This is a genomic window from Paenibacillus sp. 1_12 (assembly GCF_900114475.1).
In the GTDB taxonomy this organism is placed as follows: domain Bacteria; phylum Bacillota; class Bacilli; order Paenibacillales; family NBRC-103111; genus Paenibacillus_S.
In genome coordinates, this window is sequence record NZ_FOTE01000001.1 from 543,991 (window position 1) to 601,661 (window position 57,671).

Genomic DNA, 57,671 nt, shown 5'->3' on the forward strand with positions numbered 1-57,671 from the left:
TGCTGTAAATAAAGCATTAATAAAAGATAATCGTTCTCCCGTCGCCGAAGCTATCGGAAGCGTGAGCAGCAGTGCGCCTATCAAAATGATCGCGGCAAAGCCCAACACCAAGATTTGCGGGGGCGTAAGTTGGAATTTTTTCCTTGGTAATTTCATTATTCACCTCACAAATGTTTGAAAAAAAGCAAAAAAAAGACACCGGAAACCCAATGCCAATATAGAGGTTCCTGCCATAAAGCCTACGAGGTTAGCTGACGGATTCGGGTTTACAGGTACCCTATCAATTCCACTCACTATGAATGGAATCAAATTCACCCCTTACTACTACAAATGGTTCCCCCGTTTTCGGAAAGAAATTCGGCTTCTGTATTCAATTGATATGAATTATAAGGCTAATCCTCCATAAGCACAAAGTCGTAATACCTCGAAAAGATGGGATATTCCGATTCCTATTAGAGCTGGCAGGCAGCAGACTATCGATTCGCTTTGGTTTTCAACGTTTATCCCCGTTATGCTTGGTAATGCATTGGATTTGATGAGACATGTATGCTAAGTTTATGGAATACAATAATCAAGCCTTCCCATTTCTTTATTCTAAGGAGACAAACATGATCAATCGTTCATTGGATAAACCTCTGCAGCTGTTGGCAGTTATAGGTATTGTCCTTTATTTTACCGTTGTTCTCTTATCCTCGTACCTTTCAGGACCGCATTCAGCAAATGAAGAAACAGACGGGGTGCCCGCTATCACTGGGCAACAAGCTGCCGACACCGCAGTCCGATTTGTCAGGCAGCATTTCACGCTTGCAAACGATTATAAGACCAGCACCTTATACCAGACTCATGCCGAACGAAGTGGATATTTGCAGAAGGAGCATTTGTCCAAAACCTATGCAGAGCGTTTTACGAAATTGCCACTCGACTACTATGAGGTTGAAATCAACGACTCTGCCACCTCGAAAACCTATTACATCGATATCAACTATTCGAATCAGCAGGTGATCGGCTGGAGAACGTATATTTCACCTTCCACCAAGGCAGATACGGTAGCTGCACCCGTGGCAGACCCCCAGCTGCTTGCGGAACAGACGATTGCTGAACAGGGCTATTCGCTTGCCGATTTCACTAAACTAGACTCCGCTCCCGACCTGAACAATAAAAATGGAGCTGCTTCTTCACCCGGCCGTATGCTTGTTTACGAGAGTAAGACTGACCTAATCGGTCAGGCCAAACTGCAGCTATCTCTCCGTATTTCCAAGGGTCAGGTCATTTCCTTCCAGCCTGATTTCACAATCCCTGCTGCGTTCCAGTCATGGAAGAAGGTACAAAATAATAGTGCCTCTCTTATGACTAACATCAGTATGGGCGTATCATTGGTTATGGCGGCTACCGCATTGTTTATCATCATACGCTTTCGGCGTGCAATCACATTTCGCCGCGGCCTATGGCTGACATTTATTTTTCTGGCTATTTATATCGGAAACAATTTCAATATGCTGCCGGCGTTCCGAACCAATCATACGGCAGGTCCATCCCAGTTTGAAGCACTCTTTTATCTATGGTTTCTTAATATTATTATTGCGATGATGGCAGTTAGCGTCTATCTCTCCGTACTTGCCGGCAGACAGATGTGGTCCCGCTACAGCTGGAATCCCCTGCCGGATTGGCAGGACGCAGCTTTTGGAAGCCTGGTATGGAAAGCTATGACGCGTGGCTATCTGCTTTGTTTTTTTATTCTCGGTGTCCAGCAGGTGCTGTTTTTTGTGGCGGAGCATGCTTTTGACGTATGGGCAGTTAATGATGCAGCCGATTCTGTGCTTAACATGACGATCCCTGGACTGTTCCCGCTCATGGCTTGGGCGGCTGCGATCTCCGAGGAAACCGTATATCGGCTGTTTGGGATAGCCTTCTTTCTCAAAATCGTCCGCATTCGTTTTCTGGCCGTACTGCTACCGAGCATCATCTGGGCGATGAGCCACACCCAATACCCCATTTATCCGGTATATACGAGACTTGTCGAGGTTACCATTATTGGTATTATATTTGGGTACGCATTTCTCAAATACGGCTTTATGACTGTGCTCTTTGCCCATGCCTCTATGGATAGTATTTTGATGGGACTATCCTTGTACAGTCTGGGGGATTGGAATCATATCCTGATCGGCAGCTTTTATCTGATTTTCACTGGTCTTGTCGGCTGGGTGCTGTATAAGTTGCATGGCAACAAAAAAAGACGGGCATTATCTATGCCTCGTCTTGATCCTGATTAAGCGATTGTAAAATTTGTGCTGCCAGCTTTTCTCCGATACCCAGAAGCCGGAAATCTTCGATGCTGGCTTCTTTTATTTTTTTCATCGATCCAAAATGCTTCAGCATCGCCTTGCGCCGCTTCTCACCAATTCCCGGAATGGAATCCAGCTGGGAGACGATCATCGATTTAGCCCGTGTTTCGCGGTGGAACGTAATAGCGAAGCGATGGACCTCCTCTTGAATACGTTGGAGCAGGTAAAACTCCTGACTATCGCGAGGCAAAGGAACGATTTCTGCTGGGTCGCCCATAATCAGCTGTGCGGTTTTGTGTCGGTCATCCTTCGCTAGTCCACAAACGGGAATATAAAGACCCAGTTCATTTTCCAGCACGTCGATAGCCGCCGAGATTTGCCCTTTTCCCCCATCGATGACAACCAGATCCGGTAATGGCAAGCCCTCCTTCAATACGCGCTCATAGCGGCGTCTTACGACCTCACGCATGGTGCCATAGTCATCAGGACCTGTAACTGTTCGGATTTTGTACTTACGGTATTCCTTGCGATCTGGCTTGCCGTCCGTAAACACGACCATGGCCGAAACAGGGTCGGAACCTTGAATGTTCGAGTTATCGAACGCCTCTATACGGCGAATAACGCCTGTCCCGAGCCAATCTCCAAGATTCTCGACCGCCATTACCGTACGCTGCTCATCTCGAGCGATTAATCGGAACTTCTCATCCAAGCTCACACGTGCATTGTCACCGGCCATCGCAACCATGTTTTTCTTCGAGCCTCTACGAGGAAAATGTACCTTTACTTTAAGCCAGCTCTCTAACGCTTCCTTGACATCCTTTTTGGCAACCTCGATCTCCGTTCCCAGCTCCGCTTCGTCGGTCTCCAGCTGTTCAGCGTTCATCCGAGCCAGCTCCTTGCCTAGATGCCCAGTACCTGTAATCCCGATCATTTTGTCAGACTCATCTGATTCCATTACGTTCTGGTCATCAGCATTGGATTCTACATTCAGTAAGTTCCCGTCTGCTGCAGCTGCCTCTGTATTTGTCTCAGCCATTACCTTAGGCAGTGCCGTTACAGCTTCAAGCGGCAAAAATATTTCCTTCGGCAATGCCGGATTATCGCTATAATATTGTGTAATAAAGGTTACAAAATCATCATATTCATCACCGTAATAAGGAAACATCGAAGCATGACGTTCAATCAGCTTGCCCTGCCGCATATATAAAATCTGTACACACATCCAGCCCTTATCTACCGCATAGCCGAATATGTCACGATCCATCGAATCTGTAGTCGTAATATTTTGTTTTTGCATCACCTGATCAATATGAAGTACATGGTCGCGCAGCTCCTTGGCCCGTTCAAAATTCAGCTCCTCGGACGCTTCATGCATTTTGCGTGTTAAATCCTTCTTGATTTCATCATGACCGCCGTTTAGGAAGCGCGAAATTTCCTGCACCATTTGATCGTACGTTTCTTGGTCCACCTCGTACTCACAGGGAGCTATACACTGACCCAGATGGTAGTAAAGACAAACGCGATCAGGCAGCTTTTTGCATTTGCGCAGAGGATATAGCCGGTCTAACAGCTTCTTCGTCTGTTGAGCCGCGAACGCATTCGGATAAGGACCAAAATATTTTCCTTTATCCTTCAGTACTCGACGGGTTACCTCCAGCCGCGGATGGGTTTCATGTGTAATTTTGATATAGGGAAAGGACTTATCGTCCTTCAATAATACATTGTAACGAGGGTGATGCTTCTTAATCAGGTTGCATTCCAGAATCAGCGCCTCAACATTACTGGCTGTGACGATATATTCAAAGCTGGCTATTTCATTAACAAGCGCATGGGTTTTGGCATTATGACTCCCGGTAAAATATGAGCGTACCCGATTGCGCAGCACCTTCGCTTTACCGATATAGATGATCGTATCTTCCTTATTCTTCATCAGATAGCAGCCTGGCTTCTCTGGCAGCAGCGCAAGCTTACTGCGAATATGCTCTGCCCGCTGTTTCCGTTCCTGCTCCTCTTCGTGTACAGACATCACAGTTCCACTCCTTTTAAGCACAAAAAAAGCTCTTTTCCAGCATAGCAGAAAAAGAGCTTTTACTCCACGAGTTTTACGCAGTAAAACTGACATCGTAAGCATTTGCTACGAGTTTTGCATAGCAAAACTTACTTCGTAAGCATTCACTTCGAGTTTTGCTTAGCAAAACTTACTTCGTAAGCATTCACTTTGCGTTTATTGGTGTTTCGTTACAACATTCTTCAAAGCATCCTTAGATTGAAAACCTACTACTTTATCTACAGGTTGGCCATCTTTGAATACGATAAGAGTTGGGATACTCATCACGCCAAAACGGGAAGCCGATTCCGGATTGTCATCCACATTAACCTTAGCGATCTTCAAACTGCCAAGCTCTTTATCCAGCTCTTCCAAAACAGGAGCGATCATTTTACATGGTCCACACCATGGAGCCCAAAAATCTACTAAAACCGTGCCAGATCCTTCAACTTCATTCTTAAAGGATTGATCTGTAACATTTACGATAGCCATAATAAGTTCTCCTTTACCCGATAATATATGTTGTCAACAAGTAAAGTATACCACAATAGACCCTATTTTCAACCGTAATCCCGCTTGGCTAACTGTTTCCAGTTAATTCTGCCTTCTTCTTGTCACAATCAGCAGAGCAGACGCATAATTGTCACTTCCCCATGCTTTACATTTATCTGTAAAGTTGGGTATACTAAATATAATTCTTCAACCATCGGTTTCACTCAATCCAAGGAGGAATTATTGCTATGAACGAAGTAAATCACCCCGAGCTTCATATTATCGAAGAGCCGAGTAATGATTTTCTGGATACGGCGATTGGTTTCGGCGCATTTTTTGCTTTGCTACTGCTTATGGGCGTAGCTGCAACAGTTATCACTCTGCTAATGAAGTAATCGAATCGTGCTTGTCTCAAGTCGATGATACGTCAGTAAAACCTGTTCCTTTCGGGAACAGGTTTTTTTGTATGATCCAAAAGTAAGCAAGCCCACTCCATATGCAGAGTTGGGCTTGTTCGCTGTTCATCGTATTACTGCTGCTCACAGCATTATATTACTTGCCGCGCTTATTGTAGCCGTTCACCATAATAACCTCGACAAATGGACGAATACGGTCCATAATTCTTCTGCCCTTGAACTCTTCATCGCCATCCTTGCTGGTGAAGCTAAAATGCTGCTCCAGTGCATCCAGATCATGATTTGACGTGAAAAAGGTCGGCTTGCGGTTCATCCGGTAATTCAGTATGGCACCCATTACATGATCGCGCAGCCAAGGATTCAAATTTTCCGCGCCCATATCGTCAAAAACGAGCAAATCCGTATCCTTTAGCGCATCAATGGTTTCCTTCAGCTTCTGAGGGTCCTGGAACATCGCCTTCAAATCCTCAGCGAAATCCGGCATATATACAATCGCACCTGAGTACCCACTCTTCGCCAGTTCATGAAGCAAATAGCACATCAGAAACGTTTTGCCTGTCCCGAGACTCCCTGCCAAATATAGACCTGAGCTTTGCAAGCCTTCCTCACGGGTTTTCATAATGTAACGAATGAGACTATCCACAGCTTCCTCACGCGCCGGATCCTTATCGAAAATTTCCATCGACGAGTAGCCCTGTGATAACGCCCTTTCATCCACATAAAAGCTGCGGATCCGACTGCGAATGGCCTCCTGATTTTGCCTCGCGATCTGCTTCTTACAGGAAACCTTGGTATCGTACAGCTTAGCTGCACCAGCTTCCGTCTCGACCGAAAGCAGCGTGTAATGTCCGGCAAAATCATTCGGGCACAAATCGAGTCCCGGACAGTTGGAGCAGTTCCGATGCTCGCTCACATATTGATAAAGCCGGTTCATGTTGATTTTCATCGTATATTCATCAAGCATCGGATATTTGGCGCATAACTTCACCACTAACGGATCAGCTAATATTTGTCTCACCTTTTCCTCGGCTTGTTGACGAAATTTGGAGTTAGGCAGCGACTTCAACGCATCAGCGAGCGATTCCATGGTTCTTTACACTCCTTCCGTTATTAAATGACTTATGCTTCATTCTAGACTTTGCCATCGAGCATTTGCGCTCTTCTTCGCATGGCCTCACGCTCTTCAGCGCTTCTTGACGCCGCTTGCGTGCTAGGCTTGTCCTCAACTGTAGGAAGCAGCGGCTTCTGCCTGCCTACTCCACGTGAAGAGTTCGTACTACGACCTCCTGCGGCTCCCCCTGCTGTTCCCATTCGGCTGCCTGTACGTGGGGCTGTCTTGCTCTCCTGATACTTCGACTGCTCGCGTATATACTGCACAGCCTGCTCGAAAGAGTTCACCTGCTTAGCCAGCATATCCGTAACGCTAAACTCAATGGACGCCTTGGACCATGAGCGCTTATTCATATATAAGTAATGGATCATGACATTGATGACTTCTTCTTTTAAGCCATAATTCAAATCGACCTTTGCCAGTGTGTCCAGTAATCCGTCCGGTACGGTACCTTTTGAAAATATTTTCTCCAATAAAAAGATATAAGGCTCATTCCGTAAAATATAGTTGTATTGGTGCTGATTGCATTCGCCCTGAAAAATATCAGGCACCTGCAAATAAAACTCCATCTCGACCGTCTTATCACTTGCAATGTCAGCAGCGTTATCCTGGTCAGGTGACGCAGATCCACGCATCTGTTGATCCACCTTAGCGAGATAACGTCCACGTTCCTCGCCACGCTTTTTATCCTGCCGAAAGACCATATTCGCCTTATGCTGAAGCAGCTCAAGCATCAATTCTCCCTGTGGATCGAATACTCCGTCCTCATCCAGCAGCCGACAGATGTCTGTCAGGTACAAGCCGTACTTTTTGGCTACATAATTGATTTGCCCCATCTGCTCCGGCTCGTACTTCAATTGCTCCACGAACACACGGTTGCCCGATTCCCGAGGGAAATGCATAATAATATCCGAATACTGAAAGCCTTTATTTGCACTCTCAGGTTTCGATTCCGACGGTTTAGCCACTGCCGTTTCAAAAAATGCCTGCTCCATCTCCAGATCGATCACCTGTGAATTCAAATGAAACAGCTCATAGAAAGGAACAGACAAATTTTCCTCGTTGGCACCTTTCAGCTCGTCAGATTCCGGCAGCACCAGTTCATCTCGCAGCGAGTAGATCATATATTTGCCAACCTTATCTCTAAGCAGCAGCGTCAAATGTTGATTTTTAAAAAACTCATAAGGTGACAACGGTGCTGTCAGCGTATAGACATACACATAATCATCCGAAACTTCAGCGAACTTCCGAGTCGTCTTGAGTAAGCCCACTGCTTCCAGCTTGGCTGTCTGTTCAATAAAATATTTGCGTCCACGCTCCCCAGTTTCCAGCTCCAGCGACAGAAACAGCCTGCGCTGCTGCTCAGTAGCCGAGAAACCGACCTTGTCAATGGGCAGCTGCAGAAACAGCGTATGATATAAGCTGACTGCATAGGCTCCGATCATCGGTTGATAGATGGTAGAGAGCATTTTCATATCTAAACCACTTAAAGAAAAATCACGCGCCACATAAAAACGGTGATATTCCGAGAAATGATGCATATTCGTAATTCGCATTAACTCAAATCCCATCCATGAATTGTTACTAGTCTAGTAAATTACATTTTAACACAGATTTCGACTGCATGTTACGCAAAGAAAATATAGTTTCAGTCTTTGAGTCCCTTTTATTGCGACGTTCCCCACTTTAAAGCCCACTTGTCCATCTCCATCAAGGCAGCCTGAAAATCCGCTCCTTTTTCTGTCAATGAATATTCAACCGTGATGGGTACGGAAGGAAATACAACACGTAAAACAATCCCGTTTTTCTCCAAGTGCCGCAGCACATCTGTTAAAGATTGTGTCTTGATGACCGCTAAATCCCTATGCAGCTGATTAAAGCGTTTAGGCCCTTTGGACAGCTCGGCGATCACCAGAAAAGCCCATTTTGCACCGAGAATTTTCAATACGGAGCAAATGCTGGTGAATTCCTGCGTTTCTTCATTTGTCACATCCAAACATCATCACCACCTTACTTAAAGTTAGTAAATCCATTTATTTGGATAATGTCCAAATTGTTTGCCTTCTTACATTAATAATGTAACCTTATTATAATTCAATCAAAAGATCTCGCAAAGGCCAAATAACGAACATCCATAAGCTGGTTATATTGGAGGGTCAGATGGTGCTGCGAGTTCACTGAAAGGATTGAATGTAATGAATCGACTGACTATTTACCTTCTTGCGCTTGGGGTGTTCTTCACGGCAACCTCCGAACTGGTCGTCACCGGAATTCTACAAGTCATTGCCGATGACTTCAACATTTCCATCGCTCTGGCGGGGCAGCTGATTACAGTCTATTCTCTGTCGTTTGCGCTTGGAACTCCCCTCCTGATTTCACTCACTGCCCGTATGGGACGCAGAAAAGTGTTGGCTGGTTCACTCGTCGTGTTTATCCTTGGTTGTTTGATATCTTTTGGGAGCGCGCATATAGCGGTGCTGATGATTTCTCGAATCATACTTGGGGTAAGCTCAGGCGTTTACCTTGTCTCTGCTTTAGGCACGGCTGCGAGGATTGTGCGTCCCGACAAGCTCGGTAGTGCGATTGGCACGATCATTCTAGGGTTTAGCAGCGCGATGATCCTCGGTGTTCCGATGGGAATAGCTATTACCATCTGGCTGAGCTGGCAGGCCATTTTCTTTATTTTGGCGTTATTTAGTGTACTGATTACACTCATGATTTCCCGACTTCTTCCTGATATCGAAGGGGAAGCCCCTATTCCATTCCAGCAGCAAATCAAAGTGTTGGGAAGTATGGTTATTCTAAGCGGTTTACTTTTCACCTTTTTCAGGGAATCAGGGAATTCAATCCTGTTTACCTACTTAATTCCCTATATTCAGGACATTTTACATGTGAACTATTCTAGGATAAGCATCATCATGCTTGTATTTGGTGTTATCGGCGCATTCGGCTCCCGCTTCGGAGGGTATGGTGTCGACAGGTGGGGGGCAACTCGAATGATTACTTGGAGTGTGGTCATGTATGCGGCAATACTGGCACTTCTTCCTCTGTTTGCTGGAACATTGATGATCGGGTTGGTGCTGCTCAGCGTCATGGTGCTGTCTATGTTCATTTCCGGTCCGGCTATCCAAACGTATTTTATTCAACAAGCGCCTCAGTCATCCGGGCTCGTTCTCAGTATAAATACTTCGATAGTTCATTTGGGATTAGCGGCGGGCGCTGGCACAGGGGGAGTCTTGATTAATACCACTTCTACAGTTTTCTACAATCCGTGGATGGCAAGCTTTATTGTAATGCTTGGGCTAGCGGCTGCATTCGTCAGTTTTTTGTCAGGCAAAAAACGATCGGTTCCGTTTATTGAACAATCCGAAAAGCTTTGATTGAGCTTTCATCTTTTTAGATATGAGAGTATTATCAGGCAGACGCAGTTCTGTTTTGAAAAAGCTCCCGTAAGCTTTGTAATTACAAACCCTTCGGGAGCTTTCCATTCGTCTTTGCAGTTCTGTATGACTACAGCTCACCATGCTTATTCCGTGATGACTTCCTTAACTCTACCTACAGTTCCATCCACAAGCCGAACCTTAATGCCATGCGGATGGCTTGGTGAATTGGTCAGGATATCCTTGACTACACCTGCAGTCAGCTTACCACTTCGCTGGTCTTGCTTTTGAACCACCTGCACCTTGCGTCCTGGTATTACATCTTTACGCTGCTGGCCATTCATAGTAGATCCCACCTGCTTTCCTCTTCTACTGCACGTTTGACTTTGTGTGCAGGTTGTTAAAACATTTGATAGCCTTTGTCACGTAAAGCTTTAATCGTCCAGCCGCTGAGCGCAGCTCCCAATAATCCGCCGACGGCAGGTACATAATCTGCAAATGAATACTCCGAAATATTAGATGCAAGAGAACCTGTTCCCCAACCCCAATAAATAATCAGTCCGATGACCAGAACGATATAGCCATAAATCGGAAACCACGTCGTTTTCATCAGCATGTTCAATATAAAACCGAGACCGAAGAACAACACGAGCAACAGCACGGTAACAATCATCAGTTGCAGCACAATCCCCAACTCCTTCAATCGAATACATCACATTATATTCTATAGAAATTTTGGCTCGGGGTAAAGTGAACGCTTCATGAACGCCTCATATCATCACATATACATGACGTCAGCCTTTTGAACCATTTGCCCTTTGCTGTCGATTTCGTTACAATAATACAGGCAAGTCATTATAGCCTCATCGTCTCTTATTCGTAAGAAGCGCGTTGATATGCATATAGGTAAAATCCCCATACATACATAGAAGGAGTGTTCTTAATGAGTGAAGCAATGCAAACCCTTGAGGGCTGGTATGTTTTAAATGATTTCCGCGCAATTGACTGGACAGCATGGAAAAGCTTATCCAAGCAAGAAAGAGGCCGTGCAGAGGACGAGCTGTATACCTTATTAGCTCAATATCAAGCTACAGAGGATCAACGTCAAGGCAGCACAGCCTTCTACTCTATCGTTGGACAAAAGGCTGATTTTATGTTCATGCATTTGCGGGAAACGCTTGAAGAGCTGAATGAGCTGGAAACCGCGTTTAACAAAACCTTGTTTGCACAAGTCACCATTCCAACCTTCTCTTACGTATCGGTTGTCGAGCTGGGCAGCTACATGGCCAAGCCAGGTACAGATCCGATGGAAGATCCTGAGATTGTTGCGCGCTTGAAGCCAACCTTGCCAAAAGCACGCCATGTCTGCTTCTATCCAATGAACAAACGCCGCGAAGGCAATGACAACTGGTATATGCTGTCTGTAGATGAACGCCGTGGATTTATGCGTGCACACGGAATGATCGGACGCAGTTATGCAGGCAAAATCAAGCAAATTATTGCTGGCTCGATCGGTCTTGACGATTGGGAATGGGGAGTTACCTTATTTGCTGAGGACGCACTGCAATTCAAAAAAATCGTTCATGAAATGCGGTTTGATGAAACAAGCGCCCGCTTTGGTGAATTCGGTGAATTCTATGTTGGCAATCTGTTAAATCGTGACAAAATGGAAACTATGCTCAAGCTATAATACAATAAAAGCCCTGCAACTGCCGGTATTTCCGGCTTTTGCAAGGCTTTTTCACATTATTGGTCGTCTTCGTCTTCATCATCGAATCTGTCATCCCGACTAGCCTCAGCCTTTTGTGCTAGATAAGCTGCCGTATCTCGATCACGCTGACGCGACTTTTCCTTTAACCGTTCGATGGCTGGCAGGATCAGTATGTCGATTTCCTTTTGCACCGTATATACCAGATCATAACGGGTCTGGGATTCCAGAAAATGTCCCACATCAATCAGTGCGTTATAGCGGTCCAGCTCTTCCCTCGTCAATAACCCGCGTACCTGTACGCTGCAGTGCCGCATATCTAGAAACGGCCTTTCTTAAGAACCAGAGGGATACCGCCAATAATGTAAAGGTACCGCATGTCGATTACCTTTTTCATAATAGCAGCCATACCACCCTTTACTTTACGTGAACCGACAATGCCGATGGCTTCGCCGCGCCCAAGTGAAGCTACCGTACCTTTGCTTTCATAGGTAAAGCTCTTCAGCTGTTCACCGCGGATCGATGCAACTAGATTATGGGCACAGATATCCGCCTGTTGAATCGAAATTTGAGCAGTTGGCGGGTAAGGACGACCTTCCGGGCTAAACACAAGCGAGCAATCTCCGAGTACATATACGTTATCATGACCTGGAGCACGCAGGTTTTCATCAACTTTGATTCTACCACGCATCGTTTCAAAGCCTGCATCATCCAGCATATGGTTACCGCGAATACCACCGGTCCAAACGACTGTTGCCGCTTTAATTTCTTCTCCAGTTGCCAAGATGACTCCATCTGGAGTGCACTCTTTGATCGCCGTGGCAATTTTGAAGGTTACCCCTTTATTTTGCAGGACGTTCATCGCATACTCAACGAGCTCTGGGTCAAAACCAGGCAGTGCGGTAGGAGCAGCTTCAACGTTATATACTTTCACAAGGGAAGGATCAACATCGTATTCTTTGCATAGCTTTGGAATACGGTCTGTAATCTCTCCGATAAATTCAATTCCCGTAAATCCGGCGCCGCCTACGATAAAAGTCAAATAATCCAGACGGTTCGGCTCCCGCTTAAATCTGGCAAATTGATACTCAATATGCTCACGAATAAAACGAACGCTATTGATACTGCGAATGCTCAGCGCATATTCCTTTAAGCCAGGAATACCAAAGGTTTCAGGCTCTCCACCTAAACCAACAACCAAATAATCATAAGAAAGCGTGCCTTCTTCAAGAATAACCTTTTTCTCTTGAGGACGAATTTGGACTACTGTCGATTTAACAAAATCAATTTTGAATTCATCAATCAATTTAAGAATATTAACACGCGCATTTTCGGGATTATCCGTTCCTGCAGCAGGCATGTGCAAATGTGTTGTAATATAATGGTAGTCATGTTTGTTGACAAGCGTTACGTCAGCTTCGTTATAGTTCAATTCCTTTTGCAAGCGAATAGCCGTTACAATACCGCCATATCCAGCTCCCAAAATGACTATTCGAGGTATTCGACTCATGGTTAATCCCTTCCATCCGTTAGTTTCTTTTTATCAATCATTGTAATTGTTCACAAAATCACTTGTGAAATTTTACACAAAGTACATCGCGGGTCATTTCTAACGAATAGTTTGTACCAACTGAAATAAAAATATGACCGTTCACGTGTCAGAAATCACATCTGTGTAAACAAGTTCTCAAGACATAGTATACTGTAAAGTGACAAATAGCAAGTTTTGTTTTGGTTAATATACAGTTAAAAAACGCAAACTAACATGAGTATTTAAACGTTTCCTCCTAATTGCTGAGTATTTTCTGCAGGTCCTTACATTTCTATATGATAGCTTTATTCCCCTCATTCATATATTCACTTATTGTTCACAAATTTTTCATGTAATATTTCCTTCCATTCTTTCGTCATGTATAATATAATTCGAATATTAATAATTGATAGTCATTATCATTGATAATTATTATCACTGATATTTAATTCATTCAAGGAGGTACAATAAGCAGATGCAAAATGAGATTGTGGATATTATTATCGTTGGCGGCGGTCCGGCTGGTATGTTTGCCGCTTTTTATGGAGGTATGCGTCAGGCAAGCGTAAAGATTATTGAAAGTATGCCACAATTAGGTGGACAACTGGCTGCTTTATATCCGGAAAAATATATTTATGACGTAGCAGGCTTCCCAAAGGTAACCGCACAAGAGTTGGTTAATAACTTGGAGCGTCAGCTGAAGCACTTCCCTCTGGATGTACGTCTGGAAGAAAAAGTATTGCAAGTGATCAAGAAGGATGAGCGTTTGTTCGAAATCGTTACAGACAAAGGTGTGCATACATCCAAAGCAGTTATCATTACCGGGGGCGTAGGCGCATTCGAGCCAAGACGTCTAGAACTGCTGGAAGCATCCAAATACGAGAAGAAAAACCTTCATTACTTCGTAAGCGATCTTCATAAATTCAAAGGTCAAAAGGTGTTGATCAGCGGCGGCGGCGACTCTGCTGTTGACTGGGCATTAATGCTCGAACCTATTGCCGAAAAAGTATATCTCACCCATCGTCGTGATAAGTTTCGTGCACATGAGCACAGCGTAGAAAACTTAAACAAATCCACTGTTGAAATTTTAACCCCCAAAGAAATTACAGCACTTCATGGTGAAGATTATATCAACAGAGTGGTGCTGACGGATTGCAAAAGCGGCGAAGTAACTGATGTCGACGTTGATGCGGTTATCGTTAACTTTGGTTTTATTTCTTCTCTCGGCCCGATTGCTGAATGGGGCTTCGAAATCGATAATGGTTCCATTATCGTCGATTCCCGCATGGAAACAAGTATCCCCGGGATTTTTGCAGCAGGCGACATTACCACTTATCCAGGCAAGCTGAAGCTGATTGCTGTAGGATTCGGTGAAGCACCAACCGCTATCAACAATGCCAAGGTATATATCGATCCAACTGCCAAATTGTCCCCTGGACATAGCAGCAACATGAAAATGTAGGTTTCAATACAAAAAGGATATTCCGTTCGGTTTAACCCGAATTTGGAATATCCTTTTTCGTCTTGCCTTGTCTTTCATATCTATGATGAGAATTAGCTAACCTGCGCTTCGCCATTACTGTAGTAGTCCAAATTAATTTTGCGGTTTTGGATTTCGTCTCTCAGCAGATTTATAAATTCTGCCTCAAGCTTCAAATCCATGGCTTTGAAATAACAGTGAACCAGTACCTCATTGCTCATTAACCTCATCAATCATCACCTAAATTCTGTAAAGTAAAATCATATTATCATGCCCGTCCTGATAGAACAAGTGTTCCGTTATCCACAGGAATATGTGTATAAGCTGTGCGTAATTTGTTGGTAAGTGTAATTAAGTGACTGATAGCGCAGTGGATAATGTGGACAAGGTTATGCACAGGTAATGAACTCCGAAAATTGTCGTAAAATTTTATTAAATATGTTCGAAGTTATACCCATAATGACAAAATGATTTATAGTTAATTACCCCAATCTTATAGTTTGAATCGCTTGACAAAGTAAAAACACGAGGTTCCTCCGTCATGAGGCTCGTATGGATTCCTTGCAATCCCGCCGCGCAGCCTTTGAATTAGTTAGTAACCGCATATAAATAAAAAAAGCCCCTGATCTTTGTGAATGCAGATGCATTCACACAAGGTCAAAGGGCTTTCAGTAGATGCTTCTATTCTTGTTACACTTCCACTTTATCATCACATGGTTCTGGTGTGCCTTCATAGTCAGCAGGCTTGAACGAAGATCCGCAGCCACATGAAGCTACTGCATTCGGATTATCGATGGTGAAGCCACCGCCCATGCCGCTGTCCTTGAAATCGATTTCCACGCCGTATAAATACTTGGCACTTTCACCGTCCACAACCACTTTCAATCCGTGCATTTCAAACACTTTATCATCACTGTTTTCTTTATCATCAAAGCCCATGCCGTAAGAATAGCCGCTGCAACCGCCTGACTTGACTCCAAGCCGCAGGAACAGATTTGGCGTTTCTTCGCTAGCCAGCATTTCTTTAATTTTATCGCTTGCGGTTTCGCTAATTTTTACCACGGTCATAACCTCCTAAGAGTTTTTTGAAGTAATTACTTCGAATGTACAACTGAGCTGGAAACAATAATCCACCCGAGTACATGCATATGCGTCACAGAATGCTTAAGCTTCGAAAAAAACTGGTTACATAAAGCCTCTGTTACCTCAGTATACTCTTAATATGAATACTCCTCAAGACCTTTCAGCTTCAACTGCTTGTCCAATTGATAATAGGAAAGCAGTAACAGATCCAATTGTCCACTGCATTGCTGCACGATCGGATGCATAAACCCATGTTCTTCTACAAGTTGAATCATCTGGGCTCTGATTCGTTCGATCTCTATGGAAATTCCCATTAATTCATTCGAGTATAGGGGCATCATTTATAAGCACCACCCTTTTAAATAGACTCATAGTTTTATAACATCCACGAAAAACAAACAACGTCTTAAAAATACATAATTCCTCTTTCTATTCCATTATAAGGGTTTTCAACCCTTTTTGTCGAACTGCGTATTGCCCCACTTGATGAGGTTGTTTATAATAGAGAGTATTGCTTACTCATTCGTGTCCTCATTCATATTGATTATAGTCGTTTCTACAAATACTTTTAGGAGGTGGCAACATGAGCATGATTATTAGTAATCCAGATCAGCGAATGGCTGAAATTGCCGAAAAAGTCAAGCATGGTGAAAGATTGTCGGCAGAGGATGGCTTGTTTTTGTACCAATCTGACGATTTATTATCCATTGGCCAATTAGCAAACGAAGTAAATCTTCGCAAGAATGGGAAAAAAGTGTATTTTATTGAAAACATGAGCCTTTATTTTACAAATGTATGTGAGGCTCACTGTGCTTTTTGTCATTTCCGTCGTGATGAAGGCGAAGAAGGTGCTTATACGTTAACACCTGAGGAAATGTTTGAATTCATTGATGAGCACTATCATCCTGGCATGCGTGAGTTCCACATTGCTCAAGGCCATAATCCGCATGTTAAATTTGAATATTACCTTGATGCAATACGCTCATTAAAGCAGCGTTATCCGAGCGTAACAATAAAAGCTCACACTGCGGCAGAAATCGAGTTTTATTCCCGTATCAGTGGGTTAAGCTATAAAGAGGTGCTTGAGGCTTTGATCGACGCTGGCTTAAGCACATTGACTGGCGGCGGTGCAGAAATATTATCCGAGCGATACCGTAAAAAGATGGGTGTCGGTAAAGCGACTACGGATCAATGGCTGGAAATTCAGCGTGTAGCCCATAGTATCGGTCTTAAGACACACGCGACCATGCTCTATGGCTCCATCGAAACATTGGAGGAACGCATTCAACACATGATTTATTTGCGCGAGCTTCAAGATGAAACTAATGGTTTTATGGTTTTCATTCCGAATTCCGTACAGCCTGCCAGTGTCAATGCCGGGATCAAACGCCGCGTAGCCGCCTTCGATGACTTGAAAACGATAGCGATCAGCCGTCTAATGCTCGATAATATTCAACATATCAAAGCTTATTTCATCAATCTCGGAACTCAGTTAACTCAGATTGCCCTTTCCTTTGGCGCGTCTGACGTACACGGAACCATTATCAAAGAAAAGATCAGTCATGCAGCAGGCGCCTTGTCACCGGAAGGATTAACACGAGATGAGCTGGTATGGCTTGTCCAGGGAGCAGGACGAATCGCTGTTGAGCGAGATACTTTTTATAACGAAATCAAAGTGTATGAATAACTGACACACCTGTACCCTATTGTGAACAAGCTGATTTTAAACGTTTATTATGAATGGCTGTATAAAGGAGTTTATCAATTATGAAAAAAATCGTTATTTTGGGTGGAGGCTATGGCGGACTGACGATCGTTAATCAGCTGCTTGAAAAAGATTTGCCGGCAGATACCGTGCTTGTGCTGATCGACCGTATGCCTTATCAGGGCTTAAAGACTGAATATTATGCTTTAGCTTCCGGAACGCTCTCCGATAAGGAGATCCGTGTCCAGTTTCCCGTAGACCCCCGTTTGATTCTGAAATATGGTGAGGTTCATTCGGTCGACCCTGTTCAGAAACTGGTTTTATTTGAAAATGATGAGCCCATGAGCTATGACACGCTGATCATCGGACTTGGCTGTGTGGATAAATATCATGAAATTCCTGGTGCTGAGCAATATTCGAACAGTATACAAACCTTATCAGGCACACGCAAAACCTATCAAAGGGTTAACGATACGAATCCCTATGGGCAGATCACGATTGTGGGCGGAGGCTTGAGTGGTGTGGAAATGGCGGCCGAGCTTCGTGAAAGCCGGCCGGACCTGAACATACGTATTTTGGATCGTGGATCGAGCATTTTATCTGCTTTTCCTGACAAGCTTCAGGAATTCGTTCGTGACTGGATGCTGTCTCATGAAATCGAGCTGATTCCTCATGTATCACTGTCGCGTCTGGAAGGCAACACCCTGTATAATCAGCAGGAATTGATTCAAACAGATGTAACGATCTGGACGGCTGGCATTCAACCGAGCCCCATTGTACAGCAGCTGCAGCTGCCCAAGGATAATCAAGGCCGGCTCATTATCAATGAATACCATCAAATTCATGATTATACGGATATTTATGTGGTTGGCGATTGTGCTTCATTGCCTTTTTCACCGAGTGGACAAGCGGCTGAAGCGCAAGGCGAGCAGATCGCGCAAGTCATTCGAGCTGGTTGGAAACAGCAGGAGCCCAAGCTTGGTCCTATCAAGCTGAAGGGAGTTCTCGGCTCTCTAGGTAAAAAATCCGGTTTTGGTGTTATGGGCAAGCGCCCAATTACCGGTCTTGTGCCGCGCGCGCTCAAAAGCGGTGTACTCTGGCTTTCCAAGCACCACTTTGGTTAAGTTTTATTCTCCCAACAGATCGAGCATTTCTTCGATCTGTTTTATTTGTTTTTCAATTTGCTGTTCAAGCTCCTCAGCATTTGCTGCTGCGACGATTTCTCCATTAACAAGGGCATATGGAAATGTATAGCATTCACCACAGTTGCCGAGACAGCCGTATTCAATTACGTCCAAATCCGGTCTTTCCTCAAGTCTTTTCATAACCAGCTCGGTACCACTATGCAAATTGCTGGTACAAAATTCAATTATTGCTCTCATGTTGTGAGTCACCTACCCGTTAGCCATTTTAATTTCATTGTGATTGTATTATAATATAGATAGAAAGGAGTTGACGTCAAATGACTGAACAAGCACAAAGCACCATGTACGATGAAGTACTGGAGGTTTTAGATAAGTTACGCCCGTTTTTGCAGCGCGATGGCGGCGACGTAGAACTAGTTGATGTGGAAGGCGGCATCATTAAACTAAAACTAATGGGAGCATGCGGAAGCTGCCCAAGCTCGACTATCACCTTGAAGGCCGGTATCGAACGTGCTCTACTTGAAGAAGTAGAAGGCGTTGTCGAGGTTGTACAAGTATTTTAATTGAGCTTTACGTCTTCATGTAAGACGAAGTAGGACCCGTTGAGCGGCAGAATAGCGATCGAACCTGATGGCTATTCTGACTCACGGGTCTTTTTTGTCATTTGCGGCGTGATGCTGTTTCAACTATCCGTTTAGGTAAAATTATTAATCCAGTTTGTGTATATTAGGACGAATGGGGTCTAGTCCTCCAGAAACATCCATAATGTTGCCAGTAATGAAATCGGAGCGTTCTTCACATAGATAGGCAATCACACGCGCAATATCCTCCCCCACGCCGGGACGTCCTCGTGGAGACTCAGGATCAATTTCATGCTCCACTTCTTTTATCAGCTTCTCCTTGTTGGCACCGTGAATATCGCCTGGACAGATCATATTAACCGTGATCCCAGAGGGCGCTTCCTCTACGGAGAGCGATTTGGTGAATGAGACAAGACCAACCTTAGCCGCGGCGTAAACAGCCCTGTGGGGCCATCCTCGAGCCTCTGAGGCGTGTCCGAATCCAAAGTGAATAATTCTCCCCCACTTCTTGCTGCGCATCATTGGAAGCACCAAATGATCAAGCTGCATGACACCGAGTAAATTCCCATTCATGATATATTGAATATCCTCTTGCTTGTATTCACTAAAGAACTTGCGTTCCCGTACAAAGGGACCTGCATTATTAATTAATATATCGATTCCGCCCAGCTCTTGTACTGCTGTTTCTGTCATATACTGCAAATCCTCAAACCGCGATACGTCGCCTTGAAGAGCCAAACAGCGTACACCTTTTGCTTGTATACGTTCGCATAAAGTATGCGCCTCAGCAGCGCTATGAACATAATTGATAATAATATCACAGCCGGAATCGGCGAGTCGCAGTGCTGTCATTTTGCCAAGTCCTTTGGCACTCCCTGTAATAAGCGCGACTTTCCGTTGTTCGATCATGTCCGAATGTCCTCTCCTCGCTTGCACATATATCACTAAAGTATAGAGGAACCTAATAGCTGTTTCAAGTTCAATGCAAAGTTCAAATTATCAGGCTTCATAACGCCCGGTTGACTCCGACAGCCTGCCAATATAATCAAACGTAGTACGGACAGCGATGTAAACCATTTCACATCCAGCAGCCAGGTCCTTCAGATGCTCAGATACATTTTCTGCCTTCATCCGCTCGTCATACAGCTGCTTGGCCTCGGCTGCTTGCAGCAAATCATCCAGCAGATCAGCGTTTATCGTATGAATTTCCATATTACGCTCGTTGCGCAGACGCTCCACAGGTTTTTTTGAGCTCTCTTTCAGCTCATAAAGCTTCTTTTCAAGTTCAATATACAGATGGTTTTGATGCATATTCCGCAGAACGGTAAAATAGGAAAAACGGGATTTGACCTCTTCGGTCTTGAGCCTGAAGCGTTCATTCATGAAGTGACCCAGCTTATCCAGAATGGCAAATATCCGGATGATCCCATTTCTGTAAAAATACAAATATCGACGATAATTAACCAGTTCTTCAGCACTCATGTCATCTATATAAGCTTTCTTAATGTGCTCTCCATAGCGGACTGCCGCATATTGACTTTGCTCCAGCTCATCAAGCGCGCTCAGAAAGCTGTTGCCCCATATGATATAGCGTCGATCCTGAGAGTTGCGCTTGTCAAAAGGGATCGTATGCAACAATGCCATATATTGTTGAATGGATTCATTCGCAGCGGCAATTAAACCTGTATCCTCACGCACCGGTTCGCCAAACATTGCTCTAAGCATATACTGAGCTCACTTCCCCTCTAAATTCCTAACATCGGCAATAATGTACAGCTGAGCGGTAATCAAGCAACATGCTTTATTGTACCTTGCCTGTACCGCATACGGTATGTCCCACAATATGATACCCATTAATGCAAACTTCTGTGTATGCCGTTGGCAGTCTTCGTACAGAACCTTACATCCGTCCGTCCACTTCTTGTTAATATAACGCTTCCAAAAAATATTGTGATTTCAAGAAGCCATCCGCTCTCTGACCCATTACGATCCATTTACAAGTCTTTGATAAAACAGCAGGCTTACGCAGCTATTAAGCTTTGTAAGCCTGTCCGGTTTTCTTAGCCAAGAAAGCAAGTACACATAAGTAGCACAATATCCCGAACAAAGCTGCGACCAGTACCGCATGCAGCAGGCTCGCGATCAGAAATATATCATACCCAATGGACAAGGTCACAAAAGCGCCGCTGAATATTTGTAACACCACGAGAATCAGCGCCCATTTGGCAGATTGATACATATTGTGCTCAGCACGCATCTGCGAGCGTATAGCAAGGAACAGCCATAACAGAAGAATGAACAACAGCACAGCTCCCAAACGATGGATAAATACGATTCGTGTCGGGCCTACCATATCAGGAATGATACTTCCGTTGCATAATGGCCATCCAATACATCCGCCAGAGGCTTGAGTATGCCGCACGAACGCACCGAGGTACACAACTGCGTAGCTGTAAAGGGTAATCAGGAATATGCCCCATCGGAGACCGGGCGTAAGCGAAACGTTCGAACCCGAAAGCATACTTCCAAAGCGGGTAAACACCAGAGAAAGCAACAGTGTAAAGGCAAAGGCCATCAAAGAAAATCCGAAATGCAGCGCCAATACCGACGAGGATTGCGGCCAAATGACAGCCAGAGCTCCCAGCACAGCCTGCAGTATTGTAAAAAACATCGCTCCTGACACGAATACCTTCGCATCTTTTCTTCGACACCAAACAAAAACAAGAATGGTCGCAATCAGCAAAATAATTCCTACTACTCCCACTACAAAACGATGGCTGTATTCGATAATCGACTCAATCGTATACGCTGGAACCAATTTACCATTGCACAGCGGCCAATCGTCCCCGCATCCACGGCCAGATTCCGTTTTTGTCACGAGCGCACCCATAACGAGAATCAAAAACATCCCGTACATGCTGGCAAATGAGAAGTACTTGAGCCATTTTTGTTGATTCATATGCTGATATCACCTACTTTTCTGAGCTTCGACAGGATACGTCAAGGACATGACAGGTCGTTCGCTCATGTATTATTATATCGATAAAAGGGCGGCAAATCCATGCGGAATTGTTACAAAGCATTGAAACTAAAAAGCCGATCGTTTCCAGGGAGTATTTCCCTGAAAGCTATCGGCTCTAATCGGTCATTAGAAACGTATTTTTATTTCTTGAGAGCGCTGGCCACTTCTACAGCACGGTCCAAAAACTGCTCGATTTCTTCTCTTGTTTTACGCAGCTTGCTTACAAAGCGGACAAGCTCCTGACCATTACGAAAAGCGATAAAGCTCGGAATGCCCAAAATATTGAGCTGTTCACATAAATCAGGTACCTCATCACGGTCCAATTGAATAAAATTCAATCTGTCTCCATATTGTTCTTCGATTGATGGCATAAAGGGCTCGATGTAGTGACAGTCCTTACACCAGGTTGTTTTAAATACTGCAATAGTTGGCTTGTCACCATCTATGATTTGTTGAAAAACTGACTCTGATTTCACTTGCTCCATAACATCCACCGCCTTCTGAATGAAAAGCTTTTATTAGTTATAGCATGATGCTTTTTCTATGTCAAGATTCGATCAGCTTGCAAAAAATTTGATTTATATTTTACATTAATTAGAATAAGTGATATCATTATAATATGAAATTGATATACAGCTAATTAACTTATAAGGAGTGATTATATGAAAGAGTATAAAGCTTGGGCGCAAAATGGGTTTCTTGGATTGCTGCTGCTTGTTATATTTGTCGGTCTTGGTATTGTATTGCTGATAAATACGTATACGGGGTTAGGTATTGCTTCACTTGTGCTTTCGGTAATACTCATGTCGAGCATGACCATTGTTCAACCTAATCAAGCTCTCGTCGTCACTTTTTTTGGCAAGTACGTTGGAACGATTCGTGATAACGGCATATGGCTGACCCTCCCCTTTTCCATGCGCAAGCAGGTTTCATTACGAGTTCGCAATTTTAACAGCATCAAGCTGAAGGTCAATGATATTGAAGGCAATCCTATTGAGATTGCTGCCGTTGTCGTGTTTCGTGTCGTGGACTCAGCCAAAGCGATGTACGATGTGGATAAATACGAGCAGTTTGTAGAAATACAAAGTGAAACTGCACTGCGTCACGTCGCTAGCAAATATCCGTATGATTTGTTTCATGACAGCGGTTTTTCGCTTCGCGGCAACTCCGAAGAAATCTCCAATGAGCTCGGACGAGAGCTGCAGGAACGGTTATCCTTGGCTGGTGTTGAAGTGATGGAAGCAAGGCTGACACATCTGGCATATTCGACTGAAATTGCAAGCGCCATGCTCCAGCGGCAGCAAGCTTCAGCCATCATCTCGGCGCGTTCCATGATTGTCGAAGGTGCGGTGGGCATGGTTCAGATGGCAATCGCCCAAATAGAGCAGGATGGCACGATCCACCTGGACGAGGAACGCAAAGCTGCTATGATCAATAATCTGCTGGTCGCGATTGTCTCCGACCGCTCTGCGAGTCCTATTATTAATACAAGCAGCTTGTACTAGAGGACTTGCTGATGGCTTCCAAAAAAAGCTTTGCCCTGCGTATAGATCCCAAGCTTTATGAGGCACTCGAACGTTGGGCTGATGACGAATTACGAAGTGTGAACGGGCATCTCGAGTTTTTGCTTCGTGAGGCGGCGGCCCGTGCGGGCAGACTACCCACTCCCAAGGCATCAACACGCCCTGAGAAGCTCGAGCCTCCTCGCCATGACGAATAGGAGTTATCTACGCTAACAAAGCAACAGCAAAAAGCCTGATCCGGCAGAATCGGGCTTTTTGCTGTTGCTTTGTATATCTCATCCATAGGGAGATTACGCTGTAACGACTATTCGCGACTAATGGTAACCATTTTCAGTTCTGAATTCCAGTTCACAGTAGCGCCTAAGTTTTCGGCGATAAAACGAACAGGTACAAAAGTTGTTCCATCCTTAAGCTCTGCTTCGACTTCCAGCGGCTTAATCAAGCCATTAACAATCGCTTGCTTGCTGCCAATATTCAGCTTGATCACAACGCCACTCAGGGGATCTGTCACAGTAACTTGCTGATTGGACGCATTCCAGTTCACTTCAGCATCCAGCTTCTCGACGACAAAGCGAGCAGGAACCATAATAACGCCATCACGATAAAAAGGTTTGGTCGTGTCGTCGAAACCGCTGTAATTATCCATCAACAGGTTTATATCTTTTTTGGTAATATGCAGATCGTATTTTAATAATTCATATAGTGATGATTTCGGGTCCAATGCGGCCAAGATCTGATTGGGCTTGCTTAAAGATGTAATTTCAGTCAGACCAGCGCTGGTATCAATTACAGCCGCTTTAACTGGTTTGTTAATATTCCACATTTGTGAAGTGGTCGTAAGCTTAATGGATTTTACTGCTGTCTTATTATCATCAGGTAATGTGAGCATGATCTCGTTTGTTGATCTACGCGGCATCAAGTCATTGTCAACAAACAGATCTGTTTTCACTGAAAAATTATCGCTCAGCAATACTTTCAACGAATCACCCGAACCTGGAAGAGAAAGTTCTCTGACATACGTATCATAGTATTCCACTATTTGTTTCACTTGACTAGTAATATAAGTGAATGCAAGCTCTACAGCCAATGTTTTATTATTTAGATAAGGGCTGATCATATCGTCGTAAGGGCTGCTTTCACCTTGATTCTCTTTGAGTGCCTGCTTCACAATCGGAACCAACAGATCATAGATCTGACCGAGCACTTCCTTCAAAGCTTTGTCGTCAGCCAGTAAATTTTTCAGTAACGATCTGGTAAGCTCCACCAGCTCGCTGCCTTTGAGCTCCACATGAATTTTTTTACCATTTAATCCTTCAGTACCTACCATTTCGCTGCCGCTCGAAACCGAGATTTTATTAGGATTCGGAAGAATTCCAGTGAAAAAAGATCCAATGGACGGATACCATTTATATGCATTTTGATACATTTGTTTCGTTAAATCCTGCATTTCTTTGGAAAGGCTCTGCTGTGCTTGCTGCATGGACCCGTTGTTATGTATAACAATTGGTTTCTTGGCACCTTCCACAAGAATGGTATAATCTTGATCCGTAACTGTCATTTGAAACGGAATTTTGCCCTTGTTGTATTCAAATATGCCCTTCATTGAAGCATGTGTAAAATCTTGCTGCTTGGCTTCTGTAATCGTCAATTTGATGTTGCTGAACAGTTCAAGGGCTTTCTTATCATCAGTGTTCATATTCGTTGCTAAGGGGTTCGGGGTAAGCTCCAACGCAATCGTTTGGGCACTTTCAGCAGATTGGATGCTAAACGAATTTTGCATAACTTTGTTTAAATCATATCCGTCTACAGACTGACATCCTGTCAGCATAATCAGCGCTGCCACCAGTAGTAGCGCGATCCAAGAGTGTGACTTTCTGTTTTTCATTCTGTACCTCCATCTTAAAATTTATAACGGCATCTCCTACTCATTCGACGTAGCCTGCGTAAACTCCTTTTCCAAATTTTTCACCAAACCGGACGAAGCCTCAGCGGATTGCTGTCATCGCTGATGGTATGAACCAAACGGCGTAAATCTGCTTTTAGCATATTCATTCTCTCCTCACCCACAATAGCCGCATATCGCTGCTCAATACTTATAAAGATCTCTTCAGTATTTCGGATGCAGGACCAACCTCGTTCTGTGAGTGTGACAAGCTTTCCCCTGCCATCTAGTGGATGCGGCTTTCGTTCGATATAATCATGCTGCTCCAGATATTCGATCATTTGACTGGCTGCCTGCTTGGTGACCCCCAGGTGTTCCGCTATTTCGTTTCCTGTAGCTCCCTTTACAGCAATTCTCTGAAACAAAAACCCATGAACAGGCCGTACGTCGTCAAAACCTTTTTTGGCCAATTGTCTGTGCAGATCATCAGTAATAGCACTGAACGACAGTCCAAGCAGAACTGTTAGTTCATAGCTACCGGATGGTTGATTTGTCGTCATATGTAGAGCCTCCCTAAATAGTCAATTAGATTGACAATAATTATATAATGATCATGCTCGGCACTCACCTGAGAGAATTTCGCGGAAGTGGACCGACCGGTCATCCAATCGAAGCCGCTGTTTATCGGGAATATTTCATCAAAGATAAACAAATCGCGGAGCACTGGGCTTTATTTGATACGGCAACGCTTTTGATGCAGATTGGAGCCCAGTTCAATTTCATGACTCCAACCGTTCCTCCCACTTCCCGGACACTATATGCTGAGTTGGCTGATAAGCGCCAAGGGAGTTGCCGCTATGGAAAAGAGTGGATTAATACCGATCCAGTGATCGAGAAGTCCAGAGTCCCTTATATACCATCTACTGATACCCACTGCCGGCTGCGATTTGATTTCTCGACTGCCTCCAGCACCATTTGATTCTGAAGCCCATCGGCAAAGCTTGGTTGCGGACATCGACCTGTGGCGATTCCGTTCAAAAACTCACGAATCAAACCCAAAAAGGTATGTTCATAGCCGATATTATGGCCAGGCGCCCAATAAACGTTGCCATAGGGATGCTCCGTTTCCGTGCAGGTGATGGTTCGAAAGCCCTGCAAACCAGGCTCATCATCCTTCAAGTACACTTCAAGAACATTCATGCTTTCCAAATCCCAGCGGATAGAGCCGCGTTCGCCATTGATTTCAAAACGATTGCCATTACGGTTACCTCCTGCAAAGCGAGTAGCCTCAAACGTCCCAATGGCACCATTCTTAAAGCGTGCAATAAATACGGAAGCATCATCCACGTCAACCTCGCCCATCTCCGTCATTTTCTCGGGGGCTTCCTGTTCTGGCAGCGGGCGGGCACCGATAAAGGTTTCCATCGTGCCGACTACCTCCTCAATGTCCCCAACAAGAAAACGCGCCAGGTCGATCATGTGAGATGCCAAATCTCCATGACTGCCAGACCCGCTCTCCTCACTGCGCATCCGCCATTCGAGAGGGCTATCAGGATCCATGAGCCAATCCTGCAAATAGAGGCCGCGAAAGTGGTAAATACGGCCGAGACGCCCTTCACGTATGAGCCTTTTGGCAAATTGCACAGCTGGAGAAAAACGATAATTGTGGCAAATCATATGGACCTTACCCGATTTAAGGGCGGCCTTTAGCATCAACTTAGCTTCATCTACATTAATCGCCAGCGGCTTTTCGCATAATACGTGCTTCCCCGCTTCCAACGCTGCTATCGCAATTTCTGCATGTGAATGGTTTGGGGTAACTATATCGATCGCATCAATATCATCTCGTTGAATTAAAGCTCGCCAATCGTTCTCATAGGAAGCCCAGCCCAATTTCTCCGCTGCTGCGTTAACCCCATCCTCATCCCTACCGGAAATTGCCTGCATTATAGGGACGGCCGGTAGATCGAAAAAAAACGGCAGGTCACGATATGCATGACTGTGTGCTTTCCCCATAAATTTATAACCAACCAATCCGATTCTTATTTGTTGATCACCCATATCAACCATCCCTTCCAAGAAGTCCATAATGTCTGTAACAAACTGGTCCGAGAAGCTCGCTACCTTATTAATTGTCCATTTTGGAACTTTTTGACTCAAGGGAAGCTACAATATGGAATAAAATGGATCAAAACTAGTCTTCCCAAAATCAACAGTATGAGGCTGCTCACCATTTTGGATAGCTGTCCATAATGAATCACACCTGTTCGTACAACAGCTCCCTCGTTCAATTTCGCAAAAGAAAAAGCACCGACGCGAGGTCAGTGCTTGAACTTGATCTATGTTTATTTTCCCGTTTGATTGCTGCCTTTATTCATTAGCTTGGGAGCTACCCGCCCCACAAGGCGTTGAATTGGACGCGGCATTTGGTGCAGATCAGATACACCAACTGTTTTGGTTAACATTAGCAGCACAGGGTATGCCCCAGCCGTAATTGCACACAATATCACCGCTTGAATAAAAGGAGCCAGACGAGGCTGACTAAAAGGACCGATTGACGAATGAACGACACTGCTTAATCCAATGCCAACGAGCACGATCAGTATTGTCGTTATTGCCACACCCAACCAACGGCGAGTACCCAAGACAAGAAATGAAACTTCTTTGCGGAGCACCCACAAATTGAGCACGGTCATGACTATAAAACAAAGACAAGTTGCCGCAATAATTCCATAAATACCAAGCCAAGGTGCAAGCGCGAAGCTAGCAATCAGCTTGATCGCAATACCAACAGCAACGTGCAGCACGAGCGGGCGCATTTTGCCCATCCCCATCAATACAGCACCAGAGGTTTGCATCACAATCTGAAAAATCGAGCTGATCGTTAATAAAATAATCATCGGTGCCGCATAGGTATCTACAATTGCCGAGTTCTTCATATTTCCGAAAATAAATCCATTAAGCGGCCCTGCAGCCAAGCAAATAACCAGCACCATCGGCAAGCCACTTAATATCGAAAGCTGCAGCACCTTACCGGTCTGTTGGCCAACCTGCTGCATATCCTTTTTGGAATATGCAGATGAAATAATAGGTACTACTGACTGACTAAGAGCTATTGCCAAAATGATAGGTATACCTGCAAGTGATTGCGCACGTCCGACCAGAACACCAAGTACTTCCTGTGCATTGGCTTCTCCAATCTGATCCTTTAAGAGCAGGGTCACAATCGAGGAGTCAATCGTATATACCAATGTAACGGTTAAGGAAAAGATCACAATAGGAATCGATAGCTTGAACAGCTGTGCGTATATTTTTTTGAAAGGAAGCGGACTTGAAGCTGTTTTTGCTTGCTGCGTCCATTCACCAGCTTGCTCAGAAGCTCCATAACCTTCCGATCGATCCTTGCGGTGAAGCTTAAGCGCGTAATAGATCATGACCGCTATAGCTGCCAAACTGCCGATTACTCCTCCGAATGAAGCACCCGCAACCGCCCATTCCAAACTATGTGCAAGTAATAAGTACGCCAATAAGACAGATGCCGCCACTCGGAAAATTTGCTCCACAATTTGCGATAAGCCATTGGGCATCATCATCCGTCTGCCTTGAAAATAGCCGCGCATTATTGCGATTAACGGAAACAGCAATAGAGCAGGCGCTAATGTCCGAATCGGCAGCGCCGCCTGCGGATTCAATATCATGTTAGCGTAATAAGGCGCAAAAACATAAAGGAATAGTGTCATCACGACTCCCGCCCCTACAGCGAACCATATAGCTGCACGATATATGCGTCCAGCTTCTGCATGAAGCCCAAGCTCCGTGCGCTCGGAGATCATTTTGCTGAGCGCACTTGGAATACCAGCTGTTGCTACAACCAGCAGCATCGAGTACAAATTAAAGGCGATTCCGTAGCTCGCCAGCCCAATATCACCCAATAAAGCTATAAGTGGAACTCTCTGAACAACTCCAAGCGCCCTTGCAACGAGCGCTGCTACTGTCAAGATGAGTGTCCCTTTAATTAGTGAATCCTTAGCCACAATATTCCCTACTCCCTGCCTAAATGCCTATATACTTAGCCATCCTCCGGAATCAAGTGTGAACTTATCCGTCATAGCACCCAAATAAAGAAGATCACAATCATTAACGTCTGCAATACCAATTTCACAACTACACTTGAAAGCAATCCGATCAATGCGCCAAGACCTGCCCGGAGCGCCTGTTTGGTTTCCGTACCTACGATGATTTCTCCAATAACAGCCCCAAGAAACGGCCCTATGATCAAGCCAGCGACCGGAATGACAAATGGCCCCAGAATCAAACCAATCGTACTTCCGATAACAGAAGCTTTGTTACCCCCAAACTTCTTCACCCCAAGCGCCCCGACTGCATAATCAGCGATAATCAAGGCCACAAAAATCGTGGACTGAATCACCCAAAACCATGCACCAAAAGGCTCAAAGCTGACCATCCAGCCATAAACGAAAAACGACGCATAAATCGCTATCGCTCCCGGAAAAATCGGATAAACCGCCCCGATCATCCCGATTATAAACAAAAGAATGACTATAATCCAAGCCGTTATGAGCATGAGCAAAAACCTCCTGAGAGTTACTTACTTCGTAAGCATTCTTAAGATAAAATATATTGCTCAATAATTCGCGCGACACCATGCTCCTCATTGCTCAGTGTAGTTACATCTGCCAGAGCTTTAACCTCATCCTGTGCATTGCCCATCGCTACGCCAAGTCCAGCTTCTCGAATCATCGAGATGTCATTCAAGCTGTCACCCATCGCAATGACCTGCGACATATCATAACCGAGCAATTCACATACCTGACGGACACCGCTAGCTTTGTTAACGCCAAGAGGATTCAGCTCCAGATTCGCCGGATGCGAATTTGTAATCTCAAGCGTTCCCCATGACTCCAGCTTAGTACGAATTGCCAGCAGACTGGCTGCATCCTCATAATAATAGCCAAACTTCAGCCACTGTCTGGAATCGACCTGCTCCACCCATCGCTCCTTATTAAAAATATCTCCGACCGCATAGGCCCAATACCAGGTATCATATTCAATCGCCAGCGCATGCATTTCTTTGATAAGCGCAGGATCCAGTATTGAACGGCTGTGCAGCTTGCCTGGAGCTGACCAGACCTCGCCTCCATTTACGGTAACAATCGGCGCTTCCAGTTGTAGCTCCTCAATGTAAGCTTCCACATTCTGAATCCCTCGTCCTGTTGCGAACATTACGGTGATACCGGCCCGCTCGGCGGCTTGGATGGCTGCAAGGTTTTCCGCGGAAACCTTTTTATCCTCATTTAGCAGTGTTCCATCCATATCCAAAGCAATAATCTTGTAATCTCCTTTTATCATCCCTTCAAATCCCCTCTCTCTACAAAGTTGCGGCTACTGAAGGCTTAGGCAGATCCTGCATGTACGTAACATGCCATAGAGCAAACATATAAACAGTCCACAAGCGTCTAGCGTAATCCCCTTGTCCATTCTGGTGCTTGGCTACCATTTGACGAATGGTACCCATGTTAATATAATCCTCAATGCCGCTGGCCTCAATCTGCTCCAGCATCACCTTGCCTTGATTTCCTTTCAGCCAATCACGCATTGGTACTGGAAAACCAAGCTTAGGACGGTTCAAAATAAAATCAGGAATGATTCCTTCCATCGCCTTGCGGAAAATATATTTGGTTGTGCCTTCAGCAATTCGATAACGTGCAGGTATTTTACGAGCTACCTCATAAAGCTCTACATCAAGAAAAGGAACCCGCAGCTCCAGCGAATGGGCCATCGTCATTTTGTCGGCTTTCATCAATATATCGCCCGGCAGCCACAAATTCATATCAATGTACTGCATACGTGTAACTGGATCCTGATGCCTTGTTTTGGCATAGTATTGTTCAGCAATCTGCCAAGGATTACGGTAGCTGCGCAGCATTTCCTGATCCATGCGCACGACCTCAGATTTCATATCTTCAGTGAAAATTTTCGCATTACCCAGAAATCTCTGTTCCAACGGTGTTGTACCCCGTAATATAAAGTTTCTCCCATACAAGCCGTGCGGCAGCATCCTTGCAACGCTATGCAGCATCCGCTTCAACCCCATAGGCAGACGGTCAATCGAACGCAGCGAATTGGGCTCATTATAAATTCGGTAGCCGCCGAACAGCTCGTCCGCACCTTCTCCGGATAAAACAACCGTAACCTGCTCCCGTGCCAGCTGCGCAACATGGTACAAAGCGATTGCCGATGGATCGGCTACCGGCTCATCTTGATGCCATACCGCTTTGGGAAGCACATCAAAAAAATCCTTCTGCGTAATAATTTTCGAAAAATGCTCGGTATCCAACGCATTTGCTGTCTGACGAGCGATCTCAGTCTCATTGTTGGCCCCTTCGAAACCTACGGAAAACGTGCGAATCGGCTCAATCGAACGCATATGGGTAGCAATGGCGGTAGAATCTATTCCGCTGGACAAGAAACAGCCTCGTTCAACATCACTTTGCATGTGATGAATAACGGAATCCTTTAAGCCCTCGCGAATCTGCTCGACATAATCCCCAAAAGGACGCTCTTCAGGCTCGAACATCGGATCCCAATAACGGCCAATCTGCATATCGCCATCATAACTAATTGAAATATAATGTCCCGGAGGTAGCTTTTGAATATCACTAAACATCGTATCCGGCTCCGGTACGTATTGAAAGGTCAAATAATTAAGTAGGCTCTCCGTACGTATAGACCGATCCATGCCATCCGCAGCCAGCAAGCTTTTAATTTCCGATCCAAACAAAAACTGTCTGCTATTTTTGAAATAATAAAAAGGCTTGATCCCAAAATGATCACGAGCACCAAACAGACGCTTTTTTTTGCGATCCCAAATGACAAATCCAAACATCCCACGAAGATGTTTTACACATTCCTCGCCATACTCCTCATACATATGGACAATAACCTCAGTATCACTATGTGTTTTAAACACATGCCCCTTCTCCTGAAGCGAGCTGCGTAAATATTTGTAATTATAAATCTCCCCGTTAAAAACAATCCATACGGTATCGTCCTCATTGGACAACGGCTGATGACCTTCCTTAAGGTCTATGACGGACAGACGGCGAAAGCCCAGTCCAATACGGTTCTCACCCCAAAACCCGAAATCGTTAGGTCCGCGGTGTACAATACAATCCGTCATCGCTTTCAGCATCGTTTGAGACGGTTCCCTATCTTCAAAATACATTGCTCCGGTAATCCCGCACATGTCTTCATTTCCTCCTCAAGTGTACAACAACAACGTTAAATATCATGCGATTTATTCGATATTTCAGTATAGCATATTCTTAGTAAAATCCGTAAGGCATACAAAAAGAACCCGTCTATAGCTGACAGGTTCCGTGTAAAAACTAACAGCTATGGTGCTTCAGCGGTACCCTTCGCGCCCTTGGGCACGCCGTCCAGACCATAATACTGATCGTAAGCATCAAAAATTTTACGTGCAATCGGAGCCGCGTTCCACGAACCAAAGCCGCCTTCAGGTACTACCACTGCTATCGCAAGCTTTGGATTCTCCACTGGAGCAAACGCTATGAACACGGCATTATCGATCAGTTTACCGCCAACGGATTGGGTTGAGGTTCCTGTCTTACGTGCATAAGGATAAGAAAATCCGTTGAAGCCTTGCACAGAAACCTTTTCCATCCCTTTAATTACCGAATCCCAATATGCTTTTGGAAATGTGGTTTCCTCCATGACGACAGGCTCTATCGTCTGCACCGGTTCTCCTTCATAGGTTTCTATTTTGTCAACAAACAACGGCTTCAGCTTCTTGCCCCTGCTCGCCAAGGTAGCCGCATATTGCGCCATTTGCATCGTTGTATACTTTTCATTCTGACCCCATGAGGCAAATACCATTCTGGATTGCATGGATTCATTCTCATTCGTTTTAAACTCGCTGATACCCGGGTTTTCTCTCGGCAATCCACTGCCGCTTGTCACACCCAAACCGAATTTGTTCAAATAGGACGCCCAAATATCCGCAGATTGAGTTCCATACTTTTGATGAAGCTTGTACCCGACCATTGCTGACATGAACGTATTAGAGGAATGCCAGATCGCATCAGATGCATTAATATATCCATAAGAAGCTCTGTCCGAATTCGTCAGCTTGGATTTATTATCCTTACCATACGTATATTCACCCGTATCGTTATAAAGCGTATCAACACCGAACAACCCTTCGTTCAATCCTATTAATACGGACAACGGCTTAATAATCGATCCTACATATACAATCGAGTTCGGATGGTTCTTGATCTCAGCAGGCGGATAATCCGGAAAGGCACTAGTGATCGTACCATTGTTGATAAAGGGCTGTATCCGATTGTACTCGCTAGTCGACACAGCCCCATTCCATATGTTGGGGTCATAGTCCGGCATACTTGCCATTGTAACTACCTTGCCTGTTTCCACTTCAATCGCAACCGCATAACCAGCTTTGGCATTTGGCGCATAGCCATACTGCGAGGCACGAGCGGCCGCTGATTTGGCAGCAGCAAGCTGATCGGTTATAGCCTGCTCGGCAACCTCCTGAACATTCTTGTTAATCGTTAAATATAAATTATTCCCTTTTTCTGGAGCCTTGACCGATACTTTGCCGATAATTTTTTGCGAGGCGTTCACTGGATACGTTTTTGATCCATTTTTACCGCGAAGCTCTTCTTGATACATAAGCTCGATACCGTCGTATCCGACATACTCGGTGTCCAAATAGCCTTTGGTATTGTCTTTATTCTTATAGAAGGCAAGTCCATTATTCGGCTCCCTTGCCGTCGAGAAAGGTCTCATATAACCGATCAGCTGTGCTGCAATCGGACCGTTGTCATAAGTACGAATACTTTCTTCCATAATCTCAAGCCATTTTAATTCATCTCGGTGTTCCAATATATAGGCGATCTCATCATTAGATAAGCCTGATTTGATGCGTCGGGGAACAAAAGAATAACTCGGCGCTGTCGTCGTGTTCTTGTCCAGATCGTAACCGACATCCATTTGCTTAATAATTTCTGATGCGCCCAGCAGGTTATTCGTTGATATTCCATGTTCCTTAAATATTTCCTCTAATTTACGTGCGAGCGTAATGACATCGTCTCTCTTTTGGTCCGATTCCATACGAAAATAAAGCGATTGGGTAGAGGAGGTAAAAGCGAGCGGCGCCCCTCCCCGATCATAAATATTACCACGAATGGGACCAATTGGCGTATCCATCTTGGTGTTATTCGCTTCTTCTGCCTTTAACTGACTACCTTCGACAAACTGCAGTACGGCAAGCCTGACTATCAAAATCGAAAACAAGAAAAACGTGCAGAAAAAGATCAGATTGACCCGTAATGTGTAGTGACTCCGCTTGGCCGATTCCTTCTGTTGGGGGTCATCATTAACTTTTTTATTGCCAAACATGCTTACAACTCCTTTGTAGCCATTGCTGTTTAACGCCTATTATACTTCCCTGATATGTGTTTGATTAAAATTGGGAGGATTAAACCAGTTGCCGCCGCTGGCAACCCAGGTTGAATCAAGCGGTATCCATTGGCTGCGCTCGTTCAAATATACCTCGTTCCATGCATGAGGTCCATATCCGCCGCGCCCATCATAACCAAGACCTGTGACAACTTTAACCTCAAGCCCGATGGAGCGGGCCATTACGGCATACAGTCTGGAATAGTCGATACAAACGCCTTTTTTTGTTGCATACGTGTCTTCCGGCGTTTGCTCCTTCCATATCTTTTTTTGTTCATAGAGGTTGACCTTGTCCCAATCATAAGTCACTCTTGTGCCTATCCATTGATACAGCAGCTTCGCCTTTTCTTCGTCGGTTTTTCCTTTGAGCGTTACTTCCTTGGCAGCCTCTGCGATCCCGGAAGGTATTTGGGCATCCAGCACTTCGTACTTTCTTTGTAAAATATCGTTGAGCTCCGCCTCAACCTGTCTCGTAAATACGGGTAGCTGATTGGCCAAAAATTCGCCAGCCACTGGATTTATAACTGTAGCTGCGCCTTTCTGATATAGGGTAGAAGCTTGAATGTACGGAGTGATCTGGGTTTGTGGCAAAAAGGTAGTGTAAATAAACAAAACTGCAATTATGAGCAGAGAACGTCCGAGACCAGATAATGTACCGATCACCCCACCCAGTACACTACTTATGAATCCCGGACGTTTTGCACGTGCATGCCTTGACGGGTCCTGAACCTTATCTCTAGTCCATCCGCCAACAAACGGATCGATCAAACGATAGATGATCTGTTTAATGATGGCATAACCAATGATGAACAGGATTCCTGAGCGCAGCAGTGGAAAATCTCGAACGGCTGTAATGAGCGTATAATAAAATTGTTCAAAAAGACCGAGGTCCTTGGAAGGAATCACAATATTGAGCTTAACCAGCCATTCTTGGACATAAGGTGAAGCCAAGGAGGATAACCACCAGGACAGCACGATCCCAGAAACAATTGCAGCACCTTCTGTTGCCATCAGCGCCAAATAACGTGCTGATGAAGAGGCGCCTCGAATCATCCCCTGAACAATCGAGAAGATTAGTGTTCCTGCAATAAGCACAGTGATCCAATTCATTGAACTCAACTGGTTGATTGATGATGCCATTGCCTCAACTCCTTGTCTATTCAAGGATGATAGAAAAGCTGCTCTCGTTAAGTGGCTTTGTTATTTTTAGCTTGTTCAATCAGTGCCTTCAGTATATCATCGAGCTTCATCGTAAAGGTCTGATTCATGAAGGTTACAGTGACTTCACTGGCCCCCGGTTTGCCATCAACCTTTAAGCTTTTGGTCGTAACTGTGTATGACCCATCTGCATTTTGCTTATACTGTGCATCCTTCATTTCGTTGGAAACGACTTTGATTGCCTGGTTCTTCACTTCAGTTGTTACGGCAGTACCCATATTAATCAATTGATCTTTGTAGCTCGCTCCATAGAAATATAATCCTGCCAATATGACAAGTACAATGACCCATTTGATAACGGTTTTAACGATGCGGACAACAACGAATAAGATAACAATAGCCAACAAAATAATGTACCAACGCTCTTGTAAAAATGACGTAATGAAATCCAACCTTCATCTCTCCTTAAATTCATCTCATTTAATAAGAGTAATCATACACTATCTGTATCGTTGGCTTCATCCCTTTTTTTCCTCAGTTCTGCGAGCTGACGCTGGATTTGGTCTGACTTATCGAACTTTTTGGCTTTTCGAAAGGTGGTTCGCAAACGGAAAATAAGAAAGATCATAATAACCACCAAAAATAATAGCAGGAACGGATCCATACCAAGCAACCTCTTTTCAAATTTCATATGTACGCTGGACGCACGGCTTGTTTGGAGGCCTACGAAAAAAGTGGTACTAACCTCTGGGCTTGTCACGTAAACGTAGTATAACGCTGCTGAAAGCAAGCAGACTATGGATCCATTCGAGGTGATACGATTGAAAACCGCGCTGTGGTTATATTTGTTCATGTTTGTAGCTTTTTTCGATCTGCATGCGCAATACCCGATATTATCCCCGTTTGCAATCTCGCTTGGCGCTGCCCCTTCATTCATCGGGCTCATTCTCGGCGTGTACTCATTGACTCATTTGCCAGGCAATCTTCTGGCGGGTTATGGTGTTGACCGTTATGGGAGCAAAGGCTTTATCATCTTTAGTCTAATTGTAGCAGGTATTGTGCTGTTAGTTCAATCACGGGTAACCGACCCCTGGGATTTGTTGATTATCCGTTCGATTAGCGGTTTTGTACTTGCTTTTCTTTCTCCCGCATGTCTTTCCCTGCTAGCCAAAATTGCCAAAGACCGTGTTCAGCAAAGTAAATTTATGGCGGGTAACGGACTCGTTCATACGATGGCGTCTGTATTAAGCCCGGCTGTTGGCGCTTATCTGGTAGCTAAGCTCGGCTTTTCACAATCCTTCACGGTATTGGGATGGATTCTCATCGCTACAGGTGTTTTTGCTATATTCGGTGTAAAGGAAGCAAAGGGCCAGCAAGCGATTGGTGCTCCTTCCAATCCACACACCCCGGGTATTACCGAACAATCAGATGAGCTCCCTGAAATGAAGAACGAACGTGTCCCCTGGCTGTTCTTTGGTATCCCGCTGTCCATTTCCTGTGCACAAGGTATTTTATTTTTTGAGCTGCCCTTAATGAAAGAATCTAACGGCTCCATTTTAACCTCAGGAATTTTGTTTTCACTTGTCAGTCTGGGAGCATTGGTCACCTTAAGCATGATCTTCTTAAACCGAAAATCTCCTTTTTTGAGGACCACTATGGGCAGTCTTGGACTCGCGATTATTTTTTTCGGCTTATCCATTCATTGGCCTATTCCGATCTACGTTTCATTATTTATGATTGGAATGGCCAAAGGCATCATTTTTCCGGCGATCGCCTCTCTCTTGGCAAGTATTACGAGCTCAAGCCATTATGGTCGTGTATTTTCGTTCCTGTCCATCTCCTTTTCCATAGGCGCCTTTATAGGTCCCATTGTTGCCGGTCACTTGAGAAGTCATACTTCTCCTTACTTTATTGCATTTGCCTGCCTGATGCTGGCCTTGTCTGTCGTCCCGCTGCGTGCATTCAAACCTATTTCTGTCTGAAGGAAATAACGTTTAATAACTTTAATTTGATCTACGATAAAAATCGCCTTTTACGGCGATTTTTTTGTGTGATTCAACGTTATTTACACGGGGTAAGTAAAAGTTAGGTTAAGCGTTACTTCTCAGTTTCATTTCACCCAGATATACCCATGCGTTTTTTTTGGGTCAGACGGACTTAAACAAGGGAGTTACGTTCGAACTTTGTACCAAGACATGTGCATTTTATATCATTGTCGAAAAAGGAGGTGAAAAGCATAGTGACAAACGAACCTTTTCACAAAAAAAACAAAAGAGATGATAGGAGTGAACAGTTAATGAAGCCAGCCTTTACCAAAAAAACGGCGCAGGTTACCGTTTTAGCGCTGATTATATCAGTTATGCTGCCTGTTCTGGCTTTTGCTGCAACAGGATTTTCTACCGCTACTTTTCAAAATAACACTGTAAGTGCAACTGTATACTCCGATAGCTATTTGGATGCCAGTGTAGGTGACGCGGTTTATGTCAACGTGTATTCAAGTAGTGGTGCACTTATTGATGTAGCTAAAGCCGTGTACAGCAATGTGTACGATAGCTCAAATGGATGGTACTATACGATCCAACCAAGAACGATATCAGGCAGCTACGGAAGTATAACCGTAAGCACGAATGTATACAAACATGATACCGTAGTTCCAGCAGAATCAGTATCCAAGACATTAACACATATTTCTACGAATGATAACAACAACACTGGCGGTGGCAGTAGCGGCGGCGGTGGTGGTGGCGGCGGAAGTATTTCCGGAGCGATCATAAGTGTTTCTTCTGACGGAAGTATTGATGCCTACATGCTGGAAAATGCTTTAACTTCTAACAATGAGGTTGAGCTTAATCTTAGTGGAGATCTTGCTTTGATTCCAGCTAAAGCATTGATTAACTTCACTTCAGATGCTACCAAAACATTACGCGTTACAAATAGCAAGGGCACTTATATTCTTCCGACATCCGTATTGAAATTAAGTGACTTAGCTAGCGCATTGGGCACTACTGTTGATGATTTGAAAATCAAAGTATCGATCAGTGCTGCAAGTGAAGGTGATGCGGCTAGCATTTCAGAAGCGGCCACAGCTTTGGGAGCTACACAAATCGCTACACCGGTTGACTTCAACCTTGTAGGTCTTGCTCCAGATGGCACAACTCAAACAGTTGATCTGGGTTCAAATTATGTGAGTCGTATTCTTCCTTTGACCAAAGCAGCAGATACAACACGTTCAACAGGTGTCGTATTAGATCCAACAACGAAGAAACTAAGCTTTGTCCCTTCTCTGTTTAATAGTTCAGATACAGAGAATACTGCAGTAATTAAACGTAATAGTAACAGTGTGTATACCGCAATTGAATTGAACAAGAGCTTCCCTGACAGCCAAGGCCATTGGGCACAAGGCTATATCGAATTATTGGCCAACAAGTTGGTTGTTGATGGTGTAACGGATACAACCTTCGAACCAGAACGCAACATTACTCGTGCCGAATTCGCGGCCTTGGTAGTACGCTCACTTGGTCTTGAGCAAGCGGCAGGAAGCAGCTCCTTTAAGGATGTTGCAGCAGGTGATTGGTTCGCAGGCGTTGTTGGCGCAGCTACCAAAGCCCAAATTATCGACGGCTATGAGGATTCAACTTTCAGACCGAACCAACCGATCAAACGTGAAGAGCTTGCAGCAATGGTAGTACGTGCATTGAATTACGCAGGTGCTAAACCAAGTGTTACTTCTGATCGTCAAAACGAATTGTTAGCTAAGTATACAGATGCCAACAAGATCGTATGGGCTCAACAAGAAGTAGCAACAGCTATTGAAGCTGGAATCATTGATGGAATCACCGACACTACGATCGCTCCTGGAAATCAGGCTACACGCGCTCAATCAGCTACTATGCTGAAACGTTTGTTAACCAAAGCTAACTTCATTAATTAAGTTAAACAGGTTGACACATTATCATTAAAATTTACAAGCTATAACGAAAAAGGCACTGACAGCGATGTCGGTGCCTTTTTTCGTTGCCGCATAAACCTGCAAAAAGAAGCTTCCTATATATGATCAGAAGCCCTACTCCCTCAGAAACCTGCACTGTGTACCGAGTAATCGACATTTTCAGGCTTTATTTCGACATTTCCCAGGAAATACGGTAAGGTTGGAATGAACGACAAAACTGGATATACTACTTAAAGGAATGTAAAGCCATTTAATCAAGCGAACCCGAGGTGTGTTGATATGTCGATTACGATTATTGTGGAAGGCAAAAATGATAGAAGTAAACTGCGCAGGCTGTTAACAGAGGATATTACCTTACTTTGTACTTTTGGTTCGCTGAATACAGAGCGGCTGGAATTATTAAAGAAACAGGCAGATAGCAGCGAAATATATTTGTTTACGGATAATGATTCCTCAGGAAAAAAAATACGTGCAATTCTGCGAGACACATTCCCGGAAGCTGAGCAAATTTACACTCGAAAAGGCTATGCCGGCGTAGAGGGAACACCTGATGAATACCTCATTCTACAATTAGAAAAAGCCGGATTAGAGGCGTATATTAACTACCCGCTTCCCAATCCGGCTCTAAGCAATAAATTAGATTAGATAAATAATCATAAATGTTGTACAAATTCTCAAGAACATCAGCTTCCCAATTGAATATCCAAAGTTAGCAGTGCCTTTCAGACGGAAGCATTGGCAATGAATGTGATTAGCATAATATCGGCATACACCCATGCTTGCGATCCCTAAGAGCATTACAACTATCCTTCCTTGCTTAATTCAATCAGGTCCTGGGCAATTTTATCGACATCCAGATCAGCGTCGTTACCCGCATAATACCTTCTCATATCCCCTTTTTTATCTACAAGCAAAATCAGATTACTGTGTGTAAACTGCCCTTGTTGATCCTTGACCACCATAACCCCGTATTTTTGCGCAAGATCGATTGTAGCCGCCTCATCACCACGTAGGAAATACCAGCCCTTAGGGTCAGCGTGAAAGCTTTTGGAGAATTGTTGAAGCTGCGCTGTTGTATCCTTGGTCGGATCAAAGGTAATGGAGACAATTGCCGTTTTATCACCGAAAACCCCTTTTTTCACCAAAGCATCTTGAACCTTGGATAAGTTGTACGTCGTTGGCTGACATACATCTGGACATGTGGAATAAAAAAAGTAAACGAGCTTGGAGCGTCCAGAAAGCTCTGCCAGACTGATCGATTTGCCATCAATATTGTCGAGCTTAAAGTCAGGAGCTTTCTTTATAACTTCCATTTTGCTGCCAGCACTATTGCCCTTTAGCACCATATACCCCAAAGTGCCGATCATGGCCAGCAGAAGTACAATAACGATCAGCTTAAAGCCATTTTTTTGTAAAAATGCATTATTCATTGGTGTTCCCATCCTTTTCGATAAAAAAAATATCCCATGCTGCCATGGGACTTGAAGCTACATTCCGAGCGTTATTTGGGCTATTCTTATTTCGCCACTGTAGTCAGGACCATAATGATGAATAACAGTGTCAAGTAATTAATCGAATAAATAAAGGTTTTCTTGGCCCATAGTACTTCTTCTTCGCCTTCGGTTTTCTTAAAGCCTTTCATACAGAGATAAGCCCAATACAGTCCCATGACGATAGCTGCGTAGAAGTAGATGACATTGACATATCCATATACATACAGCAGTAAAGAAATAGGTACCAACAGTACCACATAACGGATCATACTGATTTTGGTGACATAGGTGCCTTTGACAACAGGCAAAAGCGGAAAACCTGCCGCGCGATATTCCTCCATACGACGAATACCAAGCGCCCAAAAGTGCGGAGGCTGCCACAGGAACAAAATCGCGAATAAAATAATCGCACCCGCGTCAATATCATGACGTACAGCGCAATAGCCGATAACTGGAGGTATTGCACCGGAAAAGCTGCCAACGACTGTACTCCATACCGAAGTACGTTTAAACCATGCCGTGTAGATCCATACATAAACAAACAATCCGATCATACCGAGTAACGCAGCTAGCGGATTAACCAACAGCCACAGCCCCGATACTCCAATGACGCCAAGGATAATCCCATACCACATGACAACCTGAGGTGACAGCTTGCCGCTTGGCAGCGCGCGTTTTTGTGTACGTGCCATCTTTGTATCCATATCACGATCCAGATAATTGTTAAGCACACAGCCTGAACCCATTACAAGTGCAGTTCCAAGCATAGTAAACAACAATTGCAGCCAATTAACATGCCATCCAGAAGCAACCCAAAAACCACCAAACGCTGTGATTGAATTCGAGAAAATAATGCCTGGTTTGGCCAATTGAACAAAATCCCGCCAAGTCACAGGACCTTGGTCCACATGCTCCTCTTCCGATGCAGCAGGTAACGAATCGCCCGTAAGGTTAACGCTCAGTTGATCTTTCACTTGATTGTGTCCTCCTTAGAGTTTTGCTAAAGCAAAACTGACTTCTTAAGCATCTGCTGAGCTTTGCTTTAGCAAAACTGACTTCGTCAGCATCTACTGAGTTTTGCTCGTGCAAAACTGAACTTAGTAAGCATCTATTGAGTTCTCAAAGAAAACCCTATATGAAGCAATTGCAGCGACATTCCCATTAACTTTTACAACCCTTATCATATCAACCTCAAATCCATTTGACAATAAAACACGACACGAATTCAAAATATTGTCGCATATTCAGATGAAATATGTAGCCGGATTGTCACTATTGTTTGTGTCTCCAAATAAAAAGGCCGACGGTTGAATAAACCATCGACCTGGTGTTTCAAGCTTAACCAAATTCGGTGACTGCTTTATCATTAGTTTCGCATTCTGGGGAACAATAACCGTTATACAGCTCTTGGCATTCATCACAGCAAATATGCTGGTGATGGCATAAGTCATCCGTACAGTTAATATAAGTGTCAGCCGATTTACCACAATGATGGCATACTCCCACAATGATGTCCTCATCGGTTTGATTAATGGTGACAGAAACACGATCGTCAAATACATAACATTTGCCATCAAATAATTTCCCTTGAATTTCGGGATCTTTTCCGTAAGTGACAATTCCGCCATCCAATTGATAAACTTCATTAAACCCTTCATTCATTAATATACCCGTCAGCTTTTCACAACGGATCCCGCCCGTACAGTAGGTTAAAATCGGCTTATCCTTAGCTTCTTTTAGATTATCCCGAATCCACTGGGGAAAATCCCGGAAAGATTCGACATCAGGCCGGATCGCATTGCGGAAATGCCCAAGATCGAATTCATAGTTATTTCTGCCGTCCAGTACAATAACATCTTCTTTTTGAAGCTGTTCATGAAACTCTTTGGGGGAGAGTCTTTTACCGCTAAGCACATTTGGATCCAAGTGATCTTCGTATCTTAATGTAACAAGCTCTTTTTTATGACGGACAAATATTTTTTTGAATGCATGCTCACTGGCCTCGTCAATTTTAAAAACAATATCAGAAAAAAGTGGGTTATTGTGCATGTCCTTCATATATTGTTCCGTTTGCTCAATCGTACCCGATAGAGTTCCGTTAATGCCTTCTTCCGCGACGATAATACGTCCTTTAAGCTCAAGGCTTTTGCAGTATTGAAGATGCTCGGCTGCAAACAGTTCAGGCTCAGGGATTTGTACAAATTTATAATACAATAAAATGCGAAAGGAATTTGTTTCTTTCAATGAAAATCTCTCCTCTTCTTTTCAAAAAATAAATTGTAAAAGCCTGTCGAGGTATCTCAACAGGCGGCCCCGATTCGCTTACCCAGCTGTTCGGATTTATATCTCAGTGCCATTGATTTAATGAGTTTATTTTAGATGATCTCATATACATAGTCAACTTATATGTATGTTAAGTATTTCCATTATAATGAGCACAATTAAATGACCTGAAACTTTCGATTGATTATACAAGCACGCTTGATGCAATCAAGACAAGTACCCTGTTGAGCCCCTTGGAGCTCACCATGAAAATCGCTCACTGCTCTGTACATAAAGAAGGCGCTTTTGAGCTGCTATTCTTTGTATTTTCAAAGAATAGTTCTCAACAGCGTCCAGTTACTATAGATAACACTTTTCTATTTTCGTATATGAAGTGGAGCTTTGCCAAAGAGCTGCTGTCGAACATACTGCCAAGCAGCATCCTGTAAGCATTGAATCTCATATACTTTATGTCCCATGATGGAAAGAACCGCTCCTTTTTTATAAGTTCGGCTGATGCCATAATCCAGTGGAGTATACGTTTCAGACGAAAGTGCAGCCTGCTGCTCACCTGTCCGCTTCGCGATCAGACCCGATTCCAGCTGCTCATCCATAAATAGTTGTAATGCTTCCACGAAGGCGGCATCAACCTGCTCATTGAATATATACAGTGTACCTAGATGTGTAAATTCAGCCCAGCTGCCAACGGTGTTCAGCTGCTGACGTGCAGGTACGATCCGCTGTTTGCTGCAATAAATGAGTTCATCCTCATAAGTAACGCTCAGACGATTTTCATAATGCTCATACTGAAATAACTCGCCTCGCTGTGTTCTCCCCGGGCAGATGAGGTCACTGAGAATCAAGGTCGATCCCACATCCATCTGAACATCCATTTGACTGTACAACACGGCATCCTTATACAACATAACAGGCTCAGGCATATACTCTACATAGCTGTTTGGACCAAGTGTCAAACATTGAAGCTGTTCACTCGGTCGCACGGATTCCGAATCCCCATACTCGGGACGTGCCGGATGCACCTTGGTGTAGGATTGGTTCGTTATATACACATTAGTTCTCGCATCGAACCGCCAATTGATTTCATAGCGATCTCCTGCCATAATGCCAGGTGAAGCATCCATCATATACACACCGAGCTGTCCGTAGTCAAAAGCAAAAGTCTTGGCGATTTTTAATGGATAGGTATGATATTTATCGCTGATATTCGTCTGCCCCTCCCGCTCCTTAAAAACAGCAGTGATGCAGCCAGTGATATCAGGCATGATCAAATTCCTGCTCGACCCATTCAACAATAGCATCCACGCCATGACCATTAAACATATTGGAGAAAATAAATGGACGGTCACCACGCATTTTGCGAGTATCCTCTTCCATTACCGTCAAGCTTGCACCCACATAAGGTGCCAAATCAATCTTGTTAATAATAAGCATATCCGAGCGGATAATACCAGGACCACCTTTACGAGGTATTTTTTCACCTTGAGCTACATCGATAATATAGATGAAGCGATCCACCAGCTCCGGACTGAATGCTGCAGCCAGATTGTCACCACCGCTTTCTATGAAAATAATATCGAGATGGTTAAACCGCTTCTCCAGCTCATCAATCGCTTCAAAGTTCATCGAAGCATCCTCTCTGATCGCGGTATGCGGACATCCTCCGGTTTCTACACCGATAATACGATCTGAGGTCAGCGCCTCGGAACGAATCAATATATTAGCGTCTTCCTTCGTATAAATGTCATTCGTGATGACAGCAATACTGTATTTATCGTTCAGTCTGCGGGCCAGTCTCTCCACCAGTGCTGTTTTACCTGATCCTACAGGACCCCCTATCCCAATACGCATAGGACGATCCAAATGACTCTTTTCCGGCGCTTCCCACTCATGATGATGATGCGTTCCACCTTGACACATAATAACATTCCTCCTGATCCATAATGTAAATAGTTGTGGTTATGACATAAATAATCGGGAATATAAATTCTCGTGCTGCATCATAGCGATATCAGCCATGGGCGTATTTCCAAAACCATCCTCAAGCGGGTCCAAATGCTCCGATTGCTTCCACGCCTCCGCTATTACAGGGAGCATCTCAGCCAACAGACGTTGACCTTCAGTTTGACCAATCGACATCAGCCGAAGCCCGCTGTTGATGCAAGTAAAGGTGCAGGCATATAAATAGCCCTCCACCGCCATCGACAACGGTACATGCAAATGATAGCTTAGCCAGCCATGAATTAGAGGGTGCGTTCCAAAGCACCGCTGCTGGCGAATTGCTTCCTGAAGCTGACTCCAAGGAAGCTCCGGGTAAATTGATAATCCCAGCTGCTGGAGCCTGCGCCCCATTTTCACTACACCTTCCCGAGTTTCCAAGGCCGTTCGCTGCACATGCTGCATGTGATCAATCTTCCACAGCGTTTCCCATTGCTCCTGAGGAGCATACATATATACCGCCTTGACCGCGAGGGCATCGATAGCCGCCCAGCTCTGATAAAGCATGGTTTCCACATACTCTCTCAAATGGGCGGACTTTTGCACCCTGCCATTTTGCACAAGAGATTCCAATCCGAAGGAATGCGAGAATCCGCCAATCGGCAGAGCAGAATCCAGAAGCTGCACATAGGAGAGCCAATTGGTCGTGGAAGCTTGTGCTTGCTGCTTCATGGAATCACCATCCTAAGAATTTTCGTAGAAAATCCACTACGTAAGCATCTACTTATTTTCGCAGAAAATTCACTTCGCAAGCATTTTCTTGTGTTTTGCATAGCAAAACTTGTTTCCTAAACATCTGCTTTAAAATAAAAAATAACGCTGTGCCATCGGCAAAACCTTTGCAGGCTCGCATGTAATGATGGCTCCATCCACCTTCACCTCATAGGTTTCTGGATTAACATCTATCCTTGGTGTCTCTCCGTTGTGGATCATATCCTTCTTGGTGACAGAACGGCAATTTTTCACAGGCTCGATTCTTTTCTGCAAGCCCAACTGTGTATGGACACCAAAGTCGAAGGCAGCCTGAGAAACAAAGGTGATACTTTGATTCAACGCACGCCCATAAGCACCGAACATCGGACGACTCATGACCGGCTGAGGTGTCGGAATAGATGCATTGGGATCTCCCATCTGCGCGTAAGCGATCATGCCGCCCTTCAAGACCGTTTCCGGCTTAACTCCAAAAAACATCGGATTCCACAGCACCAGATCGGCCAGCTTGCCCACTTCCACAGAACCTACCAAATGAGAAACGCCATGTGTAATCGCAGGGTTGATCGTATATTTGGCAATGTATCGCTTAATTCGAAAATTATCTTGATCCTCTGAAGTAGAGTGTTCATCAGGTGCAGGTAAATGTCCGCGCTGCTGCTTCATTTTATCCGCTGTCTGCCAGGTTCGAATGATAACCTCACCAATCCGTCCCATTGCTTGCGAATCAGAGCTCAGCATGCTGAATACACCCAAATCGTGCAAAATATCCTCGGCAGCAATCGTTTCGGGACGAATCCTTGAATCAGCAAAAGCTACATCCTCCGGAATACGACTATCCAAATGATGACATACCATCAGCATATCGAGATGCTCTTCTATCGTATTCACTGTATAGGGTCGGGTGGGATTCGTGGAGGACGGAAGCACATTCAGCTCAGCCGAAGCTTTAATGATATCTGGAGCATGACCTCCGCCTGCACCTTCGGTATGATACGTGTGGATCGTTCTCCCGCCGATGGCTGCCAGCGTGTCTTCCACAAAACCGGATTCGTTTAACGTATCCGTGTGGATCGCAACCTGTATATCGTACAGATCTGCCACCTGCAAGCAGGTATCAATAGCAGCCGGTGTCGTTCCCCAATCTTCATGAAGCTTCAGTCCAATCGCCCCTGCCTCTACCTGCTCTATAAGCGGTTCAGGAAATGAAGCATTTCCCTTACCGGTAAAGCCCAGATTCATCGGAAAAGCCTCCGCCGCCTGCAGCATCCGGTGCATATGCCATACACCTGGTGTACTAGTGGTCGCGCTAGTTCCCGCAGCCGGACCGGTACCTCCACCTATCATCGTCGTGACGCCGGAAGCCAGCGCGGTTTCAATCTGTTGCGGACATATATAATGAATATGAGTATCAATGCCACCCGCCGTAATTATCTTACCTTCACCAGCAATGACTTCTGTCCCAGCACCAACAATCATTTTCGGCTGTACGCCATCCATCAGGTCAGGGTTACCCGCTTTTCCTATTCCTACAATAATACCGTCCTTAATTCCGATATCCGCTTTTACAATTCCCCAATGATCAATAATAATCGCATTGGTTATCAATGTATCCAGAACACCCTGACCCCGCGTATGACGGCTGGACTGGCCCATCCCATCACGTATAACCTTACCGCCGCCAAACTTGCATTCGTCCCCATAAACGGTGTAGTCCTGCTCAATCTCGGCCCACAGCTGCGTATCCGCCAAACGAACTGCATCACCTGTTGTAGGCCCGAACATTTGCGCGTAAGCCTTACGATCCATCTTTGCCATAGGAGACTGGACCCTCCTTCCATACATCAAGGCGCCGCTTAGTTGCCTCCGGCATCTGTCCTTGTACAGCTGCACCTTGAGATAGATGATTAAGACCGAAGGAAAGCTTTGCTCCACCTAATTCAACCAGCTCCACGGGCTTCTCCTCCCCAGGTTCAAAACGGACAGCCGTACCCGCGGCGATACTCAATCGCATACCGAAGGCTGCCTCCCGATCAAACTGAAGTCCACGGTTAACCTCAAAAAGATGAAAATGCGACCCGACCTGAATCGGCCGATCCCCCATATTCGTTACCAGAATTCGCATCGTACGTTTTCCTTTATTTAATTCAATCTCGCCAGCCTTGATGCGATATTCTCCAGGAATCATGGCAGCTCACTCCTTTATCTGAGAGTCAAAATGTTGGTTTTGATTCGAATAGCAAACATCGGTCTTCTTTTATCTTGCAAAACGGCACTACCTTATCCATAACCGATAGGTTGATGCACTGTTACCAGCTTCGTGCCATCCGGGAAGGTTGCTTCTACCTGCACATCATGAATCATTTCGGGTATACCTTCCATCACTTGGTTCGCTTTTAATACCTTGGTGCCGAATTGCATGAGCTCTGCAACCGTCATTCCATCTCGGGCGCCTTCCATAATTTCCGATGTAATCAAAGCTATGCTCTCTGGATAATTCAATCTAAGACCGCGAGTCAGCCGCCTTCGGGCAACATCTGCTGCTACGGTTATGAGCAGCTTTTCCTTTTCTCTTTCCGTTAAGTGCATTTCGGATAACCTCCTCTACACAAATCATTTTATGTCAACTAACATAACACAATAAAAACAAATAATTAACATGAGGTACGTTTATTATATTCGCAATCTAACCTCCTGTAAATCATGGACACTCATTTATTTCATGTAATCAAAGAAAAATATTACGTTTATCAACGATTTTACAAGATTTTCCCTTCGCAAAGTCGAATTATATAATATATTTTATATGATTGACCACTGTTTATTTATGTAAATTATATTGACATATAACTAACGCATAAATTATGATAATACACGTAACTAACATCAATTGCATGGATTCATACAGAGATATGTGATTTTAAATCAAGAATCATGCTTTGTGTTAGGAAACAGAATATTACAACTATGTTTAAAAGGAGTGGATGGAATGTTGACAAAAAGAATAGGGATCAACGTTTTAATGGCAGTATGTATGTCGCTCACCGTACTGCTAGCAGGATGTGCTACTCAAAAACAGCCGACAGCTGCACCAGCAGCCGCAGCTGACACCAAGGCCGAAGCGAAGCCGGAAGCAGGCCAAGATGCAGCAATCCCTGTAGGCATCCTGCATTCACTCACCGGAACGATGTCCATCAGCGAAGTATCCGTTAAAGACGCGGAAATGATGGCAATAGAAGAGATTAACAAAGCTGGTGGCGTACTTGGGAAACAATTAAAGCCGGTTGTCGAGGATGGCGCATCTGATTGGCCGACATTCGCAGAGAAAACGAAAAAATTACTGCAAAAGGACAAAGCAGCCGTTATTTTTGGAGGCTGGACCTCATCCAGTCGTAAGGCCGTACTTCCTGTCGTTGAGCAAAACAAAGGACTTTTCTTCTACCCCGTACAATATGAAGGACTGGAATCATCCCCTTACATCTTCTACACAGGCGCAACGACTAATCAGCAGATCGTCCCTGCAGTAACCTGGCTGCTGCAAAACAAGGGCAAAAAATTCTTCCTCTTAGGCTCTGACTACGTATTCCCCAGAACAGCGAACAAAATCATCAAAGAACAGCTGAAAGCTGAAGGCGGCGAAACCGTAGCCGAGGAATACACTCCACTTGGACATACCGACTACAATACTATTATTACTAAAATAAAAAAGGATAAACCGGACGTTATTTTCAATACCCTAAACGGCGATAGCAACGTAGCTTTCTTCAAGCAATTAAAGGATGCCGGTATTAGCGCAAAGGATTTGACTACCCTATCGGTTAGTATCGCGGAAGAAGAAATACGTGGTATCGGTGCTTCCGTATTGGAGGGTCACTATGCAGCGTGGAACTATTATCAAACAACCGATACACCTGAGAACAAAAAATTCGTTGAAGCCTACAAAGCTAAATACGGCAAAGATCGCGTGACTGACGATCCGATTGAAGCAGGCTACTTTGGTGTTTACTTATGGGCTGAGGCGGTTAAAAAAGCCGGTTCGTTCGATGTGGAAAAGGTAAAAGCCGCAGCTAAGGGCCTTGAGTTTAATGCACCCGGCGGTAAAGTCATGATTGATGGCGACAATCAGCACGTATACAAAACCGTTCGAATCGGTCAGGTGCAAGCCGACGGACAATTTAAAGAAGTATGGAACTCCGGAAAACCGGTCAAACCTGATCCGTTCCTCAAAACGTATCCATGGGGCGCAGAGGTCACAAAGAAATAATGAAGCCTTCTCATTTCTCGGATGAACCGTGTAGGACAATTTGAAAAAGGACTGCCCGATTAGGGCAGTCCTGCATTTTATAAGGGAGGCTGACTCCGATGGGCTTGTTACTGCTCCAACTTTTTAACGGTATTAGCTTAAGCTCTGTTCTCTTGCTCATTGCACTCGGACTCGCTATTACGTTTGGACTCATGAATGTCATCAACATGGCCCATGGCGAGTTCATCATGATAGGCGCGTATATGGCCTATATGATCCAGCAAACTTTTCAAAAATATATGCCTGCATCAGCTTTCGGCTGGTATTTTATTGTATCAATCTTTGTCGCCTTCGCTGTCGCTTTTGTCATTGGCTGGCTGCTCGAAGTGATGCTCATTCGCTTTCTGTACGGCAGGCCGCTTGACAGTCTGCTCGCTACCTGGGGCGTCAGCCTCGTCTTGCAACAGTTGGCAAGGCAAATTTTCGGCGCTCCCAACGTGGCAGTCAAAGCACCTGATTGGCTTGAAGGCGGTCTTGCGCTGGGCACAGACCTGATGCTTCCCTACAAAAGATTGTTCATAATCGGGCTTGTCATCGTCTGCATTACCATCATTTATTTGTATCAGTACCACAGCCGGGGCGGACGTAACATGCAGGCCGTTATGCAAAACCGCAGCATGGCTTCCTGTCTCGGAATCTCCACACGGCGCATCGACGGTCAGGCGTTCGCTTTCGGCTCCGGTATGGCGGGAATCGCAGGCTGCGCACTCACCTTGGTCGGACCTATAGGACCTACGATAGGAACCTATTACATCGTTGACGCCTTTATGGTAGTCGTTCTTGGCGGCATCGGTAAAATCATCGGTACCATTGCAGGCGCTTTGGGCATCGGAGTGCTTAGCACCGTATTCGAGTATACAACCAGTGCCACATTAGGCAAGGCTATTGTTTTTACTCTTATTATTGCATTCCTGCAATGGAAGCCTTCTGGTTTGGTTACGATGAAATCGAGGGCTTTGGATTAATTGCTTTCGGTGAATAAGTACCGCTGCGCGTCCAAATATCCTTCCGATCGCTGTTGTTTCCGTATTTTTTTGATTTTAGATGATATTTAGCGGTAAAAGAAAGGAAACAAAGGCGAACGCTGACGCTTCTACAGGATCATTAGGACTCTTCGCTCTCTATTCACTGTATTTCTATATAAGATGAACTAAACATCATGACAAACATCATGACAGCAAAAAGGTGCTGCGAAAGCAGACCCCTCTTCCAATCGCTGTTGCAGCCAGATGCTTTCGATTCTTAGTCCCAAAGGGGTAAGAATCCGTCTGCAAAGACGAACACTTCGTTTCTCCAGAAGGGTCCGCTTTCTCCGCTCGGGCCGTGTGTTTCTTTGGTTCATTTTATATAGAGGAATAAATAAAGGCTTACGAAGAAGTAAGCTTCCTAAAGAAAGCTTAGTTTATGCTTGCGAAGTAAGCTTCCTAAAGGAAGCTCAGCTTATGCTTACGAAGTAAGCTTCCTAAAGGAAGCTCAGCTTATGCTTACGAAGTCAGTTTTGCTACGCAAAACTCTTAGGAGTTGATAAAATGGCCATCACCAACACGAAGATAAAAATTGTATTTACCATCATTCTGCTAGCCGTGATGCTGGCGGCGCCGATGTTTTTATCAGAGTTCAGACTCTCTCTCTTGGGCAAATTTCTGTGCTATGCCATAATCGCCATGGGTCTTGATCTGATTTGGGGCTATACGGGGATTCTCAGCTTGGGGCATGGTGTTTATTTTGGTCTTGGAGCTTATTGTATGGCGATGCATTTGAAGCTGGTTGCTTCGCATGGAGAGCTTCCAGATTTCATGTCGTGGAGCGGAGTCGACAAGCTTCCTTGGTTCTGGGCACCCTTCCAATCAGCTGGGTTCACGCTATTACTTGCGATTTTGGTTCCTGTTGCTGTTGCATTTGTTCTCGGGTACTTGACCTTCCGGAATCGAATTAAAGGCTCTTTTTTCGCTATACTCTCACAAGCTCTTGTCATTATTACCGTAACGCTGTTTGTCGGACAACAGGGCTATACGGGTGGAACGAACGGCTTAACGAATTTTGAAACCTTCCTCGGTATGAATGTCGGGGAGCAATCGACGAAATTGACTTTTTACTACATTACCGCCTTTGCTGTCATCGGTACTCTCATGTTGTGTCAATGGATGGTTTCCAGCCGGCTTGGCAAAATTCTCGTCGCCATTCGTGATGCTGAAAACCGTGTACGCTTTATCGGGTACAATCCAGTAACGTACAAAGTGTTTATTTACTGCTTTTCTGCTGCTCTTTCGGGATTAGCGGGCATTCTGTTTGTTTTACAGGAAGGCATCGTCTCACCTGCCCAAATGGGCATCGTTCCATCGATTGAAATGGTACTATGGGTAGCTATCGGAGGACGTGGAACGGTATACGGGGCTGTCATTGGAGCCGTTATTACCAACTCAGCGAAAACCTCTTTCAGCGAGGCGTATCCAGAGTGGTGGCCGATTTTTCTCGGTGCAATGTTTATGATCGCCGTACTTTTTTTCCCAAAAGGGCTTGTAGGTACCCTTCAAGAATATTGTGCAAAATGGGGCTTGTATCCTTTTAAAAAATCGAATCTGCTGAAAACAACTTCGTCCTTGACGCCATATACGGAGCTGCCAAAAGATAACGAGCCCACCCCCGCTCATATAACCAAGTAATTTTATATTATTTCATCATTACAAGAACACTGGATTGCAAAACTCAATAGATGCTTACGAAGTACGTTTCCTACGAAAAATCTAAGGAGGTTGTTCCCATGACGGAAACATCACCAAGAAAAGAAACAACAGGCGAATTGGTCCGCATTGAACAGTTAGAGGTAGATTTCGATGGCTTTAAAGCCATTCGTGGACTGGACTTCTCTCTCTCATCCGGCGAGCTGCGTTTCCTGATCGGACCCAACGGTGCCGGAAAAACGACATTGCTTGACGTTCTATGTGGCAAGGTGAAGCCTTCCAAAGGAAAAGTCATGTTTCGCAACCAAATTGATCTCACTAAACATCAGGAGCACCAGATCGCGCAGCTGGGAATCGGACGCAAATTTCAAGCTCCTTCCATCTTCATTACGTTGACGGTATTGGAAAACCTGCTGTTATCCATGCGGCAAAAACGCGGCCTGTTAAGCTCACTGATCGCCAAAACGACTGTCGAGCAGCGGGAGCGAATGAAATATTACCTGCATATGATCGGACTGGATAAGAAAGCGAAAGATAAAGCAGGCTCGCTCTCCCACGGTGAGAAGCAGTGGCTTGAGATCGGAATGCTGCTCATTCAGGAGCCCGAGCTGCTGCTGCTCGATGAGCCTGCGGCCGGAATGACGGATAGTGAAACCGAGAAGACCGGTGAACTGCTGCACAAGATCAGCGACCAGCAAACCATTATCGTGGTCGAGCACGACATGGACTTTGTCCGACAATTCGCCAAGACCGTAACCGTCATGCATGAAGGCTCTGTGCTGTGTGAAGGCACGATGCAGGAGGTTCAAAATGATGATAAGGTAGCCGAAGTTTATTTGGGAAGACGAGGTGAGCGATAATGTTGAACATACATGAACTGGAGGCGGGTTACGGGGAAAGCATGATTCTGCGAAACATTACGATGAAGGTAGAACCCGGGCAAGTTATTTGCCTGATGGGTCGTAATGGTGTTGGCAAGACAACATTAATGAAGACGATTATGGGCCTTATTAAACCTAAAAAGGGATCGATCCAGTATGGCTCCAAGGATATTACGCAAGCCCCGCCGGATCGACGCGCCAAAAGCGGTATCGGCTACGTCCCTCAAGGACGTGATATTTTTCCGCAGCTGACCGTTGAGGAGAACCTGATGCTCGGGCTGGAAGCAAGTCGTATACGCAAGGGCAAAGTTCCTGACCATGTATATGAGATGTTCCCCGTACTCAAAGAAATGATACGCCGCAAAGGCGGCGACCTGAGTGGAGGACAGCAGCAGCAGCTATCCATAGCCCGCTCCTTAGTCTCCGAACCAGAGCTGCTGCTGCTCGACGAGCCGATGGAGGGTATTCAGCCTTCGATCGTTATGGAAATTGAGCACGTTATCGAAACGATCAAAACCAGCAAACAAATGTCGGTGCTTCTCGTCGAACAAAGCCTCACCTTCGCCACGAGTATTGCTGATTATTACTACGTCCTGGATAAAGGTGTTATTGTCGCGGAAGGAAACTCCTCCACACTCAGTGAAGAGCAAGTAAAGAAACACCTTGCCGTCTAACCCACTTAAAAAAAAAAATTGCAGCAGCCGCGGTGAATGCGAGCTGTTTTTCTTTTGCCTTTGAGTCTTGCATACAGACGAATTTTCCATTGATAGTGCGCAGTGTTATAATAGTAACCGATAGTAGATTCTGGAGACCGATTCTACTTGTCATGAAGGTATGGCTTCACTAAAAACAACACCTGCAGGTGTTGAGGAAGCAAATCTTTCTTAAATAAAACTCTTGAGAGGAATGAATAGAATGACTGTACACAATACCGACAGCGTAGAGTTACATAATGGAGTCAAAATGCCGATTTTAGGCTTGGGCGTTTGGAAAACCAAGGATGGCGAAGAGGTCATTAATGTCGTTAAGTCCTCTATTCAAGCAGGTTATCGCAGCATTGATACAGCAGCCGCATATGGAAATGAGGATGGCGTTGGTATCGGTATCAAGGAAAGCGGAATCGCACGTGAAGAGCTGTTCATTACCACTAAAGTTTGGAATTCATCACAAGGTTACGATTCAACTCTACGAGCATTTGATGAAAGCCGCAAAAAGCTCGGTTTGGATGTTATCGATCTATATCTGGTCCATTGGCCGGTAATTGGCAAATATAAAGACACTTGGCGCGCCTTGGAGAAGCTCTATAGAGATGGAGCTGTTAGAGCCATTGGCGTCAGCAATTTCCAGGTGCATCATTTGGAGGATGTTATTAGTGGGAGCGAGATTGTACCCATGGTCAACCAAATTGAACTGCATCCCCGCCTGACTCAGCTGGATGTTCGCAGCATCTGCCAAGCTCATAAGATTCAGGTTGAAGCCTGGAGCCCGTTGATGCAAGGTAATCTGGATGTTCCTATGATTGCGAAGCTTGCTGAAAAGTACAACAAATCGGCTGCACAGCTTATACTACGTTGGGGAATACAGCATGGCATTGTGGTCATTCCAAAATCCGTCAATCCCAAACGCATTCAGGAAAATGCCGCTATTTTCGATTTCACTATATCAGCCGAGGACTCTGCTCTATTGGATGCCTTGAACGAGAACCATCGATTTGGACCTGACCCAGATAATTTTGACTTCTAAAGGATACAAGCAAGAGCCGGCATTCACCTTCGTACAGAGGTGAACGTCGGCTCTTCGTCTGTTGCAGCAGTCGTACAACCTGCCTTGTACAAGCAGGTTGAATAAAACAAAGTTTTTTTCGTCAATCGGTGCTAATTGTCCAAGCATTACTAATACTTATTAATATAGAAGAGGCACGAGCCTATGAAGGAGGAATTGCGTTAATGATTAACTATCCTTATCGAAGCGGCACAACACCGTACACCGGTTATCCAGGATATGTTCAAGTTCCTATGGGGACACAACAAAACCCAATGAGCCAATACCCACCTGCTGGACCCAGTGGTTCTTTCATCCCCGGACCGCCACCCGGATCAGCGCAAGGGTCACAAGCGACACCTGGTCTGCTGCCTCTTGAACAATCCTTCATCGAGAATATTTTACGCTTAAACCTTGGCAAGACAGCCACACTCTACATGACATACGAGAACAACAGTGAATGGAATGCCAAAATATTCAAAGGCAGATTGGAAGCAGCAGGGCGAGATCATATCATCATTAGTGACCCCAAAACAGGAATGCGTTATTTGCTATTGATGGTCAATCTGGACTACATCACGTTCGACGAGGAATTGAAATATACGTATCCTTACGGGAACCCTTTGCCAGCAAGATAATGATGTAAGAATTGGAAATGCCGCTCGTATTCCGATCAAAGGCTTTGTCCCGATATTCTCTTGGGATAAAGCCTTTTTGCATCGAAAGTAAAGTTAGAAAAAAGAACCTTCCATTCCACTTTAATAGTGAATTAGAAGGTTCTTTGGCATTATGCTTATCGTTTGAATCCGTCAGGTTTACCATCTAGGGCAATCCAATAGATGATTTATCCAAGCTGACTTTCGCGCAGCTTCCTGGCTATCTCGATATTATCATAATAATCGCGGCTTGCACTGAGAATCCAATTGCGATGCAGCACTGCCGTTTCATCTTTTTCGATCTCGCCATATGGCCATGCATTCATGACACCCATAGCGTAGTCCTTCATGAGCATAAGCAGCGCCAAGCTCCATTGACGGGTCCCGCGGATACCTGGAACGAGTGGATAGTATTGGTCGTAAGCCGCTCGAATCAGTGCATGTACAACCTCCTGAAGCACACTAGGAACGTCCGCTTGCTCAAGCTTCTCGGCAAGTTCAGCCGGAAGATCCGGTTCATCTGTAGAGGCATGCTGTTCATATTCCTCTTCCGTTACAACCCCCTGCTGCTTCGCTATCCAAAGCTTCATCCGATCCAGCACAGGCTTGTAGGCAGTTGGAACGGATACCGTTAATTCAGGTACAGGATTGTCCAGATTAATGACGAAGGACTCCTCCATCTTATGAATGCGGGCATTGCCGCGAACTCCGAGCCAGCGAAGTGCAAGCAGCGCGTGGGTTCTCGTCTTACCGTCTACTTCTTCATTGCGGCATACTCTGCGCAGCAGCTTTTCACTACGTACATCCGGCATCATACAGAGCATTCTTACAGCGGAAAGCACCGACTCAGGGTCCTCCAGCCAGGCTTGAATTACACCGTATACCGTATC

General features: G+C 44.8%; 59 protein-coding genes and 1 riboswitch (2 of these 60 only partly in view). Of the genes, 21 read left to right on the forward strand and 38 right to left on the reverse strand.

The genetic code is table 11. From position 1 onward, the window contains the following. Positions 1 to 156: the 5' portion of a TrkH family potassium uptake protein gene (locus tag BM210_RS02350; RefSeq protein WP_091164056.1), read on the reverse strand. 1,197 nt of this gene lie to the left of the window's left edge; only the first 156 of its 1,353 coding nucleotides appear in the window; its start codon is at positions 154 to 156; the stop codon falls past the left edge of the window. A 65-nt stretch (positions 157 to 221) separates the two neighbouring features. Beyond that, positions 222 to 373: riboswitch (cyclic di-AMP (ydaO/yuaA leader) on the reverse strand. Between the two features lie 235 nt (positions 374 to 608). Between BM210_RS02350 and BM210_RS02355 the strand changes: the two genes are divergently transcribed. Beyond that, positions 609 to 2,270 (forward strand): CPBP family intramembrane glutamic endopeptidase, encoded by a 1,662-nt coding sequence (locus BM210_RS02355; RefSeq protein WP_091164057.1) that lies wholly within the window; start codon positions 609 to 611, stop codon positions 2,268 to 2,270. Here BM210_RS02355 and uvrC read toward each other — a convergent pair. Continuing rightward, positions 2,245 to 4,308 carry an excinuclease ABC subunit UvrC gene (gene uvrC / locus BM210_RS02360; RefSeq protein WP_091164059.1) on the reverse strand — a complete coding sequence of 688 codons (2,064 nt, stop codon included), beginning with the start codon at positions 4,306 to 4,308 and terminating at the stop codon, positions 2,245 to 2,247. The genes BM210_RS02355 and uvrC overlap by 26 nt on opposite strands. 198 nt (positions 4,309 to 4,506) lie before the next feature. Beyond that, complete coding sequence (trxA, locus tag BM210_RS02365; protein ID WP_091164061.1) at positions 4,507 to 4,821, reverse strand: thioredoxin; 315 nt, start codon at positions 4,819 to 4,821, stop codon at positions 4,507 to 4,509. 248 nt (positions 4,822 to 5,069) lie between these two features. Between trxA and BM210_RS02370 the strand changes: the two genes are divergently transcribed. After that, positions 5,070 to 5,216 (forward strand): YqzM family protein, encoded by a 147-nt coding sequence (locus BM210_RS02370; protein ID WP_091164062.1) that lies wholly within the window; start codon positions 5,070 to 5,072, stop codon positions 5,214 to 5,216. Positions 5,217 to 5,373: 157 nt separating this feature from the next. Here BM210_RS02370 and dnaI read toward each other — a convergent pair whose 3' ends face one another. From dnaI to BM210_RS02385, 3 genes are all read right to left on the reverse strand, one after another. Next, positions 5,374 to 6,324 carry a primosomal protein DnaI gene (dnaI, locus tag BM210_RS02375; protein WP_091164064.1) on the reverse strand — a complete coding sequence of 317 codons (951 nt, stop codon included), beginning with the start codon at positions 6,322 to 6,324 and terminating at the stop codon, positions 5,374 to 5,376. Between the two features lie 44 nt (positions 6,325 to 6,368). Beyond that, the gene (locus BM210_RS02380) at positions 6,369 to 7,904 is read right to left on the reverse strand and encodes a replication initiation and membrane attachment family protein (protein ID WP_091164066.1); all 1,536 of its coding nucleotides are present in this window, start codon (positions 7,902 to 7,904) and stop codon (positions 6,369 to 6,371) included. Positions 7,905 to 8,014: 110 nt separating this feature from the next. After that, a complete protein-coding gene (locus BM210_RS02385) occupies positions 8,015 to 8,344 on the reverse strand; it encodes a winged helix-turn-helix transcriptional regulator (RefSeq protein ID WP_091164067.1) in 330 nt (109 codons plus the stop codon). Positions 8,345 to 8,543: 199 nt separating this feature from the next. Between BM210_RS02385 and BM210_RS02390 the strand changes: the two genes are divergently transcribed. Next, positions 8,544 to 9,728, forward strand: a complete 1,185-nt coding sequence (locus BM210_RS02390) for an MFS transporter (protein ID WP_091164069.1) — start codon at positions 8,544 to 8,546, stop codon at positions 9,726 to 9,728. Positions 9,729 to 9,874: 146 nt separating this feature from the next. On the opposite strand, the gene BM210_RS02395 is transcribed toward BM210_RS02390, so the two are convergent. Both BM210_RS02395 and BM210_RS02400 read right to left on the reverse strand, forming a co-directional pair. After that, positions 9,875 to 10,072 carry a YwbE family protein gene (locus tag BM210_RS02395; RefSeq protein ID WP_091164071.1) on the reverse strand — a complete coding sequence of 66 codons (198 nt, stop codon included), beginning with the start codon at positions 10,070 to 10,072 and terminating at the stop codon, positions 9,875 to 9,877. Between the two features lie 56 nt (positions 10,073 to 10,128). Next, entirely contained in the window at positions 10,129 to 10,413 is a 285-nt protein-coding gene (locus tag BM210_RS02400; protein WP_177237580.1) for a YuiB family protein, read from the reverse strand. 258 nt (positions 10,414 to 10,671) lie between these two features. On the opposite strand from BM210_RS02400, the gene hemQ reads away from it, so the two are divergent. Further along, a complete protein-coding gene (gene hemQ, locus BM210_RS02405; protein WP_091164072.1) occupies positions 10,672 to 11,418 on the forward strand; it encodes a hydrogen peroxide-dependent heme synthase in 747 nt (248 codons plus the stop codon). Between the two features lie 56 nt (positions 11,419 to 11,474). Here hemQ and BM210_RS02410 read toward each other — a convergent pair whose 3' ends face one another. Both BM210_RS02410 and BM210_RS02415 read right to left on the reverse strand, forming a co-directional pair. Next, the gene (locus BM210_RS02410; protein ID WP_091164074.1) at positions 11,475 to 11,753 is read right to left on the reverse strand and encodes a hypothetical protein; all 279 of its coding nucleotides are present in this window, start codon (positions 11,751 to 11,753) and stop codon (positions 11,475 to 11,477) included. A gap of 2 nt (positions 11,754 to 11,755) precedes the next feature. Beyond that, positions 11,756 to 12,946, reverse strand: coding sequence for an NAD(P)/FAD-dependent oxidoreductase (locus BM210_RS02415; RefSeq protein ID WP_076232368.1), 1,191 nt, complete (start codon positions 12,944 to 12,946; stop codon positions 11,756 to 11,758). 496 nt (positions 12,947 to 13,442) lie between these two features. On the opposite strand from BM210_RS02415, the gene BM210_RS02420 reads away from it, so the two are divergent. Beyond that, positions 13,443 to 14,429 carry an NAD(P)/FAD-dependent oxidoreductase gene (locus BM210_RS02420; protein ID WP_091164076.1) on the forward strand — a complete coding sequence of 329 codons (987 nt, stop codon included), beginning with the start codon at positions 13,443 to 13,445 and terminating at the stop codon, positions 14,427 to 14,429. 92 nt (positions 14,430 to 14,521) lie between these two features. On the opposite strand, the gene BM210_RS02425 is transcribed toward BM210_RS02420, so the two are convergent. From BM210_RS02425 to BM210_RS02435, 3 genes are all read right to left on the reverse strand, one after another. Beyond that, the gene (locus BM210_RS02425) at positions 14,522 to 14,677 is read right to left on the reverse strand and encodes a sporulation histidine kinase inhibitor Sda (RefSeq protein ID WP_091164078.1); all 156 of its coding nucleotides are present in this window, start codon (positions 14,675 to 14,677) and stop codon (positions 14,522 to 14,524) included. Positions 14,678 to 15,137: 460 nt separating this feature from the next. Next, on the reverse strand, positions 15,138 to 15,509 hold the full coding sequence (locus tag BM210_RS02430; protein WP_177237581.1) for a HesB/IscA family protein: 372 nt from the start codon (positions 15,507 to 15,509) through the stop codon (positions 15,138 to 15,140). 155 nt (positions 15,510 to 15,664) lie between these two features. Continuing rightward, a complete protein-coding gene (locus BM210_RS02435) occupies positions 15,665 to 15,871 on the reverse strand; it encodes an aspartyl-phosphate phosphatase Spo0E family protein (protein ID WP_256223207.1) in 207 nt (68 codons plus the stop codon). Between the two features lie 242 nt (positions 15,872 to 16,113). Between BM210_RS02435 and mqnE the strand changes: the two genes are divergently transcribed. Continuing rightward, complete coding sequence (gene mqnE, locus BM210_RS02440) at positions 16,114 to 17,217, forward strand: aminofutalosine synthase MqnE (RefSeq protein ID WP_091164080.1); 1,104 nt, start codon at positions 16,114 to 16,116, stop codon at positions 17,215 to 17,217. Positions 17,218 to 17,297: 80 nt separating this feature from the next. Beyond that, positions 17,298 to 18,359 carry an NAD(P)/FAD-dependent oxidoreductase gene (locus tag BM210_RS02445; RefSeq protein ID WP_091164082.1) on the forward strand — a complete coding sequence of 354 codons (1,062 nt, stop codon included), beginning with the start codon at positions 17,298 to 17,300 and terminating at the stop codon, positions 18,357 to 18,359. Between the two features lie 3 nt (positions 18,360 to 18,362). Here BM210_RS02445 and BM210_RS02450 read toward each other — a convergent pair whose 3' ends face one another. Continuing rightward, entirely contained in the window at positions 18,363 to 18,617 is a 255-nt protein-coding gene (locus BM210_RS02450; protein WP_091164083.1) for a YuzB family protein, read from the reverse strand. Positions 18,618 to 18,697: 80 nt separating this feature from the next. Between BM210_RS02450 and BM210_RS02455 the strand changes: the two genes are divergently transcribed. After that, positions 18,698 to 18,943: a NifU family protein gene (locus BM210_RS02455; RefSeq protein ID WP_091164085.1), complete on the forward strand. Its 246-nt coding sequence runs from the start codon at positions 18,698 to 18,700 to the stop codon at positions 18,941 to 18,943. Positions 18,944 to 19,087: 144 nt separating this feature from the next. Here the strand turns inward: BM210_RS02455 and BM210_RS02460 are convergent, their stop codons facing one another. The 4 genes from BM210_RS02460 to BM210_RS02475 all read right to left on the reverse strand — a co-directional run bounded on the left by BM210_RS02460 (position 19,088) and on the right by BM210_RS02475 (position 22,468). After that, positions 19,088 to 19,870 carry an SDR family oxidoreductase gene (locus tag BM210_RS02460; RefSeq protein WP_091164086.1) on the reverse strand — a complete coding sequence of 261 codons (783 nt, stop codon included), beginning with the start codon at positions 19,868 to 19,870 and terminating at the stop codon, positions 19,088 to 19,090. A 90-nt stretch (positions 19,871 to 19,960) separates the two neighbouring features. After that, the gene (locus tag BM210_RS02465) at positions 19,961 to 20,686 is read right to left on the reverse strand and encodes a Cthe_2314 family HEPN domain-containing protein (protein ID WP_091164088.1); all 726 of its coding nucleotides are present in this window, start codon (positions 20,684 to 20,686) and stop codon (positions 19,961 to 19,963) included. A gap of 307 nt (positions 20,687 to 20,993) precedes the next feature. Next, positions 20,994 to 21,920 carry a COX15/CtaA family protein gene (locus BM210_RS02470; protein WP_091164090.1) on the reverse strand — a complete coding sequence of 309 codons (927 nt, stop codon included), beginning with the start codon at positions 21,918 to 21,920 and terminating at the stop codon, positions 20,994 to 20,996. Between the two features lie 203 nt (positions 21,921 to 22,123). Next, complete coding sequence (locus tag BM210_RS02475) at positions 22,124 to 22,468, reverse strand: thioredoxin family protein (RefSeq protein ID WP_091164092.1); 345 nt, start codon at positions 22,466 to 22,468, stop codon at positions 22,124 to 22,126. 177 nt (positions 22,469 to 22,645) lie between these two features. Between BM210_RS02475 and BM210_RS02480 the strand changes: the two genes are divergently transcribed. Together BM210_RS02480 and BM210_RS02485 are read left to right on the forward strand one after the other, a co-directional pair. After that, the gene (locus BM210_RS02480; RefSeq protein ID WP_091164093.1) at positions 22,646 to 23,488 is read left to right on the forward strand and encodes an SPFH domain-containing protein; all 843 of its coding nucleotides are present in this window, start codon (positions 22,646 to 22,648) and stop codon (positions 23,486 to 23,488) included. An 11-nt stretch (positions 23,489 to 23,499) separates the two neighbouring features. Next, positions 23,500 to 23,703: a type II toxin-antitoxin system antitoxin gene (locus tag BM210_RS02485; RefSeq protein WP_091164095.1), complete on the forward strand. Its 204-nt coding sequence runs from the start codon at positions 23,500 to 23,502 to the stop codon at positions 23,701 to 23,703. A 107-nt stretch (positions 23,704 to 23,810) separates the two neighbouring features. Here BM210_RS02485 and BM210_RS02490 read toward each other — a convergent pair whose 3' ends face one another. Both BM210_RS02490 and BM210_RS02495 read right to left on the reverse strand, forming a co-directional pair. Next, on the reverse strand, positions 23,811 to 25,391 hold the full coding sequence (locus BM210_RS02490; RefSeq protein WP_091164097.1) for a copper amine oxidase N-terminal domain-containing protein: 1,581 nt from the start codon (positions 25,389 to 25,391) through the stop codon (positions 23,811 to 23,813). 80 nt (positions 25,392 to 25,471) lie between these two features. Then, positions 25,472 to 25,948: a MarR family winged helix-turn-helix transcriptional regulator gene (locus tag BM210_RS02495; RefSeq protein ID WP_091164098.1), complete on the reverse strand. Its 477-nt coding sequence runs from the start codon at positions 25,946 to 25,948 to the stop codon at positions 25,472 to 25,474. Between the two features lie 53 nt (positions 25,949 to 26,001). On the opposite strand from BM210_RS02495, the gene BM210_RS36155 reads away from it, so the two are divergent. After that, a complete protein-coding gene (locus tag BM210_RS36155) occupies positions 26,002 to 26,367 on the forward strand; it encodes an ester cyclase (protein ID WP_177237582.1) in 366 nt (121 codons plus the stop codon). Here BM210_RS36155 and BM210_RS02505 read toward each other — a convergent pair. The 8 genes from BM210_RS02505 to BM210_RS02540 form a co-directional block, all read right to left on the reverse strand. Continuing rightward, a complete protein-coding gene (locus BM210_RS02505) occupies positions 26,298 to 27,449 on the reverse strand; it encodes a Gfo/Idh/MocA family protein (RefSeq protein WP_091164101.1) in 1,152 nt (383 codons plus the stop codon). The two genes, BM210_RS36155 and BM210_RS02505, sit on opposite strands and share 70 nt — an antisense overlap. A 284-nt stretch (positions 27,450 to 27,733) precedes the next feature. Beyond that, positions 27,734 to 29,425: a putative polysaccharide biosynthesis protein gene (locus tag BM210_RS02510; RefSeq protein ID WP_091164102.1), complete on the reverse strand. Its 1,692-nt coding sequence runs from the start codon at positions 29,423 to 29,425 to the stop codon at positions 27,734 to 27,736. 68 nt (positions 29,426 to 29,493) lie between these two features. Continuing rightward, on the reverse strand, positions 29,494 to 29,973 hold the full coding sequence (locus BM210_RS02515) for a DUF456 domain-containing protein (protein WP_091164104.1): 480 nt from the start codon (positions 29,971 to 29,973) through the stop codon (positions 29,494 to 29,496). 41 nt (positions 29,974 to 30,014) lie between these two features. Further along, positions 30,015 to 30,758, reverse strand: coding sequence for a Cof-type HAD-IIB family hydrolase (locus BM210_RS02520; protein WP_091164106.1), 744 nt, complete (start codon positions 30,756 to 30,758; stop codon positions 30,015 to 30,017). A 19-nt stretch (positions 30,759 to 30,777) separates the two neighbouring features. After that, complete coding sequence (gene asnB / locus BM210_RS02525) at positions 30,778 to 32,655, reverse strand: asparagine synthase (glutamine-hydrolyzing) (protein WP_091164108.1); 1,878 nt, start codon at positions 32,653 to 32,655, stop codon at positions 30,778 to 30,780. A gap of 149 nt (positions 32,656 to 32,804) precedes the next feature. Further along, positions 32,805 to 34,850, reverse strand: coding sequence for a peptidoglycan D,D-transpeptidase FtsI family protein (locus BM210_RS02530; RefSeq protein WP_091164109.1), 2,046 nt, complete (start codon positions 34,848 to 34,850; stop codon positions 32,805 to 32,807). A gap of 39 nt (positions 34,851 to 34,889) precedes the next feature. Continuing rightward, positions 34,890 to 36,050, reverse strand: a complete 1,161-nt coding sequence (locus BM210_RS02535) for a transglutaminase family protein (protein WP_091164111.1) — start codon at positions 36,048 to 36,050, stop codon at positions 34,890 to 34,892. A gap of 47 nt (positions 36,051 to 36,097) precedes the next feature. Next, positions 36,098 to 36,520, reverse strand: coding sequence for a hypothetical protein (locus BM210_RS02540; protein ID WP_091164112.1), 423 nt, complete (start codon positions 36,518 to 36,520; stop codon positions 36,098 to 36,100). Between the two features lie 369 nt (positions 36,521 to 36,889). Between BM210_RS02540 and BM210_RS02545 the strand changes: the two genes are divergently transcribed. From BM210_RS02545 to BM210_RS02555, 3 genes are all read left to right on the forward strand, one after another. Beyond that, complete coding sequence (locus tag BM210_RS02545) at positions 36,890 to 38,050, forward strand: MFS transporter (RefSeq protein WP_091164693.1); 1,161 nt, start codon at positions 36,890 to 36,892, stop codon at positions 38,048 to 38,050. Between the two features lie 314 nt (positions 38,051 to 38,364). Next, positions 38,365 to 39,999, forward strand: a complete 1,635-nt coding sequence (locus BM210_RS02550; RefSeq protein ID WP_091164114.1) for an S-layer homology domain-containing protein — start codon at positions 38,365 to 38,367, stop codon at positions 39,997 to 39,999. Positions 40,000 to 40,296: 297 nt separating this feature from the next. Further along, the gene (locus tag BM210_RS02555) at positions 40,297 to 40,662 is read left to right on the forward strand and encodes a toprim domain-containing protein (protein WP_091164116.1); all 366 of its coding nucleotides are present in this window, start codon (positions 40,297 to 40,299) and stop codon (positions 40,660 to 40,662) included. Positions 40,663 to 40,820: 158 nt separating this feature from the next. Here BM210_RS02555 and BM210_RS02560 read toward each other — a convergent pair whose 3' ends face one another. From BM210_RS02560 to BM210_RS02600, 9 genes are all read right to left on the reverse strand, one after another. Further along, a complete protein-coding gene (locus BM210_RS02560) occupies positions 40,821 to 41,447 on the reverse strand; it encodes an SCO family protein (protein ID WP_091164118.1) in 627 nt (208 codons plus the stop codon). 86 nt (positions 41,448 to 41,533) lie between these two features. Beyond that, a complete protein-coding gene (cyoE, locus tag BM210_RS02565; RefSeq protein ID WP_091164120.1) occupies positions 41,534 to 42,484 on the reverse strand; it encodes a heme o synthase in 951 nt (316 codons plus the stop codon). A 364-nt stretch (positions 42,485 to 42,848) separates the two neighbouring features. After that, positions 42,849 to 43,754 carry an oxygen-dependent tRNA uridine(34) hydroxylase TrhO gene (locus BM210_RS02570; RefSeq protein WP_091164122.1) on the reverse strand — a complete coding sequence of 302 codons (906 nt, stop codon included), beginning with the start codon at positions 43,752 to 43,754 and terminating at the stop codon, positions 42,849 to 42,851. A gap of 395 nt (positions 43,755 to 44,149) precedes the next feature. Next, entirely contained in the window at positions 44,150 to 45,055 is a 906-nt protein-coding gene (locus BM210_RS02575; RefSeq protein WP_177237583.1) for an urease accessory protein UreD, read from the reverse strand. Beyond that, positions 45,048 to 45,710 (reverse strand): urease accessory protein UreG, encoded by a 663-nt coding sequence (gene ureG / locus BM210_RS02580; protein ID WP_091164126.1) that lies wholly within the window; start codon positions 45,708 to 45,710, stop codon positions 45,048 to 45,050. Before ureG ends, BM210_RS02575 begins: the two co-directional genes overlap by 8 nt. Before the next feature lie 39 nt (positions 45,711 to 45,749). Continuing rightward, the gene (locus BM210_RS02585) at positions 45,750 to 46,460 is read right to left on the reverse strand and encodes an urease accessory protein UreF (protein ID WP_091164128.1); all 711 of its coding nucleotides are present in this window, start codon (positions 46,458 to 46,460) and stop codon (positions 45,750 to 45,752) included. A gap of 129 nt (positions 46,461 to 46,589) precedes the next feature. Continuing rightward, positions 46,590 to 48,317, reverse strand: coding sequence for an urease subunit alpha (gene ureC, locus BM210_RS02590; RefSeq protein ID WP_091164130.1), 1,728 nt, complete (start codon positions 48,315 to 48,317; stop codon positions 46,590 to 46,592). Further along, the gene (gene ureB, locus BM210_RS02595) at positions 48,298 to 48,687 is read right to left on the reverse strand and encodes an urease subunit beta (protein ID WP_091164132.1); all 390 of its coding nucleotides are present in this window, start codon (positions 48,685 to 48,687) and stop codon (positions 48,298 to 48,300) included. The genes ureC and ureB overlap by 20 nt, the downstream gene beginning before the upstream one ends. A gap of 92 nt (positions 48,688 to 48,779) precedes the next feature. Continuing rightward, the gene (locus BM210_RS02600) at positions 48,780 to 49,088 is read right to left on the reverse strand and encodes an urease subunit gamma (protein ID WP_091164134.1); all 309 of its coding nucleotides are present in this window, start codon (positions 49,086 to 49,088) and stop codon (positions 48,780 to 48,782) included. A gap of 400 nt (positions 49,089 to 49,488) precedes the next feature. Between BM210_RS02600 and urtA the strand changes: the two genes are divergently transcribed. The 7 genes from urtA to gerQ all read left to right on the forward strand — a co-directional run bounded on the left by urtA (position 49,489) and on the right by gerQ (position 56,763). Further along, positions 49,489 to 50,763, forward strand: coding sequence for an urea ABC transporter substrate-binding protein (gene urtA, locus BM210_RS02605; RefSeq protein ID WP_177237584.1), 1,275 nt, complete (start codon positions 49,489 to 49,491; stop codon positions 50,761 to 50,763). 98 nt (positions 50,764 to 50,861) lie between these two features. After that, positions 50,862 to 51,767, forward strand: coding sequence for an urea ABC transporter permease subunit UrtB (gene urtB / locus BM210_RS02610; RefSeq protein ID WP_091164136.1), 906 nt, complete (start codon positions 50,862 to 50,864; stop codon positions 51,765 to 51,767). 564 nt (positions 51,768 to 52,331) lie between these two features. After that, entirely contained in the window at positions 52,332 to 53,465 is a 1,134-nt protein-coding gene (gene urtC, locus BM210_RS02615; protein WP_091164139.1) for an urea ABC transporter permease subunit UrtC, read from the forward strand. A 98-nt stretch (positions 53,466 to 53,563) separates the two neighbouring features. After that, the gene (gene urtD / locus BM210_RS02620) at positions 53,564 to 54,343 is read left to right on the forward strand and encodes an urea ABC transporter ATP-binding protein UrtD (RefSeq protein ID WP_091164141.1); all 780 of its coding nucleotides are present in this window, start codon (positions 53,564 to 53,566) and stop codon (positions 54,341 to 54,343) included. Beyond that, a complete protein-coding gene (gene urtE / locus BM210_RS02625; RefSeq protein WP_091164143.1) occupies positions 54,343 to 55,038 on the forward strand; it encodes an urea ABC transporter ATP-binding subunit UrtE in 696 nt (231 codons plus the stop codon). Before urtD ends, urtE begins: the two co-directional genes overlap by 1 nt. Positions 55,039 to 55,279: 241 nt before the next feature. Beyond that, positions 55,280 to 56,107, forward strand: a complete 828-nt coding sequence (locus tag BM210_RS02630) for an aldo/keto reductase (protein WP_091164146.1) — start codon at positions 55,280 to 55,282, stop codon at positions 56,105 to 56,107. Between the two features lie 203 nt (positions 56,108 to 56,310). Next, positions 56,311 to 56,763, forward strand: a complete 453-nt coding sequence (gene gerQ / locus BM210_RS02635; protein ID WP_091164148.1) for a spore coat protein GerQ — start codon at positions 56,311 to 56,313, stop codon at positions 56,761 to 56,763. A gap of 206 nt (positions 56,764 to 56,969) precedes the next feature. On the opposite strand, the gene BM210_RS02640 is transcribed toward gerQ, so the two are convergent. Further along, positions 56,970 to 57,671: the 3' portion of a hypothetical protein gene (locus BM210_RS02640; RefSeq protein ID WP_091164149.1), read on the reverse strand. 474 nt of this gene lie beyond the right edge of the window; the window shows 702 of its 1,176 coding nt (coding positions 475–1,176); the start codon falls outside the window, past its right edge; its stop codon occupies positions 56,970 to 56,972.

Excerpts from the sequence above, each read along its gene's own strand:
- BM210_RS02355 (WP_091164057.1), top strand. The coding sequence starts at position 609 with ATGATCAATCGTTCATTGGATAAACCTCTGCAGCTGTTGGCAGTTATA.
- uvrC (WP_091164059.1), bottom strand. The coding sequence starts at position 4,308 with ATGTCTGTACACGAAGAGGAGCAGGAACGGAAACAGCGGGCAGAGCAT.
- trxA (WP_091164061.1), bottom strand. The coding sequence starts at position 4,821 with ATGGCTATCGTAAATGTTACAGATCAATCCTTTAAGAATGAAGTTGAA.
- BM210_RS02370 (WP_091164062.1), top strand. The coding sequence starts at position 5,070 with ATGAACGAAGTAAATCACCCCGAGCTTCATATTATCGAAGAGCCGAGT.
- dnaI (WP_091164064.1), bottom strand. The coding sequence starts at position 6,324 with ATGGAATCGCTCGCTGATGCGTTGAAGTCGCTGCCTAACTCCAAATTT.
- BM210_RS02380 (WP_091164066.1), bottom strand. The coding sequence starts at position 7,904 with ATGCGAATTACGAATATGCATCATTTCTCGGAATATCACCGTTTTTAT.
- BM210_RS02390 (WP_091164069.1), top strand. The coding sequence starts at position 8,544 with ATGAATCGACTGACTATTTACCTTCTTGCGCTTGGGGTGTTCTTCACG.
- BM210_RS02395 (WP_091164071.1), bottom strand. The coding sequence starts at position 10,072 with ATGAATGGCCAGCAGCGTAAAGATGTAATACCAGGACGCAAGGTGCAG.
- hemQ (WP_091164072.1), top strand. The coding sequence starts at position 10,672 with ATGAGTGAAGCAATGCAAACCCTTGAGGGCTGGTATGTTTTAAATGAT.
- BM210_RS02410 (WP_091164074.1), bottom strand. The coding sequence starts at position 11,753 with ATGCGGCACTGCAGCGTACAGGTACGCGGGTTATTGACGAGGGAAGAG.
- BM210_RS02415 (WP_076232368.1), bottom strand. The coding sequence starts at position 12,946 with ATGAGTCGAATACCTCGAATAGTCATTTTGGGAGCTGGATATGGCGGT.
- BM210_RS02420 (WP_091164076.1), top strand. The coding sequence starts at position 13,443 with ATGCAAAATGAGATTGTGGATATTATTATCGTTGGCGGCGGTCCGGCT.
- BM210_RS02425 (WP_091164078.1), bottom strand. The coding sequence starts at position 14,677 with ATGAGGTTAATGAGCAATGAGGTACTGGTTCACTGTTATTTCAAAGCC.
- BM210_RS02435 (WP_256223207.1), bottom strand. The coding sequence starts at position 15,871 with ATGATGCCCCTATACTCGAATGAATTAATGGGAATTTCCATAGAGATC.
- mqnE (WP_091164080.1), top strand. The coding sequence starts at position 16,114 with ATGAGCATGATTATTAGTAATCCAGATCAGCGAATGGCTGAAATTGCC.
- BM210_RS02445 (WP_091164082.1), top strand. The coding sequence starts at position 17,298 with ATGAAAAAAATCGTTATTTTGGGTGGAGGCTATGGCGGACTGACGATC.
- BM210_RS02450 (WP_091164083.1), bottom strand. The coding sequence starts at position 18,617 with ATGAGAGCAATAATTGAATTTTGTACCAGCAATTTGCATAGTGGTACC.
- BM210_RS02455 (WP_091164085.1), top strand. The coding sequence starts at position 18,698 with ATGACTGAACAAGCACAAAGCACCATGTACGATGAAGTACTGGAGGTT.
- BM210_RS02460 (WP_091164086.1), bottom strand. The coding sequence starts at position 19,870 with ATGATCGAACAACGGAAAGTCGCGCTTATTACAGGGAGTGCCAAAGGA.
- BM210_RS02465 (WP_091164088.1), bottom strand. The coding sequence starts at position 20,686 with ATGCTTAGAGCAATGTTTGGCGAACCGGTGCGTGAGGATACAGGTTTA.
- BM210_RS02470 (WP_091164090.1), bottom strand. The coding sequence starts at position 21,920 with ATGAATCAACAAAAATGGCTCAAGTACTTCTCATTTGCCAGCATGTAC.
- BM210_RS02475 (WP_091164092.1), bottom strand. The coding sequence starts at position 22,468 with ATGGAGCAAGTGAAATCAGAGTCAGTTTTTCAACAAATCATAGATGGT.
- BM210_RS02480 (WP_091164093.1), top strand. The coding sequence starts at position 22,646 with ATGAAAGAGTATAAAGCTTGGGCGCAAAATGGGTTTCTTGGATTGCTG.
- BM210_RS02485 (WP_091164095.1), top strand. The coding sequence starts at position 23,500 with ATGGCTTCCAAAAAAAGCTTTGCCCTGCGTATAGATCCCAAGCTTTAT.
- BM210_RS02490 (WP_091164097.1), bottom strand. The coding sequence starts at position 25,391 with ATGAAAAACAGAAAGTCACACTCTTGGATCGCGCTACTACTGGTGGCA.
- BM210_RS02495 (WP_091164098.1), bottom strand. The coding sequence starts at position 25,948 with ATGACGACAAATCAACCATCCGGTAGCTATGAACTAACAGTTCTGCTT.
- BM210_RS36155 (WP_177237582.1), top strand. The coding sequence starts at position 26,002 with ATGCTCGGCACTCACCTGAGAGAATTTCGCGGAAGTGGACCGACCGGT.
- BM210_RS02505 (WP_091164101.1), bottom strand. The coding sequence starts at position 27,449 with ATGGGTGATCAACAAATAAGAATCGGATTGGTTGGTTATAAATTTATG.
- BM210_RS02515 (WP_091164104.1), bottom strand. The coding sequence starts at position 29,973 with ATGCTCATAACGGCTTGGATTATAGTCATTCTTTTGTTTATAATCGGG.
- BM210_RS02520 (WP_091164106.1), bottom strand. The coding sequence starts at position 30,758 with ATGATAAAAGGAGATTACAAGATTATTGCTTTGGATATGGATGGAACA.
- asnB (WP_091164108.1), bottom strand. The coding sequence starts at position 32,655 with ATGTGCGGGATTACCGGAGCAATGTATTTTGAAGATAGGGAACCGTCT.
- BM210_RS02530 (WP_091164109.1), bottom strand. The coding sequence starts at position 34,850 with ATGTTTGGCAATAAAAAAGTTAATGATGACCCCCAACAGAAGGAATCG.
- BM210_RS02535 (WP_091164111.1), bottom strand. The coding sequence starts at position 36,050 with ATGGCATCATCAATCAACCAGTTGAGTTCAATGAATTGGATCACTGTG.
- BM210_RS02550 (WP_091164114.1), top strand. The coding sequence starts at position 38,365 with ATGAAGCCAGCCTTTACCAAAAAAACGGCGCAGGTTACCGTTTTAGCG.
- BM210_RS02555 (WP_091164116.1), top strand. The coding sequence starts at position 40,297 with ATGTCGATTACGATTATTGTGGAAGGCAAAAATGATAGAAGTAAACTG.
- BM210_RS02560 (WP_091164118.1), bottom strand. The coding sequence starts at position 41,447 with ATGAATAATGCATTTTTACAAAAAAATGGCTTTAAGCTGATCGTTATT.
- BM210_RS02575 (WP_177237583.1), bottom strand. The coding sequence starts at position 45,055 with ATGCCTGATATCACTGGCTGCATCACTGCTGTTTTTAAGGAGCGGGAG.
- ureG (WP_091164126.1), bottom strand. The coding sequence starts at position 45,710 with ATGTGTCAAGGTGGAACGCATCATCATCATGAGTGGGAAGCGCCGGAA.
- BM210_RS02585 (WP_091164128.1), bottom strand. The coding sequence starts at position 46,460 with ATGAAGCAGCAAGCACAAGCTTCCACGACCAATTGGCTCTCCTATGTG.
- ureC (WP_091164130.1), bottom strand. The coding sequence starts at position 48,317 with ATGGCAAAGATGGATCGTAAGGCTTACGCGCAAATGTTCGGGCCTACA.
- ureB (WP_091164132.1), bottom strand. The coding sequence starts at position 48,687 with ATGATTCCTGGAGAATATCGCATCAAGGCTGGCGAGATTGAATTAAAT.
- BM210_RS02600 (WP_091164134.1), bottom strand. The coding sequence starts at position 49,088 with ATGCACTTAACGGAAAGAGAAAAGGAAAAGCTGCTCATAACCGTAGCA.
- urtA (WP_177237584.1), top strand. The coding sequence starts at position 49,489 with ATGTTGACAAAAAGAATAGGGATCAACGTTTTAATGGCAGTATGTATG.
- urtB (WP_091164136.1), top strand. The coding sequence starts at position 50,862 with ATGGGCTTGTTACTGCTCCAACTTTTTAACGGTATTAGCTTAAGCTCT.
- urtC (WP_091164139.1), top strand. The coding sequence starts at position 52,332 with ATGGCCATCACCAACACGAAGATAAAAATTGTATTTACCATCATTCTG.
- urtD (WP_091164141.1), top strand. The coding sequence starts at position 53,564 with ATGACGGAAACATCACCAAGAAAAGAAACAACAGGCGAATTGGTCCGC.
- urtE (WP_091164143.1), top strand. The coding sequence starts at position 54,343 with ATGTTGAACATACATGAACTGGAGGCGGGTTACGGGGAAAGCATGATT.
- BM210_RS02630 (WP_091164146.1), top strand. The coding sequence starts at position 55,280 with ATGACTGTACACAATACCGACAGCGTAGAGTTACATAATGGAGTCAAA.
- gerQ (WP_091164148.1), top strand. The coding sequence starts at position 56,311 with ATGATTAACTATCCTTATCGAAGCGGCACAACACCGTACACCGGTTAT.